General features: G+C 39.2%; 48 protein-coding genes and 1 riboswitch (1 of these 49 running past the window's edge). Of the genes, 40 read left to right on the top strand and 8 right to left on the bottom strand.

The window, feature by feature from the left end; genetic code table 11:
* The first annotated feature begins 131 nt into the window (after window positions 1-131).
* The 4 genes from ACIFPW_RS16040 (at window position 132) to ACIFPW_RS16055 (ending at window position 7725) form a co-directional block, all read left to right on the top strand.
* Complete coding sequence (locus ACIFPW_RS16040) at window positions 132-3518, top strand: hypothetical protein (protein WP_430245770.1); 3387 nt, start codon at window positions 132-134, stop codon at window positions 3516-3518.
* A gap of 213 nt (window positions 3519-3731) precedes the next feature.
* Window positions 3732-4721: a sugar-binding protein gene (locus ACIFPW_RS16045; protein ID WP_430245772.1), complete on the top strand. Its 990-nt coding sequence runs from the start codon at window positions 3732-3734 to the stop codon at window positions 4719-4721.
* A 6-nt stretch (window positions 4722-4727) separates the two neighbouring features.
* Entirely contained in the window at window positions 4728-6176 is a 1449-nt protein-coding gene (locus tag ACIFPW_RS16050) for a sensor histidine kinase (RefSeq protein WP_430245774.1), read from the top strand.
* Window positions 6169-7725: a response regulator gene (locus ACIFPW_RS16055; protein ID WP_430245776.1), complete on the top strand. Its 1557-nt coding sequence runs from the start codon at window positions 6169-6171 to the stop codon at window positions 7723-7725. Before ACIFPW_RS16050 ends, ACIFPW_RS16055 begins: the two co-directional genes overlap by 8 nt.
* Window positions 7726-7755: 30 nt before the next feature.
* On the opposite strand, the gene ACIFPW_RS16060 is transcribed toward ACIFPW_RS16055, so the two are convergent.
* Entirely contained in the window at window positions 7756-8355 is a 600-nt protein-coding gene (locus tag ACIFPW_RS16060) for a YdcF family protein (protein ID WP_430245778.1), read from the bottom strand.
* A 206-nt stretch (window positions 8356-8561) separates the two neighbouring features.
* Here ACIFPW_RS16060 and ACIFPW_RS16065 point away from each other — a divergent pair, with 206 nt between their 5' ends.
* The 13 genes from ACIFPW_RS16065 to ACIFPW_RS16125 all read left to right on the top strand — a co-directional run bounded on the left by ACIFPW_RS16065 (window position 8562) and on the right by ACIFPW_RS16125 (window position 25455).
* Window positions 8562-9860 carry an ABC transporter substrate-binding protein gene (locus ACIFPW_RS16065; protein ID WP_430245780.1) on the top strand — a complete coding sequence of 433 codons (1299 nt, stop codon included), beginning with the start codon at window positions 8562-8564 and terminating at the stop codon, window positions 9858-9860.
* Window positions 9861-9919: 59 nt separating this feature from the next.
* Complete coding sequence (locus ACIFPW_RS16070) at window positions 9920-10885, top strand: carbohydrate ABC transporter permease (RefSeq protein WP_370314267.1); 966 nt, start codon at window positions 9920-9922, stop codon at window positions 10883-10885.
* Window positions 10885-11706: a carbohydrate ABC transporter permease gene (locus ACIFPW_RS16075; protein WP_430245782.1), complete on the top strand. Its 822-nt coding sequence runs from the start codon at window positions 10885-10887 to the stop codon at window positions 11704-11706. The genes ACIFPW_RS16070 and ACIFPW_RS16075 overlap by 1 nt, the downstream gene beginning before the upstream one ends.
* 243 nt (window positions 11707-11949) lie before the next feature.
* A complete protein-coding gene (locus ACIFPW_RS16080) occupies window positions 11950-13428 on the top strand; it encodes a circularly permuted type 2 ATP-grasp protein (protein ID WP_430245784.1) in 1479 nt (492 codons plus the stop codon).
* Window positions 13409-14374 carry an alpha-E domain-containing protein gene (locus ACIFPW_RS16085; protein WP_430245786.1) on the top strand — a complete coding sequence of 322 codons (966 nt, stop codon included), beginning with the start codon at window positions 13409-13411 and terminating at the stop codon, window positions 14372-14374. The genes ACIFPW_RS16080 and ACIFPW_RS16085 overlap by 20 nt, the downstream gene beginning before the upstream one ends.
* The gene (locus ACIFPW_RS16090) at window positions 14371-15237 is read left to right on the top strand and encodes a transglutaminase family protein (RefSeq protein ID WP_303534152.1); all 867 of its coding nucleotides are present in this window, start codon (window positions 14371-14373) and stop codon (window positions 15235-15237) included. The genes ACIFPW_RS16085 and ACIFPW_RS16090 overlap by 4 nt, the downstream gene beginning before the upstream one ends.
* A gap of 157 nt (window positions 15238-15394) precedes the next feature.
* Window positions 15395-16588 (top strand): CdaR family transcriptional regulator, encoded by a 1194-nt coding sequence (locus ACIFPW_RS16095; protein WP_430245788.1) that lies wholly within the window; start codon window positions 15395-15397, stop codon window positions 16586-16588.
* Window positions 16589-16730: 142 nt separating this feature from the next.
* A complete protein-coding gene (locus ACIFPW_RS16100) occupies window positions 16731-18458 on the top strand; it encodes a sugar phosphorylase (protein WP_430245789.1) in 1728 nt (575 codons plus the stop codon).
* Window positions 18455-19594, top strand: coding sequence for a glycerate kinase family protein (locus ACIFPW_RS16105; RefSeq protein WP_430245791.1), 1140 nt, complete (start codon window positions 18455-18457; stop codon window positions 19592-19594). Before ACIFPW_RS16100 ends, ACIFPW_RS16105 begins: the two co-directional genes overlap by 4 nt.
* Window positions 19595-19597: 3 nt before the next feature.
* The gene (locus tag ACIFPW_RS16110; RefSeq protein ID WP_430245793.1) at window positions 19598-21229 is read left to right on the top strand and encodes a sodium:solute symporter; all 1632 of its coding nucleotides are present in this window, start codon (window positions 19598-19600) and stop codon (window positions 21227-21229) included.
* Between the two features lie 15 nt (window positions 21230-21244).
* Window positions 21245-21784, top strand: a complete 540-nt coding sequence (locus ACIFPW_RS16115; RefSeq protein WP_430245794.1) for a hypothetical protein — start codon at window positions 21245-21247, stop codon at window positions 21782-21784.
* A gap of 190 nt (window positions 21785-21974) precedes the next feature.
* Window positions 21975-24941, top strand: coding sequence for a formate dehydrogenase subunit alpha (gene fdhF / locus ACIFPW_RS16120; protein WP_430245796.1), 2967 nt, complete (start codon window positions 21975-21977; stop codon window positions 24939-24941).
* The gene (locus tag ACIFPW_RS16125; RefSeq protein ID WP_430245797.1) at window positions 24925-25455 is read left to right on the top strand and encodes a DUF1641 domain-containing protein; all 531 of its coding nucleotides are present in this window, start codon (window positions 24925-24927) and stop codon (window positions 25453-25455) included. Before fdhF ends, ACIFPW_RS16125 begins: the two co-directional genes overlap by 17 nt.
* Before the next feature lie 46 nt (window positions 25456-25501).
* Here the strand turns inward: ACIFPW_RS16125 and ACIFPW_RS16130 are convergent, their stop codons facing one another.
* A complete protein-coding gene (locus tag ACIFPW_RS16130; protein WP_430245799.1) occupies window positions 25502-25984 on the bottom strand; it encodes a VanZ family protein in 483 nt (160 codons plus the stop codon).
* Between the two features lie 176 nt (window positions 25985-26160).
* Between ACIFPW_RS16130 and ACIFPW_RS16135 the strand changes: the two genes are divergently transcribed.
* The 3 genes from ACIFPW_RS16135 to ACIFPW_RS16145 all read left to right on the top strand — a co-directional run bounded on the left by ACIFPW_RS16135 (window position 26161) and on the right by ACIFPW_RS16145 (window position 28518).
* A complete protein-coding gene (locus ACIFPW_RS16135; RefSeq protein WP_430245800.1) occupies window positions 26161-27489 on the top strand; it encodes a UDP-glucose dehydrogenase family protein in 1329 nt (442 codons plus the stop codon).
* 329 nt (window positions 27490-27818) lie between these two features.
* Window positions 27819-27971: a hypothetical protein gene (locus tag ACIFPW_RS16140; RefSeq protein WP_303534131.1), complete on the top strand. Its 153-nt coding sequence runs from the start codon at window positions 27819-27821 to the stop codon at window positions 27969-27971.
* 133 nt (window positions 27972-28104) lie between these two features.
* A complete protein-coding gene (locus tag ACIFPW_RS16145; protein WP_430245802.1) occupies window positions 28105-28518 on the top strand; it encodes a hypothetical protein in 414 nt (137 codons plus the stop codon).
* A gap of 88 nt (window positions 28519-28606) precedes the next feature.
* Here ACIFPW_RS16145 and ACIFPW_RS16150 read toward each other — a convergent pair whose 3' ends face one another.
* Entirely contained in the window at window positions 28607-28747 is a 141-nt protein-coding gene (locus ACIFPW_RS16150) for a hypothetical protein (protein ID WP_404683357.1), read from the bottom strand.
* Between the two features lie 44 nt (window positions 28748-28791).
* Window positions 28792-28880, bottom strand: a riboswitch (cyclic di-GMP riboswitch).
* A 332-nt stretch (window positions 28881-29212) separates the two neighbouring features.
* Window positions 29213-29350 carry a hypothetical protein gene (locus ACIFPW_RS16155; RefSeq protein ID WP_194218714.1) on the bottom strand — a complete coding sequence of 46 codons (138 nt, stop codon included), beginning with the start codon at window positions 29348-29350 and terminating at the stop codon, window positions 29213-29215.
* Window positions 29351-29544: 194 nt separating this feature from the next.
* On the opposite strand from ACIFPW_RS16155, the gene ACIFPW_RS16160 reads away from it, so the two are divergent.
* From ACIFPW_RS16160 to ACIFPW_RS16180, 5 genes are all read left to right on the top strand, one after another.
* Entirely contained in the window at window positions 29545-30000 is a 456-nt protein-coding gene (locus tag ACIFPW_RS16160) for an SRPBCC family protein (RefSeq protein ID WP_430245805.1), read from the top strand.
* 53 nt (window positions 30001-30053) lie between these two features.
* Complete coding sequence (locus tag ACIFPW_RS16165) at window positions 30054-30536, top strand: VanZ family protein (protein WP_430245806.1); 483 nt, start codon at window positions 30054-30056, stop codon at window positions 30534-30536.
* A 283-nt stretch (window positions 30537-30819) separates the two neighbouring features.
* Window positions 30820-33057 (top strand): SpoIID/LytB domain-containing protein, encoded by a 2238-nt coding sequence (locus tag ACIFPW_RS16170; protein ID WP_430245808.1) that lies wholly within the window; start codon window positions 30820-30822, stop codon window positions 33055-33057.
* A gap of 133 nt (window positions 33058-33190) precedes the next feature.
* A complete protein-coding gene (locus ACIFPW_RS16175) occupies window positions 33191-33478 on the top strand; it encodes a hypothetical protein (protein ID WP_430245809.1) in 288 nt (95 codons plus the stop codon).
* A 289-nt stretch (window positions 33479-33767) separates the two neighbouring features.
* Window positions 33768-34760, top strand: coding sequence for a Gfo/Idh/MocA family protein (locus tag ACIFPW_RS16180; RefSeq protein WP_430245811.1), 993 nt, complete (start codon window positions 33768-33770; stop codon window positions 34758-34760).
* 18 nt (window positions 34761-34778) lie between these two features.
* Here ACIFPW_RS16180 and ACIFPW_RS16185 read toward each other — a convergent pair whose 3' ends face one another.
* The 4 genes from ACIFPW_RS16185 to ACIFPW_RS16200 all read right to left on the bottom strand — a co-directional run bounded on the left by ACIFPW_RS16185 (window position 34779) and on the right by ACIFPW_RS16200 (window position 37061).
* A complete protein-coding gene (locus tag ACIFPW_RS16185; RefSeq protein ID WP_430245812.1) occupies window positions 34779-34934 on the bottom strand; it encodes a hypothetical protein in 156 nt (51 codons plus the stop codon).
* Window positions 34925-35554: an HAD hydrolase family protein gene (locus ACIFPW_RS16190; protein WP_430245814.1), complete on the bottom strand. Its 630-nt coding sequence runs from the start codon at window positions 35552-35554 to the stop codon at window positions 34925-34927. Before ACIFPW_RS16190 ends, ACIFPW_RS16185 begins: the two co-directional genes overlap by 10 nt.
* Before the next feature lie 99 nt (window positions 35555-35653).
* Window positions 35654-35776, bottom strand: coding sequence for a hypothetical protein (locus ACIFPW_RS16195; protein WP_276511792.1), 123 nt, complete (start codon window positions 35774-35776; stop codon window positions 35654-35656).
* A 19-nt stretch (window positions 35777-35795) separates the two neighbouring features.
* Entirely contained in the window at window positions 35796-37061 is a 1266-nt protein-coding gene (locus ACIFPW_RS16200; protein WP_404683349.1) for a helix-turn-helix domain-containing protein, read from the bottom strand.
* A gap of 215 nt (window positions 37062-37276) precedes the next feature.
* On the opposite strand from ACIFPW_RS16200, the gene ACIFPW_RS16205 reads away from it, so the two are divergent.
* The 15 genes from ACIFPW_RS16205 to ACIFPW_RS16275 form a co-directional block, all read left to right on the top strand.
* Window positions 37277-37426: a hypothetical protein gene (locus ACIFPW_RS16205; RefSeq protein ID WP_226615326.1), complete on the top strand. Its 150-nt coding sequence runs from the start codon at window positions 37277-37279 to the stop codon at window positions 37424-37426.
* Between the two features lie 156 nt (window positions 37427-37582).
* Window positions 37583-38953, top strand: coding sequence for a S8 family serine peptidase (locus ACIFPW_RS16210; RefSeq protein WP_430245815.1), 1371 nt, complete (start codon window positions 37583-37585; stop codon window positions 38951-38953).
* Window positions 38953-39666 carry a cell wall-binding repeat-containing protein gene (locus ACIFPW_RS16215; RefSeq protein ID WP_430245817.1) on the top strand — a complete coding sequence of 238 codons (714 nt, stop codon included), beginning with the start codon at window positions 38953-38955 and terminating at the stop codon, window positions 39664-39666. Before ACIFPW_RS16210 ends, ACIFPW_RS16215 begins: the two co-directional genes overlap by 1 nt.
* A gap of 277 nt (window positions 39667-39943) precedes the next feature.
* Entirely contained in the window at window positions 39944-44095 is a 4152-nt protein-coding gene (locus ACIFPW_RS16220) for a cell wall-binding repeat-containing protein (protein WP_430245819.1), read from the top strand.
* Window positions 44096-44218: 123 nt separating this feature from the next.
* Window positions 44219-45010: an SGNH/GDSL hydrolase family protein gene (locus tag ACIFPW_RS16225; protein ID WP_430245821.1), complete on the top strand. Its 792-nt coding sequence runs from the start codon at window positions 44219-44221 to the stop codon at window positions 45008-45010.
* 104 nt (window positions 45011-45114) lie between these two features.
* A complete protein-coding gene (wecB, locus tag ACIFPW_RS16230) occupies window positions 45115-46257 on the top strand; it encodes a non-hydrolyzing UDP-N-acetylglucosamine 2-epimerase (protein ID WP_430245823.1) in 1143 nt (380 codons plus the stop codon).
* A gap of 159 nt (window positions 46258-46416) precedes the next feature.
* Window positions 46417-48498, top strand: a complete 2082-nt coding sequence (locus ACIFPW_RS16235; protein WP_430245826.1) for a cell wall-binding repeat-containing protein — start codon at window positions 46417-46419, stop codon at window positions 48496-48498.
* A gap of 39 nt (window positions 48499-48537) precedes the next feature.
* Window positions 48538-49140, top strand: coding sequence for a hypothetical protein (locus ACIFPW_RS16240; protein WP_430245828.1), 603 nt, complete (start codon window positions 48538-48540; stop codon window positions 49138-49140).
* Window positions 49141-49461: 321 nt separating this feature from the next.
* Window positions 49462-50241 carry an ABC transporter permease gene (locus tag ACIFPW_RS16245; RefSeq protein WP_430245830.1) on the top strand — a complete coding sequence of 260 codons (780 nt, stop codon included), beginning with the start codon at window positions 49462-49464 and terminating at the stop codon, window positions 50239-50241.
* Window positions 50242-50967: an ABC transporter ATP-binding protein gene (locus tag ACIFPW_RS16250; RefSeq protein ID WP_430245832.1), complete on the top strand. Its 726-nt coding sequence runs from the start codon at window positions 50242-50244 to the stop codon at window positions 50965-50967.
* Window positions 50964-52175 (top strand): glycosyltransferase, encoded by a 1212-nt coding sequence (locus ACIFPW_RS16255; RefSeq protein WP_430245834.1) that lies wholly within the window; start codon window positions 50964-50966, stop codon window positions 52173-52175. The genes ACIFPW_RS16250 and ACIFPW_RS16255 overlap by 4 nt, the downstream gene beginning before the upstream one ends.
* Window positions 52176-52233: 58 nt before the next feature.
* Window positions 52234-53517: a nucleotide sugar dehydrogenase gene (locus ACIFPW_RS16260; protein ID WP_430245836.1), complete on the top strand. Its 1284-nt coding sequence runs from the start codon at window positions 52234-52236 to the stop codon at window positions 53515-53517.
* Window positions 53518-53529: 12 nt separating this feature from the next.
* A complete protein-coding gene (locus tag ACIFPW_RS16265) occupies window positions 53530-54900 on the top strand; it encodes a nucleotide sugar dehydrogenase (protein ID WP_194218733.1) in 1371 nt (456 codons plus the stop codon).
* A 23-nt stretch (window positions 54901-54923) separates the two neighbouring features.
* On the top strand, window positions 54924-57050 hold the full coding sequence (locus tag ACIFPW_RS16270; protein WP_430245838.1) for a glycosyltransferase: 2127 nt from the start codon (window positions 54924-54926) through the stop codon (window positions 57048-57050).
* 22 nt (window positions 57051-57072) lie between these two features.
* Window positions 57073-57671, top strand: the 5' portion of a protein-coding gene (locus ACIFPW_RS16275) for a glycosyltransferase (protein WP_206759423.1). 103 nt of this gene lie beyond the right edge of the window; only the first 599 of its 702 coding nucleotides appear in the window; its start codon is at window positions 57073-57075; the stop codon falls past the right edge of the window.

Here is a 57671-nt window from a genome sequence, read left to right on the forward strand (position 1 = left end):
GGACAATCGCTTTGTTTTGTGAATAAACAGAAAAATGGAAGGGATCATATTGCAAGGAAGAAATGAGTATGAGTAAACTAAGAGCAAGAAACAAATTAGGAAAATGTTGTTAATCATTGGAGGTGTGATAAATGAATGAGGAAGAGAGGGAAAAAGCATTTCAATCGGAGCTGCAAAGGCTCAGGGTGAAAGATTACATATCAGAGCAGACATACGGTACTGTTTCGAACGCGTATCAAAAAATGATGGACGACGCTATAGAAGCGGAGGAAAAGCATGAGGAAGTTATTGTCGCACGAGAAATAGTTCCAACTAAGTCAGAGGCGGCAACCCCTGTCAAAGAAAAGAAAGTGAAATCAACACAGGAGCTTAGAGATCGAAATTTAACATGGATTTTGGTTATTGGTGTGGTCTTCTTGTTACTTGGTGCGCTGGTACTTGCCACTAGTACGTGGGATGTGATGACATCGATCATGAAGACCGCGCTCATTGGCGGAATTGCGGCTGTGTTCTTTGGGATTAGCTGGCTCAGTGAACATAAGCTTCGCATTGAAAAGACCGCCTTCTCCTTTTTAGTTCTCGGAAGCCTATTTCTACCTATCGTCGTATTTTCAGCAGGTTATTTTCAACTTTTTGGAGTTTGGTTATCTGTAAGTGGCGATGGGAATGAAGTGCTTGGTCTTATTGGTGTTTTGGTTTGTTTGCCTCTCTATTTCCTGCAAGCAAATCGGCAACAATCACGTTTATTTGTTTGGTTTTCTTTTGTGACGTTAAGCATCGGTGCGGCCTTTTTTATCCAGGTATTCAACCCGCAAGTAGATCTCTTTTATCTTGGAATCGTGATCTTTAATGGACTGTTGCTCCTAATCTATGCTCGAACAAAAAATATGAAAAGTTTCGCTCTTTTTACGAAAGAGCTTCCTATCTATGTGCAGGGGAATCTCATTCTCTCAACGCTGCTCCTACTATTCTTTTATGAAAGTGACGTTTTTTATAGTTTTAATGTGATCGTGACGGCTTTTCTTTATCTTTCTATGATTTTTATTGGAAAACAAAAGGAATATCATTTTGTCTTTACGTTCTTACTTGTGTATGGCATTTATCAGCTTATTGAGCACTCGTTCCTTGAAGCTGCGGACGTTATGTTATACGCACTTGTCGGCTTTATTTTTATTGGCTTACAGTCGGTGGATCGTCTTCAAAATCCATATATGAGAAAAGCATTTCAACTGACAAGTGGTGCTGTATCACTATGTGCGTTCTTTTTTATCACATACAAAGGCTTGATTTTGCGCTTTGATGATCCGTCCTGGCTGCTTGTGATTGGTTACTTGCTCATTAGTCTTAATTATATATACCTTGCTAATCTATCACGCTATCGAATTTTTGGTTTTTTGGCTCCACTATTTCTAGCTGCTGCAGGACTGTATGCGATAAGTTTACTTTATACGAATCCATCGGTTGAAACAGTGATGCTTCATTTGTTTTTTACTGGCGTAACGATATATGTGGGTGGCTATTATTTGAATACATGGAGCGTGACAAAAAGAATTCAAACTGGATCGCTCTTCGTTTCTTTTGGTCCTATGATGCTCTCCCTATTGCTTGGTCTTCTTATCGAGCTATGGTGGTTAGAAAGTATCCTATTATTCATGTTAGGAATTGTTCATCTATCGATCTATCGAAAAGGGAAGTGGAAATGGCTTCGTCAAACGGGAGCGTTACTGCATTCTATTTCATGGGGAACTGCGCTGTTGGCGCTTTATCCTTTATTGGCGAGAAATAATTTCTATGAAGATAGCTTGGGTGCGCCATTCCATACGGCGATTGCAGCGCTACTCATTATCGGTACTCATTTTATTTGGCAAAAAAGGAATGTAAAAGACCTGGAGGAAATGGCTTTTTGGACCGGTGTCAGTTTCTATGGATTGGCATTGCTTCTCTTGTTCGGCGCGACGGTAGAGGAATTATTTGTTCGCTCGGGACTGTTGGTAGGAGCTATTGGCGTACTCTATCTGATCTTTAAGCGCACAGAGGAAGAGACGTTATGGCCAGTGATCAGTGTATTTACTTTGGGTGCTTATCTTTCTGTTGCGGAAGCCTTTCCTATTCAAGGAATGTTTCAGTGGATCATCGGGGCGGTTCTTCTGATCCTGATCGCTGACACGCTTGGAAAAAAAGACGTTGTTATACAGCGTAGTTATTTTTATTTAGGACATGTCTATTTGCCGATCGCTCTCATTTATACCATTTTAGAGCAGGGGAATGAGCCAGTCTTATATATCGTTGGCCTTTTCGTTTATGCTTATTCCGTTCTAACAAGGAAAATCGAATGGGAGGTTCGTACGTTTCTTTATGCAGGTTTTACCGTTCTTCCTTTTCTCTACATGGCGTTAGTTGATACTTTTGATTTAGACGGTGAGGCATACACGTATACAGGGTTTGCATCAAGTATCATTATGTTTGCGCTTTGGTTTTTCCTTGGTGGAAGGTGGGAAGAGAGGATTAAGTGGTATGCGGTTCCATTTGCTATCTTAGGATTTCTTCCTTTTATAACCGAATACAGTGAAATCAGTTCTGTGCCTTTTAGTGTTGGTCTACTCTATGCGATTCTGCTGCTTTGCTTGATTCACCAATCTGATTGGCAGATCATCACGATTATCCCTCTCCTATTCGTTCAAACGCTGGTATTTCTTCTCCCCGTTGAGACAATGGAGATGCGAACGCTTCTTTTTGTAGGAGTGGCAGTAGGGATGTTAACTGCGGGCTTCCTTATTCATAAAAGGCTCTATTCCTTTAGAGTAAAGCAACTGAAGGAAAAGCATATTGATTGGTACTCCGTAACAGCTCTTTTAACCGTACTTAATCTATATCAAGAGCTTACATTCGACTCTTTCTGGGCTGATGAGTTAAGAGCACTGTTTATCTTTGTTTTTTTCGCACTTCAAGTAAGGAGAGTGCCGACTGGTTTGGCTGCAAAAGTAATGAAAAGCATTACTGCCCTGTCATTATTAGTCCCTTATTACACGCTCCTTCATCACATTGAAATCAATAAGTATATTGTGACAGAAGTTTATGTATTGCCATGGATTGCGTTAACGATTTATTTATCAAAGCGTACGTGGAATCAAAGCAAACAAATCATGAGTTTCATAGAATGGAGCATTCTTTCAATCGTAGCAGCAGTTCTTGTAGGTGATGCTTTGATGAGTAATACAATATATGATGCGATCATAGCTGGTGGGCTATCCCTTGGTTCCGTGCTTGCAGGTTTTTACTATCGCATTAAATCATACTTTGTCATCGGATGTAGCGTTCTTCTTTTGAACCTTCTTCTGCAAACGCGACCTTATTGGGGGAATATGCCATGGTGGGCCTACCTATTAATCGCAGGAGCTACACTCATTACTGTTGCAAGTTTCTACGAATGGCAGAAGCAAAATAAAGATAAAGAAGGAAATACACTACTTCAGTTAAAAAAACAACAGTTTATGGAAAAGTGGAAGCAATGGCGTTAAAGAACAAAAGCTGTTTCTATCAACGTGTTTTAGAACCGTTTATAGAGGCAGTTTTTTGTTTTGCTGCTAATCTTATATGAAAAACAAGTTGATTCTATGAAGCTACTACGATATATAATGACGTAAAGGTAAGAGAGTCTCGTGAGCGAGAACAAGTGTCTTTTGAGGGGGTCAGATACGTACCTGACCCCCATCAAAAAAGGAGGTTGAGCGATGGCACGCTGGATTTACGTTGTTGGGGGTTTTTTAGTGATTTTGTCCTTTTCTTTTTTTATCTTCTATTCTGTAAGGGCTTTCAATATTACGCCTGATCGCCCTTCTGCCTCCTATACAGCACCGGATTATCGTTTCGTTCTTGTAACGGAGGAGATCGATAACGATTACTGGCGACTTGTGGAGGAAGGAGCGCGGGAAGCGGCTACAAAGTACAATGTTTCACTTGAATACACAGGGCCAAAACAAGCGAACCTTGAAGAACATATCAAAACGATTGAGATGGCAGCGGCATCTAAACCTGATGGCATTATGGCACAGGGATTAAATCAAGACGTATCCGCGACAATTATCAATCGTGTCACAGAGAAAGGATTTCCTTTTCTCACAGTGGACACAGATGCTCCTGATAGTAAGCGTGTGGCATATGTAGGCACAGATAATTATTACGCTGGATTTCTCGCAGGTCAGGCGCTTCTTAAAGATACAAATGACGAAGTAAAGGTTGGGATTATTACGGGAAGGTTTGATTCAGCGAATCAAAAGCTTCGTGTAGAAGGGTTTAAAGATGCTATTAAAAATAGCGATCGCGTCGATGTTGTTGCCATCGATGCCTCACAAATTACGCGAATACAAGCAGCGGAGAAAACGTACGAAATGATAAAAGCACATCCTGAAATCAATGCTTTTTATGGGACGAGCGCTCTTGATGCGATCGGTATCGTGCAGGTTCTTGAAAGCATCGGGATGACCGACCAGGTTTATGTTATTGGTTTTGATGTGCTTCCTGAGACGATGCAGCTACTTAAAGATGGAAAGTTAGAAGCAACAGTTGAACAAAAGCCATATGAGATGGGATATAACGCGGTGGAATTAATGATACAAATTATCGAAGGAGAGGATGTTTCAACGTATCATCATACGATGACAGAAGTATTAAGAAAAAAAAGATTTAAAGCAACTAGAAAGAACGACGCCAGGAGGGATTAAACTACCATGAAAATCCAGGGCAAATTTATTCTCTTTTTTACCATGCTCGTCATTTTAATGAATGGTGTCGCTTTCTATTTGTTTCATAGCAGTCAACGAACTATTGATGATTACCATACGAGCTTTGAACGCTTTATCGTGCTGAACGAAATATCACAGCAAACAAATAAAGTGTATGAGGCGATGAATACCTTTCTAACAGAACGGACACAGAAAGAATTAGAAGCATACGCCATGGAGAGAAAGATTCTCTCTGAAGAAAAAGACGAGCTTCTTAGCTCGGTAAAAAATGAAGCGAACGATCAAACCGTCACGAATTATGAAAAGATGATCGAAAGCTTCCTGCTTGAATGTGATATTACAGTGCAAGCTTTTCAACGACAGGATATTAATCAATATTCAGGTCATTTAAATGAAGCTGCCCAAATCTCAGCATTTATCCAAGAAACGACGCTAACATTAATTAATTCTGAGCTAACGGATTATCGCATGTTTTACAACCAGATGGAGGAAAAGAGTACGTATTTGCAGTGGATGGGCATATCATTATTCGTTTCGATGATTTTATTTAGTTTGTTGATGGCATTTTGGTTCTCAAGAGGTATCACAAGGCCCATACACGAGCTTGCAGCAGCAGCTAAGAAGCTATCGAAAGGGGACTTTACTGCGAATAGAGTAGTTGTGAGATCTAGAAATGAGCTACAGCTACTAGCGGATACTTTTTATCGCATGCAAGAGAACATACGAGGATTAATTAAAGAGATAAAACAGAAATCAGAGTTAGATCAGCTGTTGAAAGAAATGGAGCTCAAAAGTCTTCAAAGTCAGATCAACCCACATTTTCTTTTTAATACGCTAAATACAATTTCGAGACGTGCCTATATCGAAGGCGCGGATCAAACGAGTGAGCTCATTGAATCTGTTGCCGCACTTCTTCGTTACAATCTAGGAAATTTAGCGAAGGATGTCACATTAAAAGAAGAACTGAATATTGTTCGAGAATATTTCTTTATCCAGCAGTCACGATTTGGTGAAAGGGTTACGTTTAACGTAGTGGCAGATGAAGAGGTTCTTGATTGCATGATCCCTGTCTTAACGCTTCAGCCGATCGTGGAAAATGCGTTTATACATGGAGTGGAGTCGTATGAAGAAGGGGGAGAAATCGTCATTCGGGTCTATTCTGATCAAAATGATGTTGTTGTGGAGGTGGCAGACAATGGTGTTGGAATTGATAAAGCAAGACTAACACAGCTTCTCTTCAATGACGGCCGATCGGTTTCTGAGAAGAGACAAGGACATTCGACGGGGCTTGGCATGCAAAATGTAAAAAAAAGAATTGAATTATACTATCAGGAAACAGGCACGATGACGGTGGAATCCACAAAAGGTTCAGGTACGACCGTTCGTCTGAATTTACCTTATACGAAGATGAGAGGAGATGAACAGCTTGCTTAGGATTATGGTTGTAGATGACGAGCAGTTAGAGCGTGAAGCGGTCGAATTGATGATTAAAAGAGAATATGGAGATCAAGTCACCATTCAGAAAGCGAAAAATGGACGAGAAGCCATTGAATTTGCCGAAAAGTTTCAGCCCGAGATTGTCTTTATGGATATTAAAATGCCAGGTATCGATGGGGTAGAAGCAGTGAAAACGATAAAGAGAAATCAACCCGAAATAAAATTTATCATGCTATCCGCGTTCGATACGTTTGACTATGCCCGCGAAGTGATGAAGCAGGGAGTGAAAGAGTATTTACTAAAGCCAGGGGGAAAGCAAGAGATCTTTTCCGCCATTACCCGTCTCTCAGCCGAAATTGAAAATGAACGAGTAGAAGCTGAGAAGCAAGATCATGTACAAGCACAGCTGACAAAAGCTGTTCATCTTCTAGAAGGAGAGTGGATGAACGCTATCCTAATGGATCACGTCACAGAGTTTAGTCCTTCAGAGTGGAGTGAGCTGTTAGGCTTTCAGACGACAGTTGGGTATGCGGTTATCTTTAAATTTCCTGAGGAAAGAAAAGCGATCGTCAATGAAATGGTTCAGTGGGTAAAAGAAAAAATGAAATCCAACGTGCCTGGTGAGGCGATGATTGGAGTGAGGGATGATACGTATTTACCCTGCTTTCTTTTTAGTGAAGATCTTCTGGAGAAGGATAAACGATTAAAAGCGAAGTTACAGCCTACGTTAAGACAACTTCTTCATGAACTTTATCAGGATTTCCAAGAGGTCGTATGTATCGGCGTTGGCAGACCTTATCAGGAAGCTGATCAATTTGTTGAATCTTATCGCGAAGCGCTTCATGCTGTAAACACACTAGACTTTCAACGAGAGGTCACATATGCCTTTTATCAAGAAAGCAAGATTCCTAACGTACCGCGCCAGAGCGGAACTCAGGAGCAGGAGTCTATCGTGATCAACGCCATTAATAATGGTGATTTCACCAAAGCGATGCAAGAACTTGAAGTGTATCTTGGTATGATCTCAGGTGAACAGCCTGCTATATTTGTTCAAAAGGTGAACGAGCTCTTTCTTGTTGCAGAACGAATTTTACAAAATAACGGAATTTTCTTAACTTCCTACAAGTACATTCAAGCGGAAAGCGAAAATGAGGCAAGAAATCTAGCCAGAGCAAAGCTTCGGAAATTGAATGAGAGTGTGCAAACATGGCGTTCGCTTCATGGAGGAGATCGTCTTGAACAGGTGAAGCAATACATTCACACACATTTTCATGAGCAGCTAACACTCGAAGAAGCAGCTGAGCATGTTGATCTTAGTCCTTATTATGTAAGTAAATTATTTAAAGACAAAAGTGGTATGGCGTTTATAGATTATGTTACAGAAGTTAGAATTACAGCAGCGAAAAGAGAAATGCTTGATCCTTCAAAGAGCTTAAAAGAAATTTGTTTCAATGTTGGTTATAAGGACCCAAATTATTTTAGTCGAGTGTTTAAACGAAAAGCAGGTTTTTCACCATCTCAGTACCGTGAACAATTGCACGTATGACAAAAAAAGAAACCGACTAGCGGTTTTTTGTTATTGGAATGGTAGATCCTTCAAAATGCCTTTCTGAATATAATTCTGCATGGAGTGAAGTTCTTTCATGACTCTAGCGTTTTCTCTATCATTCTTCCACCAGTTGTCTCCCTGTCCAGATTCTCTGTCATCGGGGCAGAGAGTATAGGAGATCCAGTCCGGCATATAGGTGGTGAGAGTTAAGTGACACCTTTTCATGTGATAGGGGGAGCTCACAATCAGAAGTCTATTGATGTGATTCAGCCCAAATGAGCGTTGAAGTACCATAAGGGAAGCAATGACGTTTTCTGTCGTATTCGCTGCTTCGAGTTCGAGAAGAATATCTTCCTCGGGTACGCCAAAGTTAAGTAAGTGGTTTTTCATCCAAATGGCTTCTGACTCTTCTTCTTTACCCCATCTTGCTGCAGATCCGGAAACTAAAATTTTTGGAGCGCGCTCGTTATGATATAGTCTGGCTGCTTTTTGAACGCGATGAATCGTTTTTGCACCAAAAACGAGAATGCACTCTCCATCTTTTCCATCATCTACAATGCTATCGAACATGAAAGAAGTAATTTGTTGCCTTGAGAGAGTGTTCAGATTAACTTCAGAAAACATCATTTCTCTTTCACCTCGTTAGGACATTTCTTAGTAACTCTCTTCTCCTTTTAATCAAGAGATCCTTTCTTTCGTAGTTCTGTACTAGCTTATGAGCAAGACCTCAAAAAAGTGAAGATAACAACAAAAATATGAAGGCGCTTACATGGGTTGTGAACCATTCAATTTGATAAAGTAAATGTAATAAAAAAAACGGGGGGATTGATTGTATGAAGGGAACGTTGAAAAAACTTACGGGATGGATTCTCGTCCTTGTCCTCGCTCTTGTACCACTTTCTGCTTGTTCAAACTCTGGGGAAACGAATAGCAGTAGTGAAGGAAGTGCTAGTAAAGAAGAAACGCTTGATATTTTTAGCTGGTGGACAGGGGCTGGTGAAGAGGATGGATTGAATGCGCTAATTGACTTATTTAAAGAAGAATACCCTGATATTGAAGTAGAAAACGCAGCAGTTGCGGGCGGAGCAGGAACGAACGCGAAAGCCGTGCTTGCAAGTCGCATGCAGGGTAATGATCCACCAGCAACGTTCCAGGTTCATGGTGGTTCTGAATTGAACGATGGATGGGTTGCGGCTGACAAAATGGAAACGCTTAACGACCTGTATGAATCCGAAGGTTGGGGAGATAAGTTTCCTGAAGATTTAATTGATCTTGTTAGTAAAGATGGAGATATCTATTCGGTTCCTGTGAATATTCATCGCGGAAATGTTCTTTGGTATAACACGAGCATTTTTGAAGAGAACGGTGTCGAACCGCCAGCGACGTTTGATGAATTTTTCGCTGCTGCTGACCAATTACAAGAAGCTAGTGTTACGCCGCTTGCTCTTGGAGACAAAGAGCCCTGGACAGCAACTCATTTGTTTGAGACTGCGCTCTTAGGAACGCTTGGAGCAGATGATTACAAAAAGCTTTTCACTGGAGAAATGTCGTTTAGTGATCCGAAAGTAAAGGAAGCCGCTGAGAACTTTAAGAAGATGCTCAGCTATGTGAATGAAGACCATAGCTCACGAAATTGGCAGGATGCTTCCCAGCTTGTTGCAGATGGAGAAGCGGCGATGAACGTTATGGGAGACTGGGCAAAGGGTTATTTTGTGAACGACCTTAACTTAAAGGTGAAAGAAGACTTTGGTTGGGTGGCAACACCTGGAACGGACGGTATGTTTATGGTCATTACAGATACATTTGGTCTACCAAAGGGAGTTTCAAATCCTGAAGACGTTAAGAAATTCTTATCTGTTCTTGGTTCTGTTGAAGGACAGGATGCGTTCAACCCATTGAAAGGCTCTATTCCAGCTCGTGTTGATGCCGATCTCTCGAACTATGATGAGTATGGGAAAGAAACAATTGAAGACTTTAAAAATGCTAGTCTTGCTCCAAGTCTTGCCCACGGATCGGCTGCGCCTGAAGGCTTTGTCACAAAAGTGAACCAGGCGATTAATATCTTTGTTACACAGCAGGATGTGGATCAATTTATTAGTTCGCTAGAAGATGCTTCAGGCGATCTTAAGTAAAAGAGGATGGGGGGAGAGGGATTGCTCTTCTCCCTTTTTCTATCGTAAGGGGGATGAGGATGAAGACTGAAACAATGATAAACCAATCTGTTAAAGCCGTAACAACTCGAAAAAGACGTTCACTTACGAAAGATCACATAATCGCCATTGCATTCCTTATTCCATCCATCCTATTAGTAGGCGTTTTTGTTTATGGTTTTATCGGATGGACTGGCTATGTCTCTTTGAGTAATTGGAATTCACTTGTACCAGACTTTTCATTTGTTGGATTGAAAAATTACATCTACTTGTTTAGTGATTTTCGTTTTCAAGCTGACTTACGAAATACATTATTTTTTACGATTCTCTTCATTCTAGTCGTGATTGTGGTGGGGCAGTTTCTTGCCATTCTTCTTGATCAAAAAATCCAGCAGGAGTCACTCTTTCGAAATATTTTTTTCTTTCCGATGGCGCTTTCGTTTGTTGTAACGGGTGTAGTTTGGCAATGGCTATTAAACCCTTCGACAGGTGTTAACCTATTTCTTGAAAAGATTGGTCTTGATTCAAAATGGTACACGGATACAACCATTTTCCCTGCAATTGGATGGGGAAAGATTGAATTCGGGATTCCGATAGCGATGATTGCCGTTGTGATTGCTGCAGTATGGCAAATGACGGGCTTCTCTGTTGCCATGTATCTTGCCGGTTTACGTGGGGTGCCTGAAGAAGTGCGAGAAGCAGCAAGAATGGATGGAGCGAATGAATTCCAAGTATATTGGAAAATCATCATGCCGATCCTTCGCCCGATTACGGTTAGTGTCATTATTATTATGGCTCATATTTCGCTTAAAATTTTCGATTTGATTTACGCAATGACAGGTCCTGGAGCGAACTTTGTAACCGATGTTCCAGGTGTATATATGTACGAAACGACGTTCCGTGGTAATTATTACGCAAACGGAGCAGCCATTGCTGTGGTCATGCTTCTCGCTGTTGCTATCTTTATCGTTCCATATCTGTGGTCGAGTCGAAAGGGGGAAGCTTGATGGCGATTAGAACGATCACCCGTCCGCTTCTTTATGCTCTCCTTATTGCTTTATCATGCTTTTATTTAATGCCGGTTTACGTCATGATCATAACGAGCCTGAAGCCTCTTGAAGAAGTGACCTTAAGTCAAATGTGGCAGTTACCTTCAACACTTGATTTTAGTAGTTATTCAGTAGCGTTTACGAAGCTTGCTCCAAACTTATTAAATAGTTTCTATCTTGTTATCCCAGCAACATTGCTATCAGCGTTATTAGGATCACTTAACGGCTACGTACTTTCAAAGTGGAAGTTTAAAGGCGCAAATACGCTATTTACGGTTATTTTGTTCGGAATGTTTATACCCTATCAAAGTATCCTTATCCCGCTCATTCAGTTTCTTAGAGAAATCGGATTATATAATTCTATTGTAGGGCTTATCTTTGTTCACGTTGTGTATGGGATTCCGATTACGACACTTATGTTTCGCAATTTCTATGCTAGCATTCCTGATTCGATGATTGAATCTGCCAAAATAGATGGGGCAGGGTTTATCGGAATTTACCGTTTCATCATGATGCCTTTATCAATTACAGGGTTTGTTGTAGTCGCAATCTGGCAGTTTACGAACATCTGGAATGAATTTTTATTTGCTGTCACGATCACAACATCTGATCAACAACCTGTTATGGTTGCTCTTCAGAATTTATCCGGCAGTCAAATCGTTCAATGGAATGTACAAATGGCAGGTGCACTCCTTGCTGCACTGCCAACTCTACTCGTTTATATTTTCTTAGGTAAGTTTTTTGTAAAAGGATTACTTGCGGGATCAGTAAAGGGGTGAAATCCACTTTTGATAAGAGCAGCTCATGCTGTTCTTTTTTTTACTCATTTACGTTCTGTGATGACCTTTCACATGGATGATTCAAAAATAGAGAAAACAACATCATGAGATATCATTGCTATTTTTATTTGAATGAGTGTCTTAAATAGAGGGATTTCGATGCTTTATCTTGAAATTTGTTAGAATAGTGAGAAAAATGGTAAAATTAAAAAGTGATCTTATAATAGTGGAGGGGGAGTGCTGATGTTTCATTCGTATAAAGTAGATGGTTACTTTGATGAAATGCTTGAAGAAGGCAAGAAACCAAGGGGACATTGCAAACCGTTCCATGAGAAATTAAACGAGGTAGCTCCGGAAGAATTACAGTCGAGGTATGAACTAGCGCAAAGCGATTTTCTTCGCCAGGGCATTACGTTTACCGTTTATAGTGACAATGAGGGTACAGAACGGACAATGCCATTTGATTTTGTTCCCAAAATTATTCCACCAGACGAATGGCAACATCTTGAGCGGGGACTCATGCAGCGATTTGATGCGCTCAATGCTTTTCTTGATGACGTCTATCACGAACAAAATATTCTTAAAGATGGCATAATTCCACGGGATCTGGTCGTCAATTGCCAGCATTTTTTCGAACAAGTGGCAGGGATTGATCTTCCGAGAAGGCAGCATATTTTTATGGCAGGAATTGATTTAATTCGTGATGCTAATGGAGAGTATCGCGTTCTAGAAGATAATCTTCGTAATCCCTCTGGCCTCTCTTATGTTTTTCAAAACCGTTATGTAATGAGAAAAGTTTACCCTGAATTTTTCAATCAATATTCTGTTCAATCTCTTGAACAGCAATTTTCATATCTTCACTCAGCAATGGCCTCGCTTGCTCCTGATGATAGCACATCACCGACGATTGTATTATTAACACCTGGTGTTCATAATTCAGCATACTACGACCACTCTTTTATTGCTCAGAGAACAGGAATTGAACTCGTAGAAGGCAGAGACCTTGTTGTGAGGGAGCGACAGGTGTTTATGAAAACTGCTCGTGGATTGAAGAAGGTAGATGTGATCTATCGTAGAATAGACGACGAGTTTCTTGACCCACTGGAATTTCGTGAAGATTCGCTTCTTGGGGTTCCAGGGCTCATTGATGTGTATCGAGCGGGAAATGTTTCGATTCTAAATGGTATTGGTAATGGAGTTGCCGATGATAAAGCGATCTATCATTTTGTTCCTGATATGATTCGCTATTATTTAAAGGAAGAGCCACTAGTGAAAAACGTCGATACATATCTTCTGAGATATGACGATCAGTTGGAATATGTCCTTGATCATTTGTCAGAGTTAGTCGTCAAACACACGAACGCTTCAGGCGGCTATAACATGCTTATCGGTCCTCATGCTACGGAAGAGGAGATTGAAGCCTATCGAGCGCAAATTTTAAAAAATCCATCTGAATTTATTGCTCAACCGACAATTAAATTATCTCGCCTACCAGCATTTAAAGAAGACCGCTTTGCTGCATGTCACGTTGATCTTCGCGTGTTTATATTTGGTGGAGAGAAGACTCACGTATTTCCTGGTGGTTTAACACGTGTCGCTCTCAAGGAAGGTTCTCTTGTTGTCAATTCTTCACAGGGCGGCGGAGCGAAAGATACGTGGGTACTAGAAGAGAATCCAATTGTAACGGGGGGGAGTGACAACCATGCTAAGCAGAGTAGCTGATTCGCTTTATTGGTTAACCCGAAATGTCGAACGAGCAGAGAATAATGCGCGATTGATCGCGGTTAAGTTAACGAGTCGTCTTGAGAATGCCAATCCAATCGAAGAGACGAATCAGAACTGGTATGAACTGATTGAAATAAGCGGATTTCAAGAAGTTTTTGATGAAGAACATGATCGACCGATGGATCGAAATGTGATGGAGTTTCTACTGTTTTCAGGAAAAAATCCTAATTCAGTACTCAATACAATAACTATTGCTAGGGAAAATGCACGCGCCGTTCGAGAAATTATTCCCAATGAACTATGGGAAAGTATTAATTCTTTTTATTTAAAATTAAAGCAACAAAGCCACACGCCATGGACGATGGAAGAAGTTAGCGATATTTGTGAATTTGTTAAGAAGGAATCTCTTCTATTTCAGGGGATTGTTGAAGCAACAATGCCGCGAGGAGATGCTTACCTTTTCATGGAAATGGGTAAACACCTGGAAAGAGCTGAGAAGGCAGCTCGCATATTAGATGTTTATTATCACAAAAATTTAGAGAGCTACCAGAATACAGAAATTGTGGAGTATCATCACTGGTGGTCAGTTCTTCAGTCTGTGAGTGGACATGAAGCTTACATTAAAACGTATCGACCGTTGATTAAAAGTCGCAATGTCGCTGAGTTTTTCATTTTAAATGCTGAGTTTCCGAGGTCAATGATGTACTGTATTCAAAAAGTGCGAAATGCATTTGTCGCGCTTGAAGATGGTCATGTCGAACATTATTCAGAATCACTTGCACAAGAGCTCGAGCACCTTGCCAATGATCTTTATGATTTCTCAATCGAAGAAATTTTAAATCAAGGAGCTCATGCGTTTCTTCAGAGTTTTCAACACAGATGTATGACGATCGGCATGCACATTACGAAAACCTACTACCTGGGGGAAGTTGTGATACCATGAAATATGAAGTTACCCAAACGAACACCTATCACTATGAGCTGCCAGTAAGGCAGAGTATTAATCAGTTCAGATTGCGACCACTTCATGATGTGCAACAAACGCTTCATGACTATCGCGTTCGCATCCAACCTGAAAGTAAGACTTACGGACATACCGACTATTGGGGCAACTATGTTGAAACGTTCTATCTATGGGGTGAACATCAAGATCTTGAAATTGAAACGATTTCAACGATTGAAATTCATCCACTTGCGCTGGATGTTACTTTACCACTTACGGATAACCAGCTAGCTGAACTTCATTCAGAATCTTTTAAGCAAGCACATGCCGAATATATGATCGAAACGGATTATACGACAATCTCCAAGCACGTGATGGAAGAAGAAACGCGAGAGCTTTGGGCAAATGCTAGAGATGAACTTGACTTCGCAGTGAAGCTTAATGAACATATTTATAACACGATGGAGTACGTGTCAGGAGCCACAAACGTTGAAACGACCGCTGAAAAAATTCTCACTCATCGTACAGGCGTTTGTCAGGATTATACTCATCTAATGCTTGCGCTCTGTAGGCATCGAGGAATTCCAGCTCGCTATGTTAGTGGATATATTTATATTGGGGAGAATTCCGCTTATCGTGGGGACGCGGCAACTCATGCGTGGCTTGAAGTAAAAGTGCCGGGCCTAGCCTGGATTGGCCTTGATCCAACGAATAATGCCGTAGCTCGCGAACAGCACATTCGGATTGCAGTAGGCCGAGACTATCGTGATATTTCTCCTCTAAAAGGGGTATATATCGGCGGAGCTCACACGCTTAACGTTAGTGTAGGTGTAAAGAATTTAGAAGAACGGGTCAGCGGGTAAGAAGCTGCCCGTTTTTTATATTAGAAATTCTTCCATCACTAAAACAGCTTGAAAGCATGGAAATAGTAGTAGCATTCATGTAAGGTTTTGTTTATTAGATATTTTTTTCTTAAGCGATACCTTTACCGCTAATCAAACAGAAAAGAGGCGACAATGGTTGATTATTTCACCTCCGCTAGCTCAATCAATCGTAGAAGAAACAGAGAGGATCATTAGTCGCAATATTAATTTTATGGATAGTGAAGGAAAAATTATTGCTAGTACTGATCCAAATCGTATCGGGCACTTCCATGAAGGAGCCTATAATGTTCTGCAACGGCAACAAAGTTTAGTGATCGAAGAGGATGATGAGTTAGAAGGAACGAGAAAAGGCATAAACCTCCCCGTTTTTTTGCATGACCAGATTATTGGTGTGATCGGTATTACCGGAGCCCCTGAAGAAATCAAACAGATGGGCGAGGTAATCCAAAAAATGACTGAAATTCTTGTAAAGGAAGCTTACTTTGATGAACAGCTCGAACTAGAAGATCGAGCGAAAGAAGCTTTTATTGATGAATGGATCGATGGAAAGTGGGAAAATGATAAATTATTTGCATCAAGAGGATGGATTCTTGGCATCAATGTCCATATTCCGAGAGTCGCTGTCATTCTTGATATGATCGGGATGAATGATCTTATTTATAATAAATTATCAAGCTACCAAGCTGATGTTAAAGGAGAACTTGAAATTCAGCGTTTTCGTCGAGATATTCTTCAAGAGATTCAATCGAGGTTTCCACCCAATAGTCAGCATGTGATCATACCAACAGGAAGTACACGTTATATTCTTTTATTATCCGTTAATGATCAAGTGGCCGAGGTGAATCGTAAAGGAAAGATTCAATTTCGACTGGAACAAATCCAGCAAGCTATCGAATCTTCTTACCCCTTCACAATGGCTGCGGGTATTGGAAGGATGTATACAACGCCACGAGAAATATCAAGGTCTGTACAAGAAGCAGAGAAAGCCTTGCTTCATTCCAGAAAGCAGAGTAATTTGTTTTTCTATGATCAACTTGGCATTGAATCTTTTGTGTATGATCTCGCCCCAGAAGTGAGATTAGATTTTGTTGAACGGGTTCTCCCTTTAGAACAATTAGAGAAAAAAGATCAAATGATTGAAACGCTTGAAGCTTTCTATAAAGCAAATGGCTCCATTCAAAAAGCATCGAGTGATTTATATATCCATAAGAACACTCTTCAGTACCGCTTAAAGAAAATTAGTGAATTTACTGGATATGACCCTAGAAATTATGAGGATGCTGTTCTTCTGCAAGTAGCTCTTGCTTTTTATAAATCCAACCCTACGTAAAAGACACTTTGAAAAAAGTGTCTTTTATTATGTGTACTAAAAACATATGTGTAATACGCATTTTTTTAGTTCTCTGTAACATAGAAAGCTTTCGTGAGATTTAATAAACTAATAGTAGAACATAATTCGGGAGGCATAACAGATGAGAACATCAATTCAAGGGAGCATATACAACAAGTTAGAGCGACTATACGGAGAACAAAGAGCGCTTTCTGTGACATCTGAAGTAATGGAACTAATTAAATCATATAAGCGAAAGCAAATAGAGCCTGAGAAAAAATGGGTAGATGAAAAAGATATTATGATGATTACTTATGGTGATTCTATTAAAGAAGAGGGGGAAGTTCCTCTTAGAACGCTTGGAGAATTTTTATCTGATCACCTTACTAATGAAATCAATGCGGTGCATATTCTTCCTTTCTATCCTTATACGAGCGATGACGGATTTTCAGTAATGGATTATAAAACAATAAATGAAGAGCTTGGTAATTGGGACGATATTCAAGCGCTTTCTAATCAAACGGATCTAATGTTTGACGCTGTTATAAATCATATTTCAAGTGAAAGTAATTGGTTTAAAGAATATTTGAAAGGAAACGAGGCTTATCAGGATTACTTTATTGAAGCTGATCCTGAAGCGGATTATAGCAAAGTGACGCGTCCTCGCGCACTTCCTCTTTTAACAAAAGTTGAAACGAACAATGGAGAGAAGCACATTTGGACGACGTTTAGTGAAGATCAAATTGATTTAAATTACGAAAGTGATCGTGTGCTCCTTGAAGTCCTTGATATTCTTCTCACTTATGTTGAGAAAGGAGCACGCTTTTTAAGATTAGATGCGATTGGCTTTATGTGGAAAAAACTAGGTACGACATCGATTCACCTGGAGGAAACTCATTTGCTAGTGCAGGTTATGAGAGAAGTACTTGAAGAAGCAGCACCGGGAACGATCGTAATTACAGAAACCAACGTTCCCCATAAAGATAACATTAGTTATTTTGGGGACGGTTCAAACGAAGCACATCTTGTTTATCAATTCCCTTTACCTCCATTGACGCTCCATTCCTTTCAAACTGGCGATGCATCGGAGTTAACGAAATGGGCCAAATCACTTGAAGCTACTACGGAAACAACCACTTATTTTAATTTTTTAGCTTCCCATGATGGAGTAGGTGTTCGACCTGTAGAAGGTATCCTATCAGCATCTGAAGTGCAGAGAATGGCGGATAAAGTTCAAGAGAATGGTGGTTACGTATCTTATAAAAATAATGGTGATGGAACAAAGAGTCCATATGAATTGAACATTAATTATTTAGATGCGATTTCAAATAATGGAGAATCGAATGAGAAAAAGGCAAAGCGGTTTATTGCAGCTCAATCAGTCCTGCTTTCATTGATGGGCGTACCTGGTATCTACGTTCATAGTTTACTAGGCTCTCAAAATGATCAAAGTGGCGTCGATGAAACAGGACGATACCGCTCGATTAATCGAGAGAAGCTAACACGATCAACGCTTGAAGATGAACTTCAAAAAGAAGGAAGCTTACGGAATCTAGTTTTCAATGATCTTAAGAAGCTTATCAGAACGCGCAAATCAACTAAAGCTTTTCATCCCAATGCTTCTCAAGAAGTGTTGGAAATGGATCAGCGCATTTTCTCTGTTGTTCGTACGAATGAACAGACAGGAGACAGAGTTGTAGCGATTACAAATGTTTCGGATGACACCGTTACGCTCAAACGAGAAATACTTGATCTTTATTTTGATGGTACTGCTTTCGATCTCATTTCCGAGTGTGAAATTTCTTCGAATATAACGTTATCTCCTTATGAAGTTCTTTGGGTGTGTGCAACATCGGAGGTGAGTGAATGAGAATCGTTATAGCTCCTGATTCTTTTAAAGGATCTATGAGTAGTCTTAATGCCGCCCACGCCATTAATCGTGGGATAAAGGAAGTTATTCCTGATGCAGAAACGATTCTCATACCAATGGCAGATGGTGGAGAAGGAACAGTAGATGCATTAGCTACTATTCTTAATGGGCAAGAGATCGCAGTGGAAGGCATCAGTGATCCTCTTGGCCGGCCAATTAGGGCGACATATAGTTGGGTAGAATCAACATCTACTGCGATTATTGAAACAGCATCTGCTTCAGGTCTCCCTCTTCTTAAAGAAAGTGAACTCAATCCGCATCAAGCCTCTACTTATGGGACAGGACAGTTAATTGAGCATGCTCTGAATAAGAAGGCACGAAAAATCATACTCGGTTTAGGTGGTAGCGCAACTGTTGATGCAGGAACTGGTTGTTTTGAAGCGCTCGGGGTTCAGTTTCTCGATCAGAAAGGTGAAAGAATAAAGGCAGATGGAGCATCTCTTGCTCGTATTTCTTCTATCGACCTTACAGCATTAGATTCTCGTCTGAAAGACGTAGAAGTTGTAGTAGCGTCTGATGTAACGAATCCTTTACTTGGGAAGGAAGGCGCTATTTCTGTGTTCGGTCCACAAAAGGGTGTAAACGATATTAGTAGATTTGAAGCTGGAATGAAAAACTATGCGAATAGAGTGAGTGAAAAATTTGGCATGAATCTGGAGAACAGCGATGGAAGCGGAGCAGCTGGCGGGTTTGGTTTTAGCCTACTAGCCTACTTAGATCCAATTTTTATGAGCGGCTTCTCTTTACTTGCTGAGCATAGCTGTTTAAAAGAACAAATGAAGTCGAGTCACTTAGTGATTACGGGAGAAGGAAAGCTAGATGCCCAAACGTTATATGGTAAAGTGCCTTCGGGTATTTCTCGGCTAGCTAAATCTGTTAATGTTCCTGCGATCGCTTTCGCTGGTACTTCTACGATTCTAGAAGATAGGGAGATGGGCATTATGACCGTTCTACCTATTATTGATGAGCCAATGGAATTGAAAGTAGCCATGACTCGAGGACCAGAGTTATTGTACCGTGCAAGCAAGCGCTTTATGACGCTTTATCAATGGATTAATGAGGGGAAGGGAGAATAGAAAATGAGCCAATTCACAATGCTAGATTACGTGGTTCTTGTTGTTTATATTCTTGGGATTGCTTGGTTTGGAGCGCGTTTTGGAAAGAATCAAAACACGACAAAGGATTACTTTCTTGGCGGAAGAAGCATTCCGTGGTGGGCAATCGGGCTTTCAGTTATGGCAACACAAGCGAGTGCGATCACATTTATAGGTGCACCTGGTTGGGGATATGAAGGTGGACTAGAGCGCATTAACACGTTTATTAATGTGCCGCTTGCAATGGCTTTTCTTATCGCTACAATTGTCCCTTTTTTCTATCGAGCAGAAGTTTATACGGCTTATGAGTATTTAGAGAGACGCTTCGGAACGGGAACACGAACATTATCCGCCGCCCTCTTCTTAGTGGCTCGAGGACTTGCGACAGGTGTCGTTCTTTATGCCCCAGCATTAGTACTATCCGTTGTAACTGGATGGGATATTAAGATAACGATTATTTTAATGGCTGTGATAGCGGTATCATATACCGTACTTGGTGGGATCAGTGCCGTTATCTGGACTGACGTAATCCAAATGTTCGTATTATGGTTAGGTGCGGCTATTAGTATCGTAGTTATTTTAGTGAAAGTTCCGGGCGGAATGACTAGTATTCTTGCCAGCGCTTCAGACGCAGGTATGCTCCAATCGCTCAATTTCTCCTTTGACCTTTCTATTGAATATAGCGTATGGGCTGGTGTGATTGGCGGCTTCTTCCTTCATGCTGCTTACTTTGGAACAGACCAAAGTCAAATTCAGCGTGTTTTAACAAGTAAGTCAATACGCGAAAGTAAACTTTCACTCGTTCTAAGTGGAGTTCTATTAATCCCGCAAATGCTGCTTTTTCTTTTTATCGGTATACTTTTGTTTGCATTCTATCAAACATTTGGTGACCCAAATGTTGATAACTTGAATGAACTATTTCCACTATTCGTTGTAAACCAATTACCAGCAGGAATTTCGGGTCTTATTATTGCAGGGGTGTTTGCAGCCGCTATGTCTAGCCTGGACTCTGCTCTTAATTCATTGTCAGCCGTGTCGATTCGAGATTTCTATGGTCAATTCGTTAAAAAGAATGCATCGGATCAGCATTATTTAAAAGCATCGCGATGGGCTACAATTTTTTGGGGAATTTACGCAACAATTTTCGCTTTCTTTGCAGCTAATCTTGGTCCGGTTATTGAAGCTGTAAATAAGATAGGCTCCTATTTCTATGGTGCACTTCTGGGTGTGTTTATCCTCGCCATTTTTACAAAGCGAACAAACGGCGTAGGTGCAGTGACTGGTATTATAGCGGGGATGCTTTCTGTTTGGGGCGTTACTCAGTTTGCTGAAGTATCATGGTTATACAATAATTTCGTAGGGGCGATTGTTTCAGTAGGGGTTGGATATGTTGTTAGCTTTATTGGAGCAAAACCTAAAGCTGAGAAACTAGCAGGGCTTACGCTGTTTGATTTAGATGACGATATACAAGAAGTGTTAAAAGCACGTTCTGAAGCAGCGTCGTCTCTAAGTGATGAAGAAATTGAAGAAGAACGCCGTACGTCAAGATGGCCGATTTATTTAGTTGGGTATTTCGTTGTCGTTATGATTGTGCTCTATCTCATAGGCCTGATCTAAAGGAGGTTATAGAAGATGACTTATTATATTGAACCAACAATTGATCGGCAGAAAGCTTTGAAAGCGATGAAACAATATACCTCTAGTCTGCTGCTGCGCATCGTTGAAAATAAAAAAAGGATTGAATCGAGTGAACTCGTTTATCTCCCTTTTTGGATGTATGAGTATCATCTAAAAACAACCTCATTAAAAGAAGGAATTACCGGAAGAATTGCAATTGAGTCAATCTCTGAACAAGCAGCTATTCTACCAGTGGACTACCCTCTTAAAGAAGGGAAGGTTCCTGGGGAAATGTTTACCCATTGTTCTCCAGATCCAGATAAAGCAAAACATGCGTTATATTGGGAAGCGTTTGGAAAAGAAAAAAAGAAAAAACAGATCAACATTTCTTTAGAGGAACCATCCAAACTGTATTTGCCTTATTGGGTAGGCTATATCAAAGGAAATAGAAGAGAAGTTTATATGGTGGATGGCGTAACTGGAAAAGTTGATTTACCAATGAAAGATTCTTTTCTCCATCATTTAAAAAATCAACTGAAGCACAGCTCGATATGAGCTGTGTTTTTTTGATTTTACTTAAATGTGATAATCAACACTAGAAGCCTTAATATCTTACGAAAAGCAAGAGCATTTAAATATTTTAATAGGTTAATAAATATTTTTTAGAAAATATTGTCTAAACCAATAATAAGTAGGGAAAGAAATAATTAGTAATACTGAAAATTATGATAAAGGGTGATGTCATTTGTCGGATTCCATCCATGTAACGATTAATGGTAAAAGTGAACAGATTTCAAGTGAGAAAAGTGTGCTTCAAGCACTTAATGATCATAATCTAGACTTGCCGAGCATATGTTATCATCCAAGTCTTGGAGCTATCGAAACTTGTGACACATGTATGGTGGAAGTAAACGGAGAAGTTGTAAGAGGTTGTTCAACGACTCTCTCAAATGGAGATAGCATTAACACAACAGCTTCTCACGTAAAGGAAGCTCAGAATATTGCAATGGATCGTATTCTTCATAATCACGAGCTTTATTGTACTGTCTGTGATTACAATAACGGCACGTGTGAAGTACATAATACGGTGAAACAAATGAAGATGAATCATCAGGCGATTCCTTTCGAACAAAAACCAGACCCTGTTGATAATTCAAATCCTTTCTATCGATACGATCCAGATCAGTGTATTCTTTGCGGACGCTGCGTCGAAGCTTGCCAGGATGTGCAGGTAACAGAGACGTTAACAATTGATTGGGAGAGAGAACGTCCGCGCGTCATCTGGGATAATGACGTTGATATTAATGAATCTTCTTGTGTTTCTTGTGGACATTGCTCAACCGTGTGTCCTTGTAATGCCATGATGGAGAAAGGCATGGAAGGTGAGGCTGGCTTTTTAACTGGTATTCAACAGGATACGCTTCGCCCTATGATCGAATTAACAAAAAACGTGGAAACTGGGTATAATTCTATTCTTGCGATATCTGATATGGAATCGTCCATGCGTGAAAATGAAATTAAAAAAACAAAAACCGTATGTACGTATTGCGGTGTAGGATGTAGTTTTGACATTTGGACAAAAGGGAGAGATATCTTAAAAGTAGAGCCACAAGTAGAAGCTCCAGCGAACGGGATTTCTACTTGTGTAAAAGGGAAATTTGGCTGGGATTACGTGAATAGTGAAGAACGTTTAACAAAACCACTTATTCGAGAAGGTGATTCATTTAGAGAAGCAGAATGGGAAGAGGCACTTAAACTCATTAGCCGAAAGTTTTTTGAGGTGAAAAAAGATTATGGTGCAAATGCTCTTTCCTTTATTAGTTCTTCCAAGTGTACAAATGAAGAATCGTATTTAATGCAGAAGCTAGGAAGAAGTGTCATTGGAACAAATAACATTGATAACTGCTCTCGCTATTGCCAAACTCCAGCAACAGTAGGGTTATTCCGTACAGTAGGCCACGGTGGTGATGCTGGATCGATAAAAGATATCGAAATGTCTGAGCTTGTCATTGTTATTGGATCGAACACTTCGGAATCTCATCCTGTTTTATCAACAAGGGTAAAGCGTTCGAATAAATTGAACGGTCAAAAACTCATCGTATCCGATTTGAGAAAACATGAAATGGCTGAACGCTCTGATTTATTTATTCGTCCTTCTTCAGGTTCTGATCTTGTTTGGCTCTCTGCCGTAACGAAGTATATTATTGATCAGGGGTGGGCTGATGAGGCTTTCTTGAAGGATCGCGTGAATGGTCTTGATGACTATATCGCCAGTCTTGAGAAGTACACTATGAGCTATGCATCTGAAGTAACAGGGATTAAAGAGGCGGAATTAATCCAAATCGCTGAAATGATCCATGAAGCAAAGACAACTGTAGCGCTATGGGCAATGGGCGTCACACAACATAGTGGCGGGTCAGATACGAGTACTGCCATCTCAAATTTACTTCTTGTTACTGGAAATTATGGCAAACCAGGAGCAGGTGCCTATCCACTTCGAGGTCATAATAATGTCCAGGGTGCGAGTGACTTTGGAAGCATGCCTGATAAAATGCCTGGTTACGAAAATGTGACCGATCAAAAAGTGCGTGATAAGTATGAAAAAGCATGGGGAACGCCACTTCCTGAAGAAGTCGGCTTAAATAATCATGAAATGGTCGAACATATTCATGAAGGAAAATTAAAAGCGATGTATTTAAAAGGAGAAGACATGGGAATTGTCGATTCTAACATTAACCATGTTCACGCTGCATTTGAGAAGCTAGACTTCTTCGTCGTGCAAGATCTTTTCCTTACGAAGACAGCGCAGTTTGCAGATGTCGTACTTCCAGCGAGTCCAAGCCTTGAAAAAGAAGGAACGTTTACAAACACGGAACGCCGTTTTCAACGTCTCTATCAGGCACTAGAACCACTTGGTGATTCGAAACCCGACTGGAAAATCATCATGGAAATCGCAAACGAAATGGGAGCAGGTTGGGATTATGACAGTCCGAGTGACATTATGGCTGAGGCTGTTCAGCTTGCTGACATGTTTGCTGGGGTTTCTTATGAACGTCTTGAAGGATATAAGAGTCAGCAGTGGCCAGTTGCGGCAGATGGCACGGATTCACCACTACTCTTTACAGAAGAATTTCCGTTTCCGGATGGAAAAGCAAGACTATTCCCGGTCGAATGGACAAAACCACTCGAGTACGATGAGCAGTACGATCTTCATGTTAATAATGGGCGTTTGCTAGAGCATTTTCATGAAGGAAATATGACGTATCGAAATGAAGGCATTAAATCGAAAACACCAAGTACGTTCGTTGAAGTTTCTCCTGAATTAGCAGAAGAAAGAGGGTTATCTGACGGAACGTTAGTTAGACTTGTGTCACCATATGGAGCTGTTAAGATTAAATGTCTTGTAACAGACCGTGTGCAAGGAAAAGAAGTATACATTCCGCTAAATGATCAAGATGATGCGGCGATTAACTTACTTACAAGTAGCAAGGCGGATAAAGATACTGACACGCCTGTTTATAAAGAAGTGAAAGCGAAGATGGAAATTTTGAAAGACAAAGGGACTTCACCACTTCCAAAGATCAATCATCGCTATGGAAATCCACAGCCTCAAAAAGGGGTCATGGTTGAGCGGAAATGGGCTAGAAAAGATTATCTCTTCCCTGGAGATATGGTGAAAAAGGAGGGCATTAACTATGGCAAAAGCCATTAAGCAAATCAAACGTATTGAAGTTTCTGAAGAAGAGAAACGCGCGAGTGATCTTAGAGAGATTGAAGATGCTTTGATTGAAAATAAAGATGCCCTTCTTGAAACATTAAGCGTTGTAGGTGGGATGAAAGATCGAGGCATCTTAACGCTTTTAAACGGTCTTTTTGGAGAAGGCGACCGCGTTCTGAAGGTCATCGTCGATCTATTAAATGTTCCGGAAAATACAACGGCGTTAAAAAATCTGATGCTTCTCTTTGGAGCAGCAGGAAAGATTAATGTTCAGGATCTTGAGCCATTGCTTTTAAAGGTAAACTCAGGTATTGAGAATGTTGCTGAGCATTCTGAAGACAACGAGAAGACTAGCTATCTGAGTCTTCTTCGCGCACTAAAAGATCCGGAGATTAATCGATCTTTAACCATTCTAATCACTTTTTTGAAAGGGATGGGGAAAGATATTGAGAACGAAGAGCAAATGACCGATAAATCACAGTCCTCTGAGGCGAGACAGGATCTTTAACTTTCTATAATTTCGCTGAAAAGCCCCGCAAATTGAGCGGGGCTTTTCAGCGTGCAGCTTTACTTTTTCTTTTTGAGATGATGACAAAGGCCATAAACGTAAGCACTATACCTAATGAATCTGGTACAAGCACATCAATTAAATGTCCCGTTCTACCCTCAACGAGACTTTGATGGTATTCATCAAATAATGCATAGAGAAAAGCTGTTAATGAGCCTAGGATAAGGGATGCTTTTCGATTGCTTTCTTTCCATGCCATGATACATAAAAACGCTAGTAAACCGAACGAGGCAACATGGGCTCCTTTCCTAAGAAAAAATTCAACATATTGATATGGCGCTGAAGGTGTAACAAGTGCACCATCATAGGTGAATTCAATTGGGGGTAAATCCTCTTCTTGGATCGAAATCATTCCTTTAAAGAACGGTTTCATATCCTGTTTTTGATAAGGGGTATTAGAGGAGAAGAAAAGTATGATCATCATTAAGAGTGCGAGGCCAAACCATTTTCGCTTACCGAACCATTTCATGCATTTTCCACTTTCTTTCTTAAGCAGTTTAGTCCCTATCATACCGAATTTCGTGCATAATAGGGAGTGGTTTTCTAAAGAAATATTAAGATTTTGTGTTGATCGAGTGAAGGGAATCTGAAGTTATTTCTGCTCACTTATAATAGAAAATAGATGAAAGAGAAAGGAGATATAAGATGAAGATTGCTGTCATCGGTACCGGTTATGTCGGTCTAGTAACAGGAGTATGCCTAGCTGAAATCGGCCATCAAGTAACGTGCGTTGACGTCGACCACAAGAAAATTGCGATGATGACTGACGGCTATTCGCCTATTTTCGAACCTGATTTAGAGAAGTTAATGAAAAGAAATTTATTGGATGATCGGCTTCACTTTACAATAGCTCATCAGGAAGCATTGGCAACGGTGGACGTGATCTATATTGCGGTCGGTACACCACAACGATCTGATGGAACGTCCGACCTTCAATACATCCAGCAAGCTGCCCGACATATTGGGACATCACTTCAGCAGGATAGTATCGTTGTAACGAAAAGTACGGTCCCCGTAGGAACAAATGAACTGATACAAAAGTGGATTGAGCAAACGTTAAGGTCGAACATTAAAGTAGAAGTTGTTTCAAATCCAGAATTCTTACGAGAAGGTTCAGCTGTATATGACACGTTTCATGGAGATCGAATTGTTATTGGATCAGAGAATAAAACAGCCGCCGCAGTATTAGAAGACATTAATCAGCCTTTTGGCATTCCAATTTATCATACGGATCGGAAAAGCGCTGAACTAATTAAATATGCGTCTAACGCATTTCTAGCAACGAAGATAAGCTTTATAAATGAAATATCAGCTATTTGTGAAAAAGTTGGGGCAAATGTAGATGATGTGGCTCTTGGAATGGGAGAGGATAAGAGAATTGGGGATCAATTCCTACAAGCTGGGATTGGCTATGGGGGCTCGTGTTTTCCAAAAGATACAAACGCTCTAGTACAAATTGCAGGTAATAACCAACATAACTTTCAGTTGTTGAAATCTGTTATCGAGGTCAACAATACTCAGCAAAATAAGCTTATTCAAAAAACGAAAGAGGTAGTTGGACCACTTCAAGGGAAAAGAGTAGCGTTACTCGGTTTAGCTTTCAAACCTAATACAGACGATATGCGTGAGGCGGCCTCTATCCCAATTGCTCGCTCTTTAGTAGAAGAAGGAGCAGAAGTTCTTGCTTATGATCCCATTGCGATATCGAATGCTAAAGGCCACTTGCCTAAAGAAGTGATCTTTAAAGAATCCTTAATAGAGGTTTTAACTGGAGCAGATGCGGCACTCATCATAACAGAATGGAAAGAAATTAAAGAGCTAGATTTAGATGTATATGTGAAACGAATGACTTCTCCCATTGTGATAGACGGAAGGAATTGTTATTCATTAGAAGATACGGCGAAATATCCACTACACTATATCTCTATAGGTCGGCCCACCATTAATCAATTACAAGTCTCTTCAACGGTTTAATAATTCGACAAAGCAGCCTTAGCTGTTCGTCGAATTTTTTTTGAACTTTTTATATTGAGCTATTTACGTAAACATTGTTACTGAGGGGAGGGGGGCTCGCTCCAGGAAGCTTCTTTATACAAAAATTTTACTTAAATGAGCAAAAATCGAGATCTAAATTTGTAAGATAACATAGCTTGAAATTTTAATAACAGATCAAAAATACCTCGAGTTCAGAATATTTGTACTTGAAAAAACCATCCACTTTGGTAAAATATGTTTGTCAGTACACTTTATGGAGACAACTAGGATTTCTGAATGAAATAAAAAAGATTGAATGGAGTGGTGAAATGGTAGAGAAAACGTGTGATAAATGTCAAAAACCTTCTTATAGCAGTAATTATCAAGGAGAATGGATTTGTCCATATTGTGGAAAAGATTTAACGGAAATTCAAGTGAACAATGAGGACTACCTTTATAAGGCAGTAGTAGAGAAGAAATAACCTATAATGGACCTACTTATTTTCTTTAGGACGAGCTTTGCGTGAAAAGCTCTGGGTGATGGTTAGTGGTACTTGTCACCTGAATGAAAGACGCCTAGAATAATGAATATTCGACTTAAAAGGATAGTGTGATATGGGAGAGTTTATCAAGTTAATCGTTGCCATTGTTAATGAGCTTCATGATATTGTCATTATGTTAATGTATAGCCTAGGCTTTTCCGTCACAGATAAACAACTACACTTCTGGGTGATTGGCTTACTAGGGATGGGAGGATTTATTGTTGTGCAATTCTTGTTCCGTATACTTGCAAATTGGAGTATCACAGCGATTTCGTTTATTTATACGGTAACTGTATTGCTTGTAGTCGTTTTTGCCATTGAAATTCAACAGAAAATCACCGGAAGAGGAAATATGGAGTTTGCAGACGCTGTTGTTGGACTGCAGGGCTTTATTGTGTTATTTATACTATATGTGGCCATACGCCTTATTTTAATTGGAATAAAAAAGCTACGTAAATCAGTAACAAATAAGAGCGATGCGAAGTAGATGACCTGAAGTGAGGGTTGTCTTTTTTATTTTGTTCAAAAAAGATCAATAAAATAGGAGAGCTACGATTCGCTCCCCTTCCCCGGTTTTAATATGTCATTTGTGTAAGGAAAGCAATAGCTGCTCCAATCACAATAGCTGAAACGGGTAGAAGAAGATAAACCATCTTCTCTTTACGTTGTCGTCTGTACTGGATTTCCTCTGGCGTTAGCCATGATTCTCTCATCATTCATATCCCCCTTGATTCTTGCAACAATCGCAGTGGAGGCCGTATTCGGCAGCTGGCTGACTGTCGGAAATCAGTCCGCGAAGTCCCTATAGCTTTGCGTCATCATTTTTCAATGATTTTGCCATTCTCGTACGATTAGTAGCATATAAAAATAAGAAAACGAAGTCATAAAAAATTAAAAATTGTCGAAAAATGACTACAGTTTCAAGTATAGCGTATTCTGGAAACGATGTATATTGGGAAAGTGCATTTAATTTGTTTTATCAAATAAAGATTTTGTAGAGCAGGTTTCCCAATGTCATATTTAAAGCGTGAATGCTTTCTTTCGAAGATTTCGTAAAGCCAGGTTTTATTGAGAAAGCGTAAAGCAAACGCTAAAATAACAAATAATCGAACTCCTATAGAGAGCCTTCCACCCTTTGAAAACAGAAAACGAAGCAGAAAAAAGAAAACAGTAAAAAACACTTAAAATCCGCTATTAGCGGCTATCGCAATAACAACACCTAACAGGATGGATAGGATAGGTATGGCAAGGAAAAGGATCTTTTCCCTGCGTTTTTTTTGAAATTGAATTTCTTCAGGAGTTTTCCAGTTTCGTCTCATATGAATCCGCCCAGTAACGTCACTTTCATGTATAATGCGCGTGAAAGTGATGTGTCTTTTATTTTCATTATCGGTTCATTTGTTTAAATAATTTAGCCTTAAATGTCGAATTTTAAGAAATAATCTTTATGGCCCGTTTTTATTCAATATAATGGAAGATAATAAGGTCTAAGGAATTATGGAGGTGTTGATAGATGCCTGTTATTTACCTGGAAACATTGATTGAAGCTCCTATTGAAATCTGCTTCAATTACGCAAGAAGTGTTGAAGCACATATGAAAAGCACAGAGCAAACAAATGAGAAAGCAGTAAGCGGGGTTACGGAAGGATTGCTAGGCAATGGTGATGCCGTTACATGGGAAGCGACTCACTTTGGCATTAAGCAAAAATTAACTGCCAAAATCACTGGGATGCAGGAACCAGATTGGTTTATTGATGAAATGACAAAGGGAGCATTTAAATCGTTTGTTCATACTCATCGTTTTGAGGAAATCGATGATGTAACGTTAATGATCGATGTATTTAGTTATGAAGCTCCATTCGGTTTAATTGGTAGCATCGCAAACCTTTTGTTTTTAAAAAAGTATATGAAAAATCTGCTAGAAAAGAGAGCCCTTGAATTAAAGAAAATGGCTGAACGAACGGAATAACCTTTTCCCCATTAGGCGATACTTAAGAGAGCTTATTTAGGGAGGAGACAATCATGTCGGTGTCTCGGACTATCGTTTCGGTTTGTATTCAGTGCTGGTTAGGAATCGGTTTTTTGATTTCATGTATGGCAATGCTTACACTAATAGGGCATGAACCATCTCCCTTCATTGTGGATAGTGTATCCTCCATTACCCAGTCTAGGGAGTTCCAATACGGACCTTTGACGTTAAGTTTAGAAAAAAACGGAGAACTAGGATTGGCACATTTTGTCGTTCGTAAGCTAGGTCACTTCTTTGTTTACAGTTTCATAGCATTAGTTTTACTACAGCTATTTAAAGGGGAATCATCTGTTTTTCGTACATTCATTGTCATTATTGTTGTAGCTATTTTTGCTGTGACGGATGAATTTATTCAAGCTTTTTTACCAGAAAGGACAGCGTTAATCACTGATGTGATTGTGGATCTTGCTGGATGCCTACATAGCGTTATCCTTTATAAAATATGGCATTACTCCATCTTAAAAGCTCTCGCATAGCGGGAGCTTTTTTAATGTGAAAGCTCAGCTTATACTGTTGAGTTTTGGAACAGAGCGTAGAAGCAAAATGCAACATTTCTCATTAACATATACTCTTTCAAAAATCACTACTATTATTTTTATAGTAAAAATAACCTATAGATTCGACAATGTACCTGGGTATTCTATGTTATTTTTGTAATATTCGTCATTTGGATGATATTTTAATGTAAAATTTATGCTAAAGTGTTAAAAAGGGAGAATAGAACTAATATTTTCTTAAAAAATCTTAGGGGGAAAAGATTTGAAACTTTTTACGTCATTTTTGATTGGCATTTTAGCATTTTCTTTATCCATGAATGGTGTTCAGGCTGCAGGGGAGTCAGTTACGGTTAAACTAGTAAACTATATTAAGGATACGACCGTAATCAAATTTAATGTGACAGGTAGTTATCAGATTGAAAATAGTAGCATTAAAATAGACAGTTCCCAGGCTGATGAATACAGTGTAAAAGCTGAAGCGGGTAAAGTGGTCCTTTATCGAGGCAATACCAAGCTTGAAGACTTCGGGAATTCCATGACGATCGTTCCAACGATTTCCAAATCGATGGACAGCTATGTGGGAATAGGTGACAAAAAATATCTCGGAGTAATGAAATTTGCAATTGAGGGAAAGTACATCCGTCCGATAAATACGCTCTCTATTGAGGAATATTTAAAAGGGGTAGTGCCTAGCGAAATGCCGGCCTACTGGGGAAATAATGGTGGAATGGAAGCATTAAAAGCCCAGGCAATCGCTGCTAGGACTTTCGCTTTACCACAGAAAGATTCTCTAATGGATAGTCAATCCAGTCAAGTTTATAAAGGTTATGACTGGTATCAAACGACAAACGAAGCTGTAGATGCAACTGCTGGAAAAGCACTAAAGTATAACGGGAAGTACATAGGTGCCTTTTATTCTTCCACAAATGGTGGAATGGTTATGTCCAATACGAACTCGTGGGGAAGTAGTTGGATTCCATATTTGCAGACGAAAGTAGATCCATATGATGAGAAGATGATAACAAGCTTTGATTATTGGGACTATACATTAGGAAAGCAACAAATTGACACTAAAAAACTAGATTTGAAAAAGCCTGAGTCCTGGTGGTCTAACGTGACTGAGCTAAGTTCAAACGTAACAGAAATAAAGAATATGAAGTCATGGCTATTATCTAAAGGGAAAATTAAATCTACAGATGAAATAAAAATCACTGATATTTCGAATATTAATTTCACAGTTCCACCATTTAAATCTGATGAAGTATTAAGAGGTAGTGTCGAGATTCAGTATTTCTTAAAAAGCAAAGATGGATTTGTTATGAATACAAATGGGGAATTGAAAAAGCATACGATGAAAATCGAGGATACTTCTTATAATATCCGATTTATGATTGGTACAACGATTATGAAAAGTCCTTATGTAAAAGAAATTAAACAAACGAGTAATTCATTTGTCGTCTCAGGTAGTGGGTTTGGGCATGGTATTGGAATGAGCCAATACGGAGCTTATCAACAATCCAAAGATGGACGTAATTACGAACAAATTCTATCATTCTATTATCCTGGGACAGAATTAGTCAAAGAATCATTTGAAACAAACTTGATTACACGTCTTGCGGGAAATAATCGATATGAAACTAGCGTAGCTATATCAAAAGATGGGTGGAAGCAATCATCCGATGTTGTTGTACTTGGAAGAGGAGATCTTTCAGTAGATGCTCTTACGGGAAGCGTTCTTGCTAAAAAGTACAATGCTCCATTACTTTTAACAAAAAGTGAGGGACTGCCTTCTGTCGTTGAGGAAGAATTAGATCGTTTACAACCTGAAAAGATTTATATTCTAGGTGGACCAGCAGCCATTTCAGAGAAGGTAGTTGATCAACTTTCTTCTAAAGGATATATTTCTGATGTAGAAAGAATAAGCGGTCAAAATCGATATGAAACGTCTATCGCAGTTGCTAATGAAGTAGGAAATAGTAATCAAGTGATTGTGACAACGGGAGATGACACTTCCCCTGATGCTCTATCAATCGCTCCTTATGCAGCTTCAAAGCAAATTCCAATCTTATTGACTAATAGTGAAAAGTTAAGTGAAGCTACTGGTTCGTATATGAATACAACGAAACCTGTTGCGGCTACGATTATCGGTGGGCAAAATGCGGTTTCAAGTGTTGTTGAGGACAAACTTGCTACAACTTCAACGGTCAAACGAGTTGCTGGCGATAATCGTTACGAAACAAGCGTGAAGATTGCAGAAACATTTGATTTTGAAAATAAGAGTGTTTTCTTTGCAAATGGAGATGTATTTATTGATGCACTTCCTGGATCGCCCTTTGCCGCTGCCATGAGCGCACCAGTCATTTTAACTAAGCAAAATAAACTATCGAATGAAGCTGAACAGTACGTTAAGAAATCAATGAGTAGAGAATACTACTTCCTGGGCGGGGAAGCTGCTATTAGTAAACCTGTTGAAGAAACAGTTGATAAACTATCAAATTAACTATGGACACCTCTCTTAAAAATAGAGAGGTGTTTTATGTTATTATAATTAAAATGGGTAATTTCATTTTTATAAGAACGTGGACATAACGAGAGACATATAGCAAAATAAACTCAGATAAGGATGTGATGTCTTGCACCAGGAAAAAGAAATTGAAATACTGTGCGATGCTTTACGAACATATTGGAATGAACATCCAGAGAAAAGTCTCGGTCATTTGTTGAAAGATCTACATAACAAGTACGAAAAATCAGAAGCGTTTACGGAAACGGATGATAAGCACTGGTTGCACTGGTTGCTAGAAAATAGTAAGCAGCGAGATCTTATTGAAAAAAAATACCGTAACCAATCTCAAATTAAAGATTTAGAGCATCATATTCGTCCTGAGCTTATGGAAGTGATCAAGCGATTTGTAGATTGAGTCAATTGCTTTGTTACTGCTAGAGAAGCTCGTAGATTAGTTGCTAATATAAATGAAAACTTACTATGTAAGAATCACTAATTAAAAGAGCCGTACTCGTCATAACGAGTACGGCTCTTGTTTTCCTTATAATCAAAAGGGGGGATTAAAGGGATTACTTAATGTTTCGGTTTATACGCTATTACGCTGGGGGTAGAATGGTAGGAAGAATGAAAGAATTTGATACAGTTCTCTTCGTGGGATAATATGGTAAAATTATACGAGTATACTTAGAAAGGGAGTGCTAAATATGGGAATTAGATTTGGTATTATGGGAACAGCCAATATTGCTAGAAAAGCTGTTATTCCAGCTATTCAAAATGCTCAAGGTGCTGAAGTGGTAAGTGTTGCTAGCGGTAGTGGTCGAGCAAGAGAATTTGCAGCAGAAATGGGTATTGAGCATTATCATGACAGTTATGAAGCGATGCTAGATGATCAATCAATCGATGCGGTTTACATTCCACTTCCCAATACATTACACAAAAAATGGACAATTGCAGCGGCTCAAAAAGGAAAGCACGTACTATGCGAAAAGCCTGCTGCCATTACAGCCCGTGATGCCATGCAAATGGTGCAAGCCTGTGAAGACAACGGTGTTATTTTTATGGAAGCATTTATGTATCAATTCCATCCCCAACATGAAATTGTAAGAGAAGTGATTGCTTCAGGTGAAATTGGTGACGTCAAGCATATGCGTACTAATTTTTCATTTTATATCGGTGACAAACCAAATAACATCCGTCTCAACAGTGAACTAGGTGGTGGCAGCATCTGGGATGTGGGATGTTACTGTATTCACTCCTCTAGGTTCATTATTGGAAGCGAACCATTAAAAGTTTACGCTCAGGCTTCCATTCCTAAGGAAGTTGGCGTAGATCTTTCGGCTGCAGGAATCTTTACGTTTGCAAATGGAGTAACAGCTTCATTTGATTGTAGCTTTGAACGACAAATGAGCAATTCCTATGAAATTCTTGGTACAAAAGGAAGTATTCATGTTCCATTTGCATACCGTCCAGACGCGCCTGGAGCTGGTGGTTTAATTCGAATTAAAAATAGCGAAGGCAACGTGAGAGAAGAAATGGCTGAAGGTGAGCAGTATACACTTATGGTTGAACATTTCACGCGTTGTGTTGAAAACCAGCATACACCATCATATTCCGGCGAAGCGACAGTAAATAATTTGAAAACGATAGAAGCTTGCTATGAATCTATTGATAAAAATCAACCAGTTGAGCTAGTATAATAAAAAAAGCACATTGGATTAGCCAATGTGCTTTTCTAGAAGTTCCTTCGTTCCTTCTGAATAGGACTTCTTGCTTGAAATAGAAGTGATATTCTTTTCTTCTGGTGTTTCACCTTCTCCAACCCAATGAAACGTAATGTTATCTAATTCATGCTCTCTAGCAGTTACAGCCATAACCATATCGCCGCCGCTATCTCCAAAAACAAACACTTTATCGGCAGATTGGATTTCATCAATAATCCACGTCGCTCCAATTTTTTAGACAAATCTGGATGAATCACATCGACCCCATAAGTGGAAACGACTGTTTTATTACCAGATTTAGAAGAAATCGAATCTACATCATCTGCGTATTCCTGTAGAGCTTCTCGTGTTTTCTTTAAGTGCTCTTTATTACCAGGGTCCCCATGTACGGCTTCAACCGTACCCATCGATTCTTTCGTCTGATCCCATTGAATAAGACCATCATATTGTTCTTTTTGACTAACTTTATATAATTTATCTTTTACCTCATCTGCAATCACATATTCCTCATCTAGCTCCCAGGAAGAAATATCGGTTCCGCGCCCTTTTATCGCCCCGTGCTCAGAAACACAATATAGGGAAGACCAATCAATTTCATCATCAAATAGAGGGAAGAGGTGATCGGAAAGCCAGCCTCTAGAACGCCCTGTGACGAAAGAAAGAATATGTCCCTCTGTTGCTAGCTTTTCAATCATCTTAACAACTTCTTTATCTGGTCTAGCATTCTCATCTGTTAGAACGCCATCAACATCAAACATATAAAAAGCCATATTAGCACTCTCCTATTCGAATTAAATTATGACTAGTATAGCGTTGTGGAGGATGGAAGGGCAAATAAAAAAGGGAGGAATATCCCTCCCTTTCTCAAATTAAATATTTACTTGTTCTGTTTGTACTTCACTAGATTGTGGGAATTTTTCATGATCCAAAGCACCAATTACAGAAGCTGTTAAAGCAAAAACAGTTGCCAAAGTGATAGCAAATTTTTTCATTTTCATTCTCTCCTTTAATTTAGTTAATGATTTTTTTTCTGGCATCATTGGCCAGACGATAATAATAACTAGCATTTTTGTATTGCGATGAATGATTATAATAATCAGCTAGTTTTTCACAATAATCAGTAACGTATTTCCAAGATTGTTTCTCTTCAAAATAAGGGATAGCCTCCTCTTTTAATAGGACCTCATAATCAGAGTTATATGTTTGTTTAACATGATGTTCTAAAATTTTAAAATGATACACGTAATTAATAACTTCATTATTCAGAGCTTGCTTTAATCCTGTTGCTAGCCACTTCTCTGCATTCTCTATTTTATTTAATTTACTATATTCAGTAGCAATTAAGTAAATAGTCTGTACTACTTCTTCAGAGTCATCTTCATTAATATATTGAAGACCAGATTTATAATAATCCAAAGCCTCAAGTGATAAACCCATGGCAGCGGATACCAAACCTAAGTTGTGGTAAACAATACTTTTTAAGTACTTATCATTAAATGATTCAGCATATTTCAAAGTGTTTTTGAAATGATTTGTAGCTTCTTCATAATTTAATATTCTTAAATTATTTATTCCAAGTAGAACTTCAATATCAGCACTTCTTTTAAAATTATACTCTTGATTAAATAATGATAGAGCTTTGACAGCGTGATTATTAGATAATGCTACTTGATATAGCCTTCCATGAACCAGCGCTTTTTGATAATAGAATTCACTCAGTTCCCCTACATCTAGGTTCATAGTTTTACTAAGCTTTTCTGCCTTTTTGTAGACTTCTAGAGAATCACTAAATTTCTTTAATTGGTAATAATACAATCCTAAAAAATAATAATAGTAGAATTCTAGATCATGATTTAAGCTTTCTTGAACTATATATAATCTCTCAAGTAAAGTATTAGATTTATCTAATTCTAAATTAAGAAGATGATAGCGAAATTTAAATAAAAGATAAGTAGTAAGTAGTATGGGATCTTCAATATTCTCAAACTCTTTTTCGATCTTTTTCTTCTTATTTTCAACCTGCTCGAGATCTCTTATTCTCATTTCTCTGTACCAGTCTTTTAGATACTTAGTCATTTCTGAGATTTTATCTTCATCATCAACCTGTTCTAAAGAGACACCTAGCTCATTACATAGATGTTCGACAAGTTCTTCACTTGGCTGGGCAAGTCCGTGTTCAATTTTACTTAGATAAGGAATAGAACAGATACCGGAAGCAAGTTGTTCTTGAGTGATGCCTTTCATTTGTCTGAAGTATCGGATTTTTGCTCCAATCATTCTTTGCTCCCTTTCTCCTAGAACTATTTGATTACAGTTTACTAAAAATTCTCAGAAAAGAGAATAGTTTTGAGGTTGGGAAATATAAACGAATTTATAGGGTTTAAATGCCTATTTTCGACGTAGTTTTCCCAACATGAGTTTGTCGAAAGAATTTTCGAACGATACTGACCATTATATGGTAAAATGATGAAAATGAAAAGGAGGTGTCGAAAATGCAAGAAGATCGGTTAGAACGCGTAGAAACAATGATCACGAGTTTGATTCAAATTATTGGAAGTATGCGGAAAGAACAACATAACCTCGAAGAAAAACTCCAGGCAATCCAGCAACAACACCAAAACCTTCTACACGAACGTGTTTAACCCCTTTTTCAGCGATAAAACTCCCAAATAAATGCGACTTTACTCCCCCTAAACCATTTTTTTCTAACTCTTATTGTGATACTATTCTAGTGATTTGTCGAAAAATTCGTTATAGACTAGAGATAGCAGAAATGAAGTTATTCAATCATGGGAGAGGTGTCACAACTGAAGTCAAAAACTATTTTTCTTTTGTTATTATGCAGTTTCTTCTTTTCAGTAAATCCTGAATTATCAGAGGCGGAATCTGATAATGAGACAGAGCGTATTCTTGTTACATATGAACAGACTAAAAGTCCATCAAGAGATTCGAAACTTTCTACTAAAGTAGAAGTGATTAATGTACCTGTCAATGAAGTAGATAAAATGATTGAACAATTTGAAGCAAATAAAGATGTTCAGCATGTCGAAATGGACCAACCAGTTTATTTAATGGATTCAGTACAACCCAATGACACTTTTTTATCATATCAAAAGCCATGGATCGACCAGATTCATCTCATAAAAGGGTGGGAGCTTGCTAATGTTGAATCAAGTTCATTAAAGGTTGCGGTAATTGATTCAGGAGTTGATCTGACTCATCCAGATTTAAAACCAAATCTTGTAGATGGGATTAACCTAGTGGAACCGTCTAAATCGGTTCAGGATATTGATGGTCATGGTACAAAAGTTTCTGGACTTATTGGAGCTGTAACGAACAATCAACTAGGGGTAGTTTCTCCTTCGCGTGGAACTTCGATTATGCCAATTAAAGTGACAGAAAATGGTACTGGTAATTTATCAACCGTTGTTCAAGGTATTCGTTATGCAATTGATCACGATGCAGATGTAATTAATTTAAGTTTAGGAAACTATAATAACTCGTTTGCTCTAAGAACTGTAATTGAAGAAGCGATTTCAAAAAATATTCTTATCGTAGGTGCAGCCGGTAATGATAATGATTCAGGAGTGGTTTTTCCAGCGGCTTATCCTGACGTTTTAGCCGTAGCCTCTGTTAAAACAGGAACTGAAGAAAAAGCTTCCTTTTCAAATTATGGATCATTAGTTGATATTGCTGCTCCTGGCACGGACATTTATAGTACTTCATTGAATGGAGAATATGCTTTTGACAAAGGTACAAGTATGTCTGCGCCAATTGTCGCTTCATCAGGTGTTTTACTAAAGGAATATGCTCCATATTTAACGAATAAGCAAACGTTTAAATTATTAAAGCAAACGGCTAGTGCTCTGACTAGTTCATACGACCTTGGAAGTGGCGTGTTAAATATGGAAGGAGCTATTAACGGAGTAACAGAGTTTAACCGTATCTATGGTGACACTGCAATTGATACAGCAATCGAAATTTCCAAAAATAATTGGACTACGTTGGAGGAACAAACGCTATCCATTGGAGGCGATAACAAGAAAGGTCGCTTCGTAGTACTTGCTCGCTCAGATGAATTTCCTGATAGCTTAGCCGCTTCTCCGCTTGCTTCTATGCTTGGTAGTCCGATTCTACTCACAAAAAAAATAGTCTATCTATCAATGTAATGAGGGAACTTAGTAGGTTATCTGCTAATCATGTTTTAGTTATAGGTGGGAATAATGCAATTCCTGAAGCAATTACAGAACAGCTTAAAGCGGAAGGGATATCGAGTACACGCATTGCAGGAGATAACCGCTATGAAACAGCGACTAAAATTGCGAATATCGTCGGTAGTGAAAAGACAAAAGAAGCATTCATCGTTTCTGGTGAAAAGTTCCCAGATGCTTTGTCTATTTCATCTTTTGCATCAAGGTTCGGAGCCCCTGTTCTTTTTACGAAAAGTGATTTTTTACCAGCTGAAACGAAGGATTTTTTGAACGATTTTGATCCAGACAAAGCTTATGTTATTGGTGGAGAATCGATCATCGGTAAGAGAGTCTACTCTCAAATCCCATCTTCCAATACGGAGAGAATTGGGGGAGAAGACCGCTTTGATACAAACTTCAAAGTATTGCTAAGGTTTGGAGTAGCAGAAAATAGTGAGGAAGTCTACTTTGCTACTGGTCTTAAGTTTCCAGATGCTTTAACTGGTGGGGCGGCTGCATCGTTATCAGGTCATTCTATTATTTTGGTTCACCCTACTAGAGAGAATAATGCTTTAGAGAAGTCCATTCTCTATTTGAATAATCAAGGAATAAATCAATATCGGATTCTAGGTGGTCCAGCAGCCATAAATCAAACAAAAGCTTGGGATATTGATCAAATGCTTGTTCAATAAAAAAGAAGCGTCAGTGAAAATACTGACGCTTCTTTTTATGTTATCTAGTTATCTGAGCGTTTGAGAGGATTTATTCACTACGTCATTATTAAGCTTTTATGGACAAAAGTCCTAAAATATCTACAAATTATCAAAAAATTTCACAATTTTAACAGTTAAAGATTGACTCTTAATCTCTTTATAATTAAACTGAAAATAGTGAATTATTATAATAATTCCGCTCATAAGGAGGATCGATTGCAGGAACTTCACAAATTACTAAGGGGGATTTAATTAAATGACGTTTAAGAAAAAAGTCCTGACTATTGTTGCGGGCGCTTCTCTTGTTGCTTCTTCATTCGCGGGAATGACGTATAATCCAGAAAAAGCTGAGGCCGCTTTAACAGAAACGAAGAAATTTAAGCTTCCTGTCACACGGGAGATTGCCTCACTTGCTGCAAGTGAACAATCAAAACAGGAATTAATTATTGTTGCAAACGAACACGGTGGGGCTGATCTTACAAAAGAACTTGAAAAACTTGGAGTGAAAGTAAAGAAGAATACAAACAACTATTTGTATCTTGCTGAAGTTCCAACAAATAAAGTTCTACAGGTATATCGTTTAGACTCTGTTGGTATGCTCGGGGCGAACAATGAAATCGTGCTGGATGAAGGTCCGAAAGAAGATACTGATCTTAAACCGAAAGTGAAAAACCCTGAAGATGTTGTTAAACCTGCAACCGAAGAAACTCACTCAGCAACCGGTGTTGATGAATTCCACGACAAGTACGATGGATCAGGAGTGAAGGTAGGGATTATTGACACTGGTGTCGATCCAGGCCACGAAGCCTTTACTCAATATAATGAAAAAGGCGAAATTATTTCTTCTAAAATTAAAGGCGTCGTAGATACAGTAGGAGAAGGAGACGTGTGGTTTCAGCAGGAAGCAGCTGAAGGCGACTCTATTACTGTAGAAGAAGACACATATAAAACAGAAGGTATTGATGCGGAAGACGATACATATTATTTCGGTACGTTGAATCCGGCATCTTATGATGTAGATGGAAAAGGCAAGCCGTTGTATAGAGACTTAAATGGAGATGGAACAGGAGATGCTAATTTCGATGTTCTTCTCGTAGATGACAAAGTCTATATCGATATCGATCAGGACAAAGATTTCACTGACGAAAAAGCATATGGCGAGGGCGATGTTGATAACATGGACCTTAACCCCGAAGACAAAGTAGCTGGTGCTAACTTTAGAATTGCAAGTCCTAGTCCTACTTATCAAGGTCATCAATTCCCGGATTCAACATTGTATCCATTCCCAGTTGCGACAATTTTCTTTGATGGTGACGGTCACGGTACACACGTATCTGGTATTACGGCTGCAAATGGGCCAGACCGAGAAAATGAAACTGGCGCTGTAGCAGCTGAAGGTGTAGCGCCTGGGGCAGATCTATACGGTCTAAAAGTATTTGACTCCGCCGGCAGAACTTACGGCTGGAGTATTGCGAATGCAATGTATCTTGCTGCTGTACCTGAAGAGTTAGGTGGATTTGGTACAGATGTCGTAAACATGAGTCTTGGCTCCTCACCAGACCTTAATGATGGATCCGGTGCTTATGCGAAAATCATTGAAGATATGGGCGAGCTATTCGATACGATTTATGTCACTTCTGCTGGTAATGATGGACCCGGCGTGGATTCTGTAGGTGCTCCTGGTGATGGAGTGAAAGCTCTTTCGATTGGAGCATACATTAACAGTAAGATGTGGGCAACTGAGTATGGATACTACCCATATGGGAAAAATGCAGATGGATCTCCAGTACAAGGTGAAGGTCTATGGTACTTCTCAGCAAACGGTCCAACTGAAGACGGTCAACAAAAACCAGACTTCGTAGCACCAGGATCTGCGTATGCTTCTTTCCCAGAGCATTTAGGTAATTACGAAGTTCTTCAAGGAACAAGTATGTCTTCTCCATATGTAGCTGGAGCGGTAGCAACACTAAAGCAAGCTGCCCTTAAAGATCGTATTCCGTTCGATTACGAGCTTGCTCGTGAAGCACTTATTCAAACAGCTGTTCATGTGGACGGCTACACGCGTGTTCAAGAAGGTGCTGGTTTAATTGATGTACCCGCAGCCTATGAATACATTCGCAAGCATTTTATTAATGAAGTAAAAGAAGTCAATGTAACGGTTTACCACGGTGAGAAAGTTTCTGGTGGACCAGGACTTTATGTTCGAAACAAAGAAGTACCTGAAGAAGTTAAAGTAATGGTAGAAAACCCAACAGATGAGACGAAAAACCTTAATATTTCATCAAACTCTGATTGGTTTACTCCTTCTGTGAAAAGCATCAAACTTGCACCAGGTGAATTTAAGGAAATGACTGTGAAGTATGATAAGAGCAAGATGAATATTGGTGTTAATGCAGGCACACTTTTGATCGATGATCCAGATACCGCTTATGCAGAAGCACGTTCTTTCCAAACCATCATACTTGGAGAAGACTTTACTTCTGAAGATCGTTTCCGTTTAACACATGAAGATGAAGTGCAGTCTTCGAAGACGAAGAGTTATTTCTTTAACGTTGAAGAAGGCGCACAAGAAGTGCGATTTGCCTTGGAAGCTCTTAAAGAAAACGATGAATTCCAGGGACGTGTTCGCATGCTTGTTATGAATCCTGATGGTGATCAGGTTAACGCATTCCAGGGGTATGCTGGTTATGATGGTATTGGCGTAGAAGACTATGTTGCGAAAAGTCCTAAGTCTGGTGTTTGGGAAGTAGCGGTCTATGGTACTGCAGCTCCAAAAGACGACCTTGATATGAACAAATTTAAACTAGAAGCATTCGTTCAGGATATTGTATCTAGCCCAGGAAGAATTGCGCTTGGTAGCGCTATGCCGGGAAGTGAAGTATCTAAATCTGTCACATTTGAAAACTACTTATCTACGAAACGCTCAGTAGAAGTAGTAGGCGGCGCATTTAGTAAGCCTGAAACAATGAAAAGCCGTGAAACAGTCAAAGGTGAGGGCGGCGTCTATGATAAGACAATGACCTTGAAGAATAATATTTCTCTCGATGTAGCAATCGGCAATACGAGTGATGCGGGCGATGATCTTGATCTTTACCTTTATCGTTCAAAAGATGGTAAAACGATTGGGGATTATATTGCCATTGATGCAGACGGAGATTCTGAAGAATCGTTCTCTGTTAAAAATCTTCCAGATGGTGAATATACAATCCGTGTAGAAGGTTATTCAACGGTTGGAGATACTACAGATTTCGACCTCTCTGTTACAGAAGCGAAGGTGCTTGAAGCTGGTGAAAAAGGTGCCGGTAAGATTGAAGTTACTGGTAAGTCTAGCTTTGATTTAGGGGTAGGTAAGAAAGCAACGACGGATGTGAAAATTACGACACCAGAAAATAGTGGTAAATATACAGCTGGAGTATTCTTGAAAGATAAAGCGACTGGTGAAGTTCTTTCAATCGTGCCTGTTGAAACAGATGGCGATATGGTAGAAGTGGTAGCAGGGGACAATCGCTTTGAAACGGCTATTGAAGTATCAAAGCAAATGTACCCAGAAGGAACTACTGCTGATACAGTATTCATCGCAACTGGATTTAATTTCCCGGATGCACTATCTGCTGGACCATTAGCAAGTGCTTACGATGCACCAATTTTACTTGCTAATAAAGATGGTATGCTTTCAGATGAAGTTCTAAACGAAATTTCTCGCCTAAAAGCTAAGAATGTGATGATTCTTGGTGGCGAAAATGCAATCTCGAAGAAAGTAAACACGCAGCTTGCAAACATAGGCGTAAGTACAGCTGATATCGAGCGCCTTAGCGGAGACACTCGTTATGATACGAACGTTCAAATTATTAATAAGCTTGCTGAAAAAGGTTCAACTAGTAAAGCGGTCTTCCTTGCTACTGGTAAAAACTTCGCAGACGCCCTAAGTGCAGCTTCCATTGCTGGTGCTAACGATATGCCAATTGTACTGACTGATGGAAAAACGCTTACTGAAGATGCGAAAAAGCTAATGAAAGGTAAGCAAGTATATGTTCTTGGTGGAGACGCGGTAATCTCAGATGAGGTAGTTGATATGACTGATGAACTATCGCTTACGACAAAACGCCTTGCCGGAGCAAACCGTTTTGGTACGCTTGTTGAAATTCATAAAGAACTAGGTACAAATACAGATCAACTGTTTGTTGCTAATGGAATGAACTTCCCGGATGCACTTGCAGCTGCACCACTTGTTGTGAAAGATCAAGGTAGTATGTTCCTTGTGAAGAGTGATGAAATCCCGAAAGAGATTGAATCTTATCTTGTTAAGTACTTTACAACAACGGATGTATCTGGAGCTAAAGTTCTTGGTGGAGAAAATGCCGTGAACAAAGATGTGAAGAATCAACTAAACAAATGGTTAAATAAGTAATTATCCCAAAAAGCCGCTCTCTTAAAAAAGAGCGGCTTTTTTAATTTATACTTGCAATCATTTTCCCTTTATTACAATAATATTAATAGATACCATTATTCGACAGATTTCAGGGGGGAATGTATGAAGAATGTAGTATTATTGATTGCGATCATTGGGTGTCTAGCACTTGTAATATCCGGAAAATTTCATTGGGACGATAAGATTGCTCAAACAGGTGAGAGTGTTAGTGCAGAAGTCGATTCAAACTCGAATGTAGATACTCGAAATAGTGAACTTAATGAAAAGCCGGTAAGTGATAAGGATTTAGAAAAACTTGTTTCCAATTTTCCAGAGCAGGTACAGGAAAAAATAATGTCTTCTAATGATCCGATTTCAGTCGCTATTGTTGGGTCTGAATCGATTGGAACAAAGAAAAATGGACTCAAGCAAAGCGTTGAAAAAGGTTTGGAAGAATCGTTTTGGAAAGGGGCTTTTACTGTGAAGGCGTTCACCTTTGAAGAAGCCACAACAAAGACGATTGTTCAGGATGAGTTATATGATGATGTTATCGACGAAAATCCAGATATTGTTGTATTAGAAGCCTTTACGTTAAATGACAATGGGAAGGTTATTATTGATGAAGGGCACCAGAATCTTTCGACTGTTATGTCAGAGTTAAACGAGTCGTTATCTGGTGTGAGCATTATGCTAATGCCCTCTAACCCAATTGCGGACCCCGGCTATTATAATATTCAAATCAATGCGTTAGGAAATTATGCTGAAGCGAATGACCTCGTTTATTTAGATCATTGGTCAGTCTGGCCAGCTGTTGATAGTACAGAAATAGAAGACTATTTAGTAGACTCAAGGCCAAATGATAAAGGCTTTGAAGTTTGGGGAGAATTTATCGTGGATTATTTCAGTGGTCACTAAATAGGTAGCCTTCCTTATGAATAGGAAGGCTTTTGCTTTTTTATGTGTGTTTTAATAAGATGGTACTGAACATGCACCATCATTCGACCAAAAGGAGAGTCAACATGGCACCTGTTAAAGTAATGAGTGTATTTGGGACAAGACCTGAAGCGATAAAAATGGCGCCGCTAGTGAACGAATTAAAAAAGCATCCACAATTTATTACGCCACTTGTTGCTGTAACAGCGCAACATCGAGAAATGCTTGATCAAGTTTTATCTATCTTTGAGATAGAGCCAGATTATGATCTCAATATCATGAAAAGCAAACAAACGCTTGCTGATATTACAACGAGAGCCTTAAATGGTCTAGATTCAATCATGAAGGAAGAAAAGCCCGATCTCGTACTTGTACATGGTGATACCACGACGACGTTTGCTGCAAGCCTAGCTGCTTTTTACAATCAAGTAGCTGTCGGTCACGTGGAAGCTGGTCTAAGGTCTTTTAATAAGATGTCGCCATATCCAGAAGAAATGAATCGTATGATGACCGGTGTACTTGCTGATTTGCATTTTGCACCGACGATGCGAGCATTTGATAATTTAAATAATGAAGGAAAAGTAACAGAACGTATTTATATTACTGGAAATACAGCAATTGACGCTTTGAAGCATACTGTGAAAGAGGATTATTCTCATCCACTTTTAGAACAAATTGATGGCAAGAGAATGATTCTGCTTACTTCACACCGACGTGAAAATCATGGAGAACCAATGAGGAAGATTTTTCAAGCAGTTCGCCGCATTATAAATGAATATGATGATGTGCATGTGGTATTCCCTGTTCATTTAAATCCAGCTATTAGACAGTTAGCGGATGAAGTGCTAGGTGGAGAGTCACGTGTTCATTTAACTGAACCTCTTGATGTGATTGATTTTCATAATTTTGCATCAAGAGCTACGTTGATCTTAACGGATTCAGGTGGTGTGCAAGAAGAAGCTCCATCTCTTGGTTCACCTGTTCTTGTATTAAGAGAAAATACGGAAAGACCTGAAGGCGTATCAGCGGGTACACTAAAACTTGTTGGAACGGATGAAGAGACGATCTATTCCACGGCATCAACTCTTCTCACAAATAAGGAAGAGTATTACAAAATGTCTCAAGCATCTAATCCTTATGGAGACGGTGAAGCATCTAAGCGAATCGTTGAAGCGATTTTATATTACTATGGAGTATCTGAAACGAAGCCCGCCCCATTTGTTGAATAAATGATGAAAAGCCTTTCTACTTAGAGTGCAGAAAGGCTTTTTTGATGCTAATGTTATATCGTCCAAATCACACATTTTAGAATAATTTGTCAAGGAGCATAGAAGTTCCAGTCATACTATAATAAAATGTAATAGATTACCATGATAGGAGAGTGGGATATGAAGAAAAGGTTAATTGTTCATTTTTTTCTTTTGTTGATCGTGTTTTTGTTCAGTCCGTCATTTGCTGCAGCAGAAAAATACATAGTTATTGATCCTGGACGTGGGGGACGTTTTACAGGTACGTCTGGTTATTCTGGGGACCAAACAGGCTTTTATGAAAAAGTTGGGACACTTGAAATCGGTTTAAAACTAAAAGAAAAATTGCAAGGAACCGATATCAAGGTATTTATGACAAGACAAACGGATCGAGATTTTGCGCAAGATTCAAAGGAAGATTTGATTGAAAGAACGAAAATCGCAAACAATTACGTAAAGGGGAATAATGACAATTCACTTTTTATCTCCATTCATCACAATGCCTACCCTTTTAGCACGCTCGTAAAAGGATATGAAACCTACTATTATAGTAAAGCGGCAGCATGGGATGAGGAATACCCACCAGATCCCATTCAAGTTAACTTTGAATCCGAAAGTCGCAGGTTAGCGAGTATCGTTCACCCGCAAGTGCTGAGTAAAACCGGGTTGCTCGATAAGGGTATCCAAAATGATCAGGCTTTCTTTGTTATTCGAAATGCACAGATGCCGTCTGTGCTCGTAGAACTTGGCTATATGTCGAATCCTTCAGAAGAAAATCTGATCAAAACAACCCGTTTCCAAAATGATGCAGCTGATGCGCTTGCTCAGGCTGCAATTAAATTCTTTAAAGTGTTTGAAGTGAAAGACAGTAGCGGAAATGAAATTAAGCAATTCACTTCACGAGATGATGCGATAACCTTCGCTAAGACGCTTAAGAATGTCACGGTATTTGATAAAGATAAGCAGGAAACGATCTATGATTCTACTAAAGTAAACTATGAGGTGTTTAGTAAAGGAAAAGCCGAAGCTGAGTCTTTTACTGAGCTTTCGGATGCCATTATTTATGCAAAAGAGCGAAAAAATACGAAAGTGATTGATAAGAAGCAAGGCACGGTCGAGTGGTCGAATTATTTAACGCGCCCTTATCAAATCCAGAGCAACGATGGCTCAAGTCACGGTAATTATTATGAAAAGGGTCAGGCCATTGCAGCGGCTAAGGTAATGAAAAATGTAAAAGTGATCAATCGATCGTCTTCTGATATTCTTTGGACGAACATTTCCGGAGAAAATGTTACAAAGACTCTTAATAGTAAAGCCCTCTTTGGAAGCGACCGACTTGAAACAGCTGTAAAAATATCAAAAGAAATTTATCCTAATGGATTTAAAAGTAGTAAAGAAGAAAAGACAGTTGTCCTTACGAATGGATTAGGTTATGCAGATGCCCTTTCTGTTGGCCCTCTTGCTGCCCAACTAGGAAACGCGCCTATCCTGTTAACTAGAGGCTCTTCACTTGACCCCTTTTCCGAAAAAGAAATCAATCGATTGGGTGCTAATAAAGCCCTTTTGGTTGGTGGAGAAAATGCGATTTCAGATAAGGTTGAAACGCAAGTGAAACAATTAGGGGTATCAGTAGAACGAATTGGTGGAATCGATCGGTATGAAACAAACTCTATGATTAATGAGAAACTTGATCATGTTGAGGGTGTGTTTGTAGCGAATGGCTTGAGCTATGCAGATGCGCTGGCAAGCGCACCAATCGCTTCATCAACCGATTGGGCGATTATTCTAACTGATAAGAAAAAAATAACAGCGGAAGCTCTCTCGTATGTAAAAGGAAAGAGAACAGCTATCCTTGGTGGCGAAGCTGCAATTTCTTCAAATCTAGAAGAACAGTTGAGAAACTTGAATGGCACTACTGTGAAGCGTTTGGCTGGCGAAACAAGATATGAAACGCTTTCTGCTATTTTAAATGAATTCAGTGATGAAATGGCATCAGACACCGTGCTCCTTTCAATAGGTCAGGACTTCCCGGATGCCCTGGTTTCTTCCGCGATTGCTTCACAAAAAGGTTCGCCGCTAATACTTGTACACGAAGAATTGAATTCATCTGTTCAAGATGCTCTATTTGAATTTGGAATGAAGAATCGGGTAACATCACTGTTCACTGTAGGTGGAAAAGTTCAGGATAAGCCTAAAAACCAGGTGGCTAATCGATTGTACTAATTAAGGACTTTTATAGTTATTTTAAGTATGGAGGCCGATATGAAAAAAATAGGAATAAGTTTACTTCTAGTGATACTTCTTACGACTGGGTGTGGGACAGCGTCATTGAAAAATGGCTCAAGTGAAACGAGTAAGGTCAGCGGAGAAACGAGCGAAAGTAGCGAAATGAATTTTATGATGTATCGACCTGAAACAGGTGTAACAAAAACGTTCAAGTCACAAGGGAAACAGCTCTTTACAGAATACATTGTTGATCAAAATGAAGAATATATTCAAAGAGTTATTACCCTTGGTGACATGGAAACGACTCAGGTAGTTCAATGGACGAAAGATCGAGCTTCCATCGTAGAAGAAAGTCAATCAAGTAGTAAGGAAAGTGTACTAAATGGATACGAGTCATTAGAGGAAGTAGAGACGCTGTTCGATCGTTCCGAAAAACAAGATGGAATAGAAATAACAACGGTGGATAAAGTTGAAGTTCCTTATGGCAGCTTTCATGACGTAATTCAAGTTACTAAAAGGCAAGATCAAATGATCATGACGATTTTCTATGCAAAAAGTGTGGGAATGATTAAGCAAGTATATGAAACAACAGAAGAAAACGCTGAAAGAGAAATAGCGGAATTAACCAAAATCGAATAAGACAATAAAAAGCAGCCGACTGGGCTGCTTTTTTATTGTGGGAGAACTCCAAAAGTTATTCGACAAAAGATGGCAATTCAGGTTGAATTATGAAAGAATAAGTTAATCGTTTCTACTTTTTGAGAAACGTTAAGATTTTGTAAATTACGGTTGAATAAAGGGGGAGATGAGCGAAAAAGTGTAGAGAAAAGTCGATATAGCAAGGGTTATTACCTAGGATGCCACGCTTCTGATATTGGTAGACGACAGGAGCGGAATTATATAAAATATAATATGACGTTTGGAAATATAAATGCAGTTAGATTAGGAGTTAACAAGCGAATGATTAAAAAATTACTTAATGATTGGCGAAACAACAAAGATTTGCTTTATCACCTAACCGTATCCGAGCTGAAATCGAATACAGCTAGAACATATCTTGGAACATTATGGTGGATTGTCGATCCGATTCTGTATATGGCGATTTATTATTTTCTCGTAGGGATTGTGTTAGATCGAGGTGGAGACGATTACGCTGTTTATCTTTTTACAGGTTTAATCCCGCTTAAATGGGCAACCGCTTGTATGGTAGATGCGACTACAGCGATTTCTTCAAAAGCGAGAATTTTGCAGCAGGTCTATGTGCCGAAGCTAACCTTTATTCTAGTGAGACTTGGTGTTAACACATTTAAGTTTCTTGTGAGCTCTGTCATTATGGTTTTGTTCCTCTACTTTAGTGGAGTGGAGTTGACAGTTAACGCATTGAATTTCTTTATATTAATCGTATTGAACCTTCTTTTATTGCTACCAATCATGATTATTATGGCTCATATTGGCGTGTACTTAAAGGATATTAAGAACATGATGCAATACATTTCGCGCACATTGCTTTATCTATCTCCAGTACTCTTTCGAATGGAATCGGTGCCTGAAAATATAAGAGGTCTTCTTTACTTAAATCCTTTTACAGATTTTCTAGTTTCCTATAGAAGTATCTTACTTTATAAAGGCCAGCCACTGTGGGGTAATCTCTTCATCATATTAGCGATTTCACTAGTCCTATTGTTTATTGGACTACGCATTTTGAACAAATACGACAAACAATATGCCAAGGTGATTTAATTGAAAAAGGACATTATTGAACTTAAAGATATTTGGGTTTCTTATCCTGAGCATTCAGATAATCCATTGAAACAATTGCTTAGCAAAGAAAAAAAGCAGTTTTGGGCATTAAAGGGTCTAGATTTCACTGTAAAGAAAGGTGAAGTTCTTGGTATTATTGGTCGAAATGGCTCAGGAAAGAGTACCCTTTTAAAGCTCATGAGTGGCTTAATTGAACCAGATCAGGGAGCTTATCATGTTGAAGGGAAGCGGCCGATGCTACTCTCTCTTGGTGCAGGGTTTCAACCTGAGTTATCCGGAATCGAGAATATTTACCTAAATGCCCTTCTGTTAGGAAATCGCAAAAAGAAAATCGATGATAACCTTGAAGCGATTATTGAATTTTCCGAGCTAGACGACTTTATTTATAAACCGGTAAGAACGTATTCATCCGGTATGAGAGCAAGACTTGCGTTCTCTACTGCTATTATGCTTGACCCAGAAATTCTATTGATTGATGAAGTTCTCGGGGTAGGGGACTCTGCGTTCCAGAAAAAATGTAAAGATGCCATATTAGAGAAAATCCAACAGGATCGGACCGTTATTCTCGTTACGCATTCATCAGGTCTTGTGAAGCAGATCTGTGATCGGGTTGTCTGGATTCACCGCGGTGAGCAAAAAGCGGTTAGAGATACGAAAGAAATTGTCGAGCAGTATGATGAATTTATGAAGGCTAAGAAAAAATGAAGCACATCTTAATGGTTCTTTTTAAAGACATTGATTACGATGCACGGGTTCAACGTGAAGCCATTGCGCTTGCCGAAAGTGGCTATCAGGTAACCATTTGCTGTTTAAATGAATTTGATACTGATCCGCCTTTTTTGCATGAATTGATCAAGATTAATAAGCTAGCCATTTCAACAAAACAGGCAAAGAAGGGAATGGCTACTGGACCGTCGCGAAAACCATCTGTTGTAGCGAAAATGGTTAGAAATCCAGCCGTGAAGCTGGCGAAGGATCAATATGCCAGCTACGAGTTTTACAAAAAAGTAAAGGGAACGATGGCTTCTGAAACCATTCATGCGATTCACTGTCACGATTTAAATACGCTCGATACCGGTAAGCGTTTAGCAGAACATTTTCATAGCAAGTTGATTTACGACTCCCATGAACTTTTTAATGAAATGACCGGTCGCAATCCGCTTGATCGACGTTTTGGTTATTATTTGGAAGGCAAGTTAATGGAACATGTTGATCGTTTTATTACCGTAAATCCGTTTTTGATCGATAAATTCAATAAACGCTATGGCGAACTACCACCCTCAATTTATTTGCAGAATATACCGCTCCTTCGTTTGGAACAAGAGCGTAAAAATGATCATTATTTTCATCATCTTTTTGGGATACCTACTGATAAGATCATTCTTCTATATCAAGGAGGGTTCTCGAAAAATCGCGGAATTGAGCTTTGTGTCAGAGCCATGAATCATTTGCCTGATCCGTATCACCTTGTTTTGCTTGGCGATGGCGATATAAAGGGAGCACTTGAGCGTTTAGTGGACGAACAGAAGCTCACCTCAAGAGTGCATTTTCATCCTAAAGTACCGCCTTCAGAAATACTTTCACTAACAAAGGAAGCAGACATTGGACTCGTGATGTACGAAAATGTAAGCGAAAATAACTATTATTCTACACCGAATAAAATATTCGAATATATGTTAATGGGGCTTCCAGTAGTATCTTCTAACCATCCAGGGAAAGCCTATTTATTAGAAGAATATGACTTTGGTTTACCTGTTGCAGAAGATGAACTAGCCATTGTAAAAGGTATTGAAGCTATTCAGCAAAGAAGCGATTATTACGTACAAAAATGTAATGAAGCGAGTAAAGTATTGAATTGGCCGAATGAATCCCGAAAGTTAATTCAAATGTATGGTGAATTATTTTCGAAGTAAGTAAGGAGAATTCGTAGATCTTAATTTCTGAAGTTACTGTGAGTGAGGAGTTGTAATTATGAAACTTGTCGTAATGGGCCTTGGATACATCGGGTTACCGACTGCTGTCATGTTTGCAAGGCACGGCGTTCAAGTGCATGGCGTGGATATTAATGAGCACGTGATCGAAACGTTAAAAAATAAGACGCTTCACATTGAAGAGCCTGGTCTAGGTGAGATGCTGGTTGAAGCAATTGATTCAGGTCATTTAACTTTTGGAACAGAACCGGTGTCAGCAGATGGTTTTATTATTGCTGTACCAACGCCAGTCAATCCTGATAAAACGGCGAACTTAAATTATGTGCGATCGGCGGCTAAAATGATTCAGCCTTTACTAAAGGAAGGGAACCTGGTCATTCTTGAATCAACAAGCCCTCCTGGCACGACGCTGAAGGTGCTGTCACCTATTCTAGAGTCATCGGGCTTAAAAGTCGGAAAAGATTTGTATGTTGCTTATTCTCCAGAGCGGGTATTGCCGGGTAAATTACTGGATGAACTTGTTCATAATAATCGAATAGTAGGCGGCGTGAATGCTGACTCGAGTATAATGACAGAGAGAATTTACAAAATCTTTGTAAAAGGAATGATTCACCAGACTGATGCAACTACGGCAGAAATGGTAAAATTAATGGAGAATACGTATCGGGATGTGAATATTGCGTTAGCTAACGAATTGGCGCGTATTGCAGAACAGGTGGGATGCGATATTTGGAAAGCTGTCGAGTTGGCTAACTGCCATCCAAGGGTTAACGTACACTCACCTGGCCCAGGTGTTGGAGGGCACTGCATCGCAGTTGACCCCTGGTTTCTAGTTGAAGCAAGCCCAGGAGATGCTAAGTTGATTCAAACAGCGCGAGCAATCAATGATGATGTCCCGAAAAGGATCGCCAACCAAATTAAGGAGCGAACTGAAGGAGTTGCAAACCCAAAAGTATCTTTACTTGGACTTGCTTATAAAGGAAATATTGGTGATGCGCGTGAAAGTCCATCACTGACTATATTGCAGGAACTTGAAGATATGGAAATTGAGTGTGCAGTTCATGATCCATACGTAGTCGATAAGCGGATTAAAAACCAATTTGATACAGTAGAAGAAACTGTACGCCATTCAGATTGTCTCATTATTTTAACAGATCATAATGAATATAAGGCGTTAGACCTTAAATCTCTAGCTCCTTTGATGCGTCATACGTTGCTTTATGATACGAAGAATTTAATAAATAAGGAGCAGGCAGAGAGTGCTGGCTTCCGTTATGAAAAAGTAGGGGAATCCCAAATCAACACGAATTTATTACATTTATAAAGGATGAATGAGATGAAGGAAGCATTGTTAACGAAGTTTGAAACAGGTAATGCACGTGTAGGAGTTATTGGACTTGGCTATGTAGGACTTCCCCTTGCGGTTGAAATGGCACAAAAGGGTTTTGAAGTATATGGAATCGATGTATCTAAAGAAAAAATGGACATTCTAAATAACGGGAAGAGTTATGTAATGGACATTTCTGATAACCAAGTAGAGGCCATTATTGGTAAGAACTTCTTCCCTGGAGATGATTTTTCAGTTATCTCTAAATTGGATGCTGTTAGTATTTGTGTCCCAACACCTCTTGCTAAAACAAAAGAGCCAGACGTTTCTTACATCAATGCCGTTGTTGAAAAATTGGTTGAGTTTATGACAGAAGGAACGCTAGTTGTTCTTGAAAGTACAACTTATCCAGGAACAACAGATGAATTGATTAAAGCTGTCATTGAAGAAAAGACTTCTTTCCGTGCGGGTGAAGATTTCTTCCTTTGTTTCTCACCTGAGCGTGTCGATCCAGGTAACCAGCAGTTTAATACAAAAAACACACCTAAAGTGCTCGGTGGTGCAACAAAGCCATGTCTTGAACTCGGAGTCTCTCTTTATAGCTCGTTCCTTGAAAACATCGTTCCTGTTAGCTCAACAAGCGTTGCTGAAATGGTTAAGCTTCTTGAAAACACTTTCCGTAGCGTTAATATCGGTCTTGTGAACGAGCTAACGATGATGTGTGATCGAATGGGAATCAATGCTTGGGAAGTTATTGATGCAGCAGCTACGAAGCCATTTGGCTATATGCCTTTCTATCCTGGTCCAGGAATTGGTGGACACTGTATTCCGCTTGATCCAGCTTATCTTTCGTGGAAAGCAAAGATGTTTAATTTCTATAACCGTTTCATTGAACTTGCAAGTGATGTGAATGGAAACATGCCACGCTATGCGCTTAATCAAGCTGCAGATATTTTAAATGATAATGAGAAGTCCATTAAAGGATCTAAAATCTTTATTTTAGGTATGGCATATAAGAAAAACATCGATGACCTACGTGAATCTCCAGCACTTGAAATTTATCGCCTTCTTGAAGATAAGGGAGCACACGTGTATTATCATGATCCGTTTGTTTCAAGCTTTAAGAATGGAGAAGAAGTTGTTTATTCCGTTGAGCTCAACGACCAGAACCTTGATGACGCTGATCTCGTTGTCATCGCGACTGATCACACAACAGTAGATTATGATTATGTCATTGATCGTTCTAAGCTCATTTATGACACACGGAATGTAACAAAGAACTACAAAGATTCGAAAGGTAAAGTGACGCTACTAGGTGGACAGCAGAACTTTGATCTACCGACGAATGTTGAAGAAAACTCAAGTGTGAATCCTAAGTAATTGAAGTAAAAGGAGAATTCTACATGAAATTTGATGTTAGCCCATTTTATACAGAAAATATCGAGGTTTCTATTAATGAGGGTTGCTTAAACAACAAAATGATCGCAAGCGGAAGAAAAGCAAATTCCCTTCTTATTCTTTCTGGTAATGGGGAAACACAAGCTTCATTAGAACTAGCAAGACTTGATCAACGTGTGAAGGAGCTTGTTCGTTTTGATGAGGAACTGCAACGAAAGAGTGAGTCATATCAATCACTGCCACGAGAGCTTCAGGAAAATATCATAATTCAAAAAGCGAATTTCTATCGTTCAGAAGAGCTAAGCTCATACCAAACAGACATGGTGCTTTTAGAAGGAAGCTTTACAAAAAGGTTCTTTGAAGAAGCATTTCTTGGAACGTTACATGGTTTAGTTTCCGAAGACATCAATGGTACGATTGCAGTCAAATTACCAATGAATGAAGAAATTACAGAGGACATTTCAGAAGTTGTTCTTTGCTTAAACCAATTTTTCATAGCAACTTCTACGGGGTTTGAAGATGGTTATTTCTTTTTCCTGGGAGAACCCCGGACTGCACTTCCTGAAGAACGGATCAAGCAAGAGGTTACAAGTGGCCTACTAGCTGCGATTTTGAAACTTGAGAAAGCACTCCAAAAGTTGAATCAAAGTCATCCTGTGGTCCAAGAAAAGAGTGACAATCAAGAAAATGATGAGATTGCAAAAGCGGTGGCAAATCAGAATCTTGATCAAATGATTCAGCAACAGTTTCAAATTCGAGAGCTTAGTGAACAGCTTAAGGTTCTTAAAAATGATTCAAAAAAGAAAGAAAAACAGATTACTCAGATCACAAAGAAATACAACCGTGCTCAGCACATCGTAAACCACTTGGATTCAAATGCGTCGGCTAGATATTTAATTGGTGATGCTGTCATGGGATCAACAAAATCATTCGGTCGAGCCATTCGACTTCCGAAGCGACTTGTTCAAATTTACAGGGACGCTAAAAATGGTAAATTAGGTCGAATTAAGAATGGTTCTGGATCATTTGAGATTGAACCGATCGATGATGGAAATGCCATTCTCTTTGTACCAACTAACGGGGCGGGTCTTGGACATCTCACGAGATTACTGGCTATTGCAAGACGAGTAAAGCGTATTGACCCATCTAAGAAAATTATTTTTCATACGACGAGTTCAGCCATGCACTTGATATTGCAAGAAGGGTTTCTAGGTTACCACTTACCTTCCAAAATGCTCTTTCCTAAAGAAATGAGCGCAAAGCAGTGGAATGCGATGCTACGTGATCATCTTGAAACGGTTATTAGTATTCACCAGCCAGAAACGATTGTTTTTGATGGTGCGTTTCCTTATGCGGGTCTTGTTGCCTCAATGCGTAAAAAAGACGGATTGAGAAAGATCTGGGTGAAGCGAGGACAGCATAAAGAAGGTAAAGCAGAGTTAGTGGAATCGAAAGAAGCAGAATTCGACGAGGTTTATGTTCCAGGTGAAGCTGGTGGGGAAAACAGTATGCGAAAAGAAGGAATGAAAACGTACTGTGAGCCAGTGTTATATCTTGATCGAGAAGAGCTAAAGGATCGTGAGAGTGTTCGTCGACAATGGAATATCCCAGAAGGTATGAAGATGGTGTATGTTCAGCTTGGAGCAGGTAAAATCAATGACATTCATTCAACGATTTCTATTCTTCTTAATGAACTGCTAAAGAGAGATGATGTTTTCGTGGTAATTGGGGAATCCATTATTGGTAATCGAATGGATTTAAAAATGGATCGTGTTCTGACACTAAGAGACTATCCGAATTCGATTTACTTCAATGCTTTTGATCTCATCGTTGCAGCTACTGGCTATAATACATTCCACGAAGTGATGTATTTTGGAGTGCCATCGATCTTAATTCCCAATGAGAATACAAAAACAGATGATCAGGTGGCAAGAGCGATGATCGCTGGAGACGCTGGGGCTGCAATCGTCTTAAGAGATCCAGGCGCTACTGATTTTGAAAAAGCGATTCAAGAAGCTCTTGATGAAGAGAACAATCGAAATATGAGGAAAAGTGCTCTTTCACTTATGAAGGAGAATGGAGCACAGCAAATGGCTGAAATGATTGTTCAGAATGTAGCAGCTAATAAATAGAATTGGATTTGGGAGAGTGAAGATGATGAAACGAAAAATTCTAGTGCCAATCGCATTTAATAACTGGGCTTTAACAGATGTGAATGAGAGTCGTTTAACGAAAGAATGGATTGACCATCGAATGGAGATTTTCATGAAATACACGTGCAAAAGTCTTAAAGCCCAAACGAACCAGGATTTCACTACAATTCTTCAGTATGATCAGCGTTCAGAAGAGCATGTGATGAACGCTCTTAAACAGCACGATCCACTTCCAGATAATATTAGATTCGTGCCTAAGAATGCCTATAACAAAACATTAGAACGTGAAATTCAGGACTATGATGAAGTGTACTTCGCCCGCATTGATTCTGATGATATGTACCACAAAGGTTATTTTGATTTTCTAAAAGATCATCAGCCAGTTGAAGGTACTGAGGCACTTATCAACCAGTATGGCTATTTTTATGACGAGTATTCAGATAAAGTAGCAACTGCCAAAATCAAATCACCACCTTTTTATACACTTATTTATAACGTTGCTGAATATTTAGAAGGTAAGCGCCACCCTGTAAAAGGGCATTTATCGGTGCACAGCCTCAAACATGAATTGTTAGAGCCAAGAAACTATGTGCAAGTTAT

The organism is Pseudalkalibacillus sp. NRS-1564, from assembly GCF_050467905.1.
In the GTDB taxonomy this organism is placed as follows: domain Bacteria; phylum Bacillota; class Bacilli; order Bacillales; family Guptibacillaceae; genus Guptibacillus; species Guptibacillus hwajinpoensis_B.

Excerpts from the sequence above, each read along its gene's own strand:
- ACIFPW_RS16200 (WP_404683349.1), bottom strand. The coding sequence starts at position 37,061 with ATGATTGGAGCAAAAATCCGATACTTCAGACAAATGAAAGGCATCACT.
- ACIFPW_RS16245 (WP_430245830.1), top strand. The coding sequence starts at position 49,462 with ATGATTAAAAAATTACTTAATGATTGGCGAAACAACAAAGATTTGCTT.
- ACIFPW_RS16165 (WP_430245806.1), top strand. The coding sequence starts at position 30,054 with ATGTCGGTGTCTCGGACTATCGTTTCGGTTTGTATTCAGTGCTGGTTA.
- ACIFPW_RS16265 (WP_194218733.1), top strand. The coding sequence starts at position 53,530 with ATGAAGGAAGCATTGTTAACGAAGTTTGAAACAGGTAATGCACGTGTA.
- ACIFPW_RS16240 (WP_430245828.1), top strand. The coding sequence starts at position 48,538 with ATGAAAAAAATAGGAATAAGTTTACTTCTAGTGATACTTCTTACGACT.
- ACIFPW_RS16180 (WP_430245811.1), top strand. The coding sequence starts at position 33,768 with ATGGGAATTAGATTTGGTATTATGGGAACAGCCAATATTGCTAGAAAA.
- ACIFPW_RS16260 (WP_430245836.1), top strand. The coding sequence starts at position 52,234 with ATGAAACTTGTCGTAATGGGCCTTGGATACATCGGGTTACCGACTGCT.
- ACIFPW_RS16160 (WP_430245805.1), top strand. The coding sequence starts at position 29,545 with ATGCCTGTTATTTACCTGGAAACATTGATTGAAGCTCCTATTGAAATC.
- wecB (WP_430245823.1), top strand. The coding sequence starts at position 45,115 with ATGGCACCTGTTAAAGTAATGAGTGTATTTGGGACAAGACCTGAAGCG.
- ACIFPW_RS16205 (WP_226615326.1), top strand. The coding sequence starts at position 37,277 with ATGCAAGAAGATCGGTTAGAACGCGTAGAAACAATGATCACGAGTTTG.
- ACIFPW_RS16225 (WP_430245821.1), top strand. The coding sequence starts at position 44,219 with ATGAAGAATGTAGTATTATTGATTGCGATCATTGGGTGTCTAGCACTT.
- ACIFPW_RS16215 (WP_430245817.1), top strand. The coding sequence starts at position 38,953 with ATGAGGGAACTTAGTAGGTTATCTGCTAATCATGTTTTAGTTATAGGT.
- ACIFPW_RS16065 (WP_430245780.1), top strand. The coding sequence starts at position 8,562 with ATGAAGGGAACGTTGAAAAAACTTACGGGATGGATTCTCGTCCTTGTC.
- ACIFPW_RS16060 (WP_430245778.1), bottom strand. The coding sequence starts at position 8,355 with ATGATGTTTTCTGAAGTTAATCTGAACACTCTCTCAAGGCAACAAATT.
- ACIFPW_RS16235 (WP_430245826.1), top strand. The coding sequence starts at position 46,417 with ATGAAGAAAAGGTTAATTGTTCATTTTTTTCTTTTGTTGATCGTGTTT.
- ACIFPW_RS16125 (WP_430245797.1), top strand. The coding sequence starts at position 24,925 with ATGGCAAAAGCCATTAAGCAAATCAAACGTATTGAAGTTTCTGAAGAA.
- ACIFPW_RS16130 (WP_430245799.1), bottom strand. The coding sequence starts at position 25,984 with ATGAAATGGTTCGGTAAGCGAAAATGGTTTGGCCTCGCACTCTTAATG.
- ACIFPW_RS16100 (WP_430245789.1), top strand. The coding sequence starts at position 16,731 with ATGAGAACATCAATTCAAGGGAGCATATACAACAAGTTAGAGCGACTA.
- ACIFPW_RS16045 (WP_430245772.1), top strand. The coding sequence starts at position 3,732 with ATGGCACGCTGGATTTACGTTGTTGGGGGTTTTTTAGTGATTTTGTCC.
- ACIFPW_RS16090 (WP_303534152.1), top strand. The coding sequence starts at position 14,371 with ATGAAATATGAAGTTACCCAAACGAACACCTATCACTATGAGCTGCCA.
- ACIFPW_RS16140 (WP_303534131.1), top strand. The coding sequence starts at position 27,819 with ATGGTAGAGAAAACGTGTGATAAATGTCAAAAACCTTCTTATAGCAGT.
- ACIFPW_RS16105 (WP_430245791.1), top strand. The coding sequence starts at position 18,455 with ATGAGAATCGTTATAGCTCCTGATTCTTTTAAAGGATCTATGAGTAGT.
- ACIFPW_RS16190 (WP_430245814.1), bottom strand. The coding sequence starts at position 35,554 with ATGGCTTTTTATATGTTTGATGTTGATGGCGTTCTAACAGATGAGAAT.
- ACIFPW_RS16040 (WP_430245770.1), top strand. The coding sequence starts at position 132 with ATGAATGAGGAAGAGAGGGAAAAAGCATTTCAATCGGAGCTGCAAAGG.
- ACIFPW_RS16255 (WP_430245834.1), top strand. The coding sequence starts at position 50,964 with ATGAAGCACATCTTAATGGTTCTTTTTAAAGACATTGATTACGATGCA.
- ACIFPW_RS16070 (WP_370314267.1), top strand. The coding sequence starts at position 9,920 with ATGAAGACTGAAACAATGATAAACCAATCTGTTAAAGCCGTAACAACT.
- ACIFPW_RS16270 (WP_430245838.1), top strand. The coding sequence starts at position 54,924 with ATGAAATTTGATGTTAGCCCATTTTATACAGAAAATATCGAGGTTTCT.
- ACIFPW_RS16110 (WP_430245793.1), top strand. The coding sequence starts at position 19,598 with ATGAGCCAATTCACAATGCTAGATTACGTGGTTCTTGTTGTTTATATT.
- ACIFPW_RS16080 (WP_430245784.1), top strand. The coding sequence starts at position 11,950 with ATGTTTCATTCGTATAAAGTAGATGGTTACTTTGATGAAATGCTTGAA.
- ACIFPW_RS16085 (WP_430245786.1), top strand. The coding sequence starts at position 13,409 with ATGCTAAGCAGAGTAGCTGATTCGCTTTATTGGTTAACCCGAAATGTC.
- ACIFPW_RS16185 (WP_430245812.1), bottom strand. The coding sequence starts at position 34,934 with ATGGCTGTAACTGCTAGAGAGCATGAATTAGATAACATTACGTTTCAT.
- ACIFPW_RS16115 (WP_430245794.1), top strand. The coding sequence starts at position 21,245 with ATGACTTATTATATTGAACCAACAATTGATCGGCAGAAAGCTTTGAAA.
- ACIFPW_RS16150 (WP_404683357.1), bottom strand. The coding sequence starts at position 28,747 with ATGATGAGAGAATCATGGCTAACGCCAGAGGAAATCCAGTACAGACGA.
- ACIFPW_RS16220 (WP_430245819.1), top strand. The coding sequence starts at position 39,944 with ATGACGTTTAAGAAAAAAGTCCTGACTATTGTTGCGGGCGCTTCTCTT.
- ACIFPW_RS16050 (WP_430245774.1), top strand. The coding sequence starts at position 4,728 with ATGAAAATCCAGGGCAAATTTATTCTCTTTTTTACCATGCTCGTCATT.
- ACIFPW_RS16145 (WP_430245802.1), top strand. The coding sequence starts at position 28,105 with ATGGGAGAGTTTATCAAGTTAATCGTTGCCATTGTTAATGAGCTTCAT.
- ACIFPW_RS16075 (WP_430245782.1), top strand. The coding sequence starts at position 10,885 with ATGGCGATTAGAACGATCACCCGTCCGCTTCTTTATGCTCTCCTTATT.
- ACIFPW_RS16195 (WP_276511792.1), bottom strand. The coding sequence starts at position 35,776 with ATGAAAAAATTTGCTATCACTTTGGCAACTGTTTTTGCTTTAACAGCT.
- ACIFPW_RS16135 (WP_430245800.1), top strand. The coding sequence starts at position 26,161 with ATGAAGATTGCTGTCATCGGTACCGGTTATGTCGGTCTAGTAACAGGA.
- ACIFPW_RS16155 (WP_194218714.1), bottom strand. The coding sequence starts at position 29,350 with ATGAGACGAAACTGGAAAACTCCTGAAGAAATTCAATTTCAAAAAAAA.